The organism is Parabacteroides sp. AF27-14 (assembly GCF_003635425.1).
GTDB lineage: Bacteria > Bacteroidota > Bacteroidia > Bacteroidales > Tannerellaceae > Parabacteroides > Parabacteroides distasonis.
On sequence record NZ_QTLZ01000021.1, the window covers coordinates 345 to 58,015 of the forward strand.

The following is a 57,671-nucleotide window of genomic DNA, read 5'->3' on the forward strand; positions in this document are numbered from 1 at the left end:
GGCGGTCATAGAGAATCACGCCGACACGGACGATGCCATCTATCTGGATAAGGTGTTGGAACGATCCGGAAGCGACGTGGATAGCTTGGACAAGGCATTATCAAAGTACAAGGAGCTATCGCTGGGAGATATGCAAGCGGCTTACTCGGGACTACTCTCGGCGCTCCATGCCTGCATCAATTACAGGGAGATCGATTATTATCCGCAAAAAATGGCCTCCATCCGCAAACAGATAGCGTTGTATAAGGCTTACTATAACGAGACCGAACGGCAGCGGAAGACCCTCTCGGAGCAATTCGCCTTGACAAGGCGGCAATACGCCCGGGATTCATTATTGTATAGCCGGTCCGTGATTTCCTCCTACGAGCATGAGACCGCACGGGCTTCCCTGCTGCAAAGCCGTTATTCGCTGGAAGGGGCGGCAGCCTCGGCCGAGAATCTCCGGATACAGATCGGGGAGCAAGAGCAATCCTTGCTGGATCTGACGCTGGAGCGGAGCGAGAAAGAATTTACGCTACGGCAGGAATTACAGATCGCCCGGGAACAATTGCTGAACAGCATGAACGAGTGGAGGTTGCGTTATTGCCTCATCGCCCCGGTAGGGGGTGTCGTGACTTTCACCAAGTACTGGAACGAGAACCAGTATATCCCATCCGGAGAGGTGGCTTTCACCGTCGTGCCGCAAGGCGAGAGCCGGCTGGTGGGGAAGGTGCGCATACCGATAGCACGCTCGGGAAAAGTCCGAAGAGGCCAGCGGGCGATCGTCCGTTTCTCCAATTTCCCAGATCAGGAGTTTGGCGTGGTAAACGGCGTGGTATCGAATATCTCATTGGTCCCCACCGACGAGTACTATACGGCGGATATCGATTTTCCAGAGGGCCTGAGAACCAATTACGGTATCGACCTGCCCGTCTCGCCCGAGACGCAAGCCTCCGCAGAGATCGTAACGGAAGAATTACGTCTGATCGAACGATTCTTCCTCCCGATCAAACGGATCGTGAAGGAAGGATTTTAAAGTCGCTAGGGTCCATCATGCACCTTGTTTAGAACTATTATAGTTTAATAGCTGTACTGTTAAAACTAAAAACTTATATTTGCATGTTGATAAATAAGAGGGCGGGTGATTGTCCTACCCTTACAGTGCAATGATTTAGATTATGTTAAAGCAACAGTTACAACAAAAGTTACAGCAAAAGCTATCCCCTCAGCAGATACAGTTGATACGGCTTCTGGAGCTTCCCGCGATCGAGTTGGAAGAACGTGTGAAGCATGAGCTGGAAGATAACCCAGCCTTGGAGGAAGGAAAAGAGCCTGTTGATGATTTTGAACGAACTGAAAGCGAGGAGGGGGGAGAAGAGATCCCTTCTGTTGATACTGAGACCGACCTTTCTTTGGGAGATTATTTAACGGAAGACGATATACCTGATTATAAGCTACGGGAAATGACCGAGCGTGCGGAACGGAAAGAGGATGTCCCCTTCTCCGTAAGCCAATCCTTGAATGAGTTTCTGTTACAGCAGCTCGGGTTAAGGGATTTACCGGATAAGCAAATGAAAATAGCGGAGTATATCATTGGAAATATCGATGATGACGGTTATTTGCGCCGGGACCTTTCGGCGATAGCGGACGATTTGATCTTCCAAGCCGGACAAGAGGTAGATGAGAAAGAGATCGAGTCTATCTTGAATATCATCCAAGATTTTGAGCCTGCCGGGGTAGGTGCCCGTGACTTGAAAGAATGTCTGTTGATCCAGCTGGATAAGAAGGAGAATACTCCGGTTACAAATTTGGCGATTCGTGTTTTGACCGAATATTTCGAGGAGTTCACCCGCAAACATTACGATAAGATCTTACGAGGTCTCGATATCGATGAGGAAACGTTAAAGAAGGTCATTCACGAGATTACTATGTTAAATCCGAAACCCGGAAGTAGTTGGGGTGGTTCTATGGAAGTGGCGATGAGCCAGATCATCCCGGATTTCGTGGTGGAAGCGCATAATGGAGAGCTTATCTTGAGCATGAATAACCGGGGGGTACCGGATATGCGTATCAACCGGGAGTATGCCGAGATGTTTCAGGATTATACGGCGAATAAGGCGAACCAAACCGCTGAGAGGCGGGATGCCGTACAGTTCGTGAAACAAAAGTTGGATTCCGCCCAGTGGTTCATCGACGCTATCAAGCAACGTAATGAGACCTTGCAGCGTACCATGGAGGCGATTATCTATTTACAACGGGACTTTTTCCTGACAGGCGATGAGGCTACCCTCCATCCCATGATCTTGAAAGACGTAGCGGAGCGTGCGGGATATGATATCTCCACTATTTCCCGGGTAAGTAACAGTAAATATGTGCAAACGAATTTCGGTATTTATCCGTTGAAATACTTTTTCTCCGAGTCTATGCAGACCGATACCGGCGAGGAGATCTCGACCCGTGAGGTGAAAAAGATCATGAAAGAACATGTAGATGCCGAAGACAAACGAAAACCGTTGACCGATGAGGAGTTGGCTACGATCCTGAAAGAAAAAGGGTATGTCATCGCCCGGCGTACGGTAGCGAAATACAGGGAGCAACTGGGGATTCCGGTAGCTCGTCTGAGAAAAGAAATATAAAAGCGTATGAAACTATTCTCGAATATAATATCCTTCGTGTTCCATCCGTTGCTTATGGTAACCTATGGGATCGTGTTGGCGTTGATGTTTACATTTCTCGCCATTTACCCGTTACCTGTGAAGCTGCTGATTGCCGGAGGTACCTTTATTTCGACAGCGATAGTTCCCGGGCTTTTCATCTTCTTATTGGTGAAAAATGGCGCGGCCGGCGATATAGAGCTTTCCGACCGGAAGGAGCGGGTGGTTCCTTATCTGATTTTTATCACTTCCATCTTGGTATGTATCTTTTTCCTGTATAAGATGCTGATGCCGTTTTGGTTGTTAGCGATGCTGATCGGGGCTTGCGTAGCCTTGGTAATCGCCTTATGCATCAATTTTGCTTGGAAGATTAGCGCGCATGCCATTGGTATCGGCGGGTTACTGGGCGGTGTTATGGGAGTGGCGCGTATCCATATGATAAATCCCTACTGGGCTTTTATAGTCGTGTTGATCGTGGCTGGTTTATTAGGTACCTCGCGTATCTTTTTAAAAAGGCATACACCAATGCAGGTATATGCGGGGTTTTGTCTGGGATTTATATGTACCTTTGTAGCCTCATTAATGAGTTATATCTATTTATTCATCTAATAAAAACACTAAAATTATGAATTTTCCTGCAGATTTAAAGTACACAAAAGACCATGAGTGGATTCGTGTAGAAGGTGACGTAGCTTATGTTGGTATTACTGATTACGCTCAAGGCGAGCTAGGTGAGATCGTTTATGTAGACATTACGACAGAGGGGGAGACCGTCGCTCAAGAAAAGGTGTTCGGTACGATTGAAGCTGTTAAGACTGTTTCCGATCTTTTCATGCCGGTTAGCGGAGAGGTTTTGGAAGTAAACGCTGAATTGGAAGACGCTCCTGAATTGGTTAATGAAGACGCTTATGGTAAAGGTTGGTTAATCAAGATTTCTCTTACGGACGCTTCTGAGTTGGAGGAACTATTATCCGCTGAAGACTATCAAAAATTAATCGCTAAATAAGAATGACACCTGTTGTAAGTATTATCATGGGTAGTACCTCGGATCTACCCGTTATGGAGAAGGCGGCTAAGTTCTTGGATGAGATGGAGATCCCGTTCGAGATGCATGCTCTATCCGCACACCGTACTCCCGCTGAGGTGGAGGCTTTCGCCAAAGGAGCTAAAGGACGTGGAATCAAGGTTATCATCGCCGCTGCCGGAATGGCCGCTCATCTTTGCGGTGTGATCGCTTCCATGACGACGGTTCCCGTGATCGGCGTGCCTATTAACTCTACGCTGGACGGTATGGATGCCTTGTTGGCTATCGTACAGATGCCTCCGGGAATCCCTGTGGCTACTGTCGGCATCAATGGCGCTTTGAACGCTGGTATCCTTGCGGTGCAGATGCTTGCCGTCGGCGACGAGCAACTTCAGGAGAAGCTATCCGCTTATAAGGAGGATTTGAAGAAGAAAATCGTGAAGGCTAACGAGGAGTTGGCTAAGGTTTCTTTTAAATACAAAACTAATTAATTGAAAGTTGAAAGTTGAGAATTGAAAATTAAGGAGAAAGTCTCTCTTTAGGTTTTCAGTTCTCAACACTCATTCTCAATTTTCAATTCTCAATTTTCAATTAACAATGGCTTACTTTAATTACAACCGCCGTAAATCATCCGTTGCCCAAATCGGTGACACACCCATGGGAGGTGAGAATCCTATCCGTATTCAATCCATGGCTAATGTATCAACGATGGATACGGAGGCGGCGGTAGCTCAAGCGATCCGTATGATCGAGGCGGGAGCTGAGTATGTGCGTTTTACGGCACAGGGGGAACGGGAAGCCCGAAACTTGGGCGAGATTCGTAAACAATTGAATGAACAAGGGTATACGACTCCTTTGGTCGCTGATATCCATTTTAATCCTAGAGCGGCTGATGCCGCCGCCGGTGAGGTGGAAAAGGTACGTATCAATCCGGGAAACTATGTAGATAAGGTAAAGACATTCAGCCATCTTGAATATACGGATGAGGAATATGCCGCCGAGATCGAGAAGATCCGTGAGCGGTTCGTCCCTTTCTTGAATATTTGTAAGGCACATGGCACCGCTATTCGTATCGGTGTGAATCATGGCTCGCTCTCCGATCGTATCATGAGCCGTTATGGTGATACGCCCGAGGGGATGGTAGCGAGTTGTATGGAGTTTCTTCGCATTTGCCGGGAGGAGAATTTCCCGGATGTGGTTATTTCGATTAAGGCTTCCAATACCGTTGTCATGGTAAGGACCGTGCGGTTGTTGGTTCGTACGATGGAGGCCGAGAATATGCATTACCCCTTGCACCTTGGGGTAACGGAGGCGGGTGACGGTGAGGACGGGCGTATCAAGAGCGCTGTCGGAATCGGTACGCTTCTATGTGACGGTATCGGTGATACGATCCGGGTTTCCTTGAGTGAGGACCCCGAGGCGGAAATGCCGGTAGCGCGTAAATTGGTGGATTATATTAGGGAACGGGAAAATCATCGTCCTATCGAGGCTTCGATGGCTCCCGGTTTCGATACGGTGGCGACATGCCGTCGTATAAGCCGTGTGGTGGAGGGTATCGGAGGTACTTTCCCGCCAGTCGTGATCTCCGATCGTAGTAACGGGGATTTTGAGTTTGATCATTTGTCCTTGCCGGACTATATATATATAGGAAAGGAAGATCCGGATAATTTGCCGGATAATTTCCGTTTATTGGTAGACGCTCATTTTTGGAAAGAGCGTCCGAATGCTTTTCCTTGCTTCATCGCCTCGGAAGCGGAGGAGTTAAAGGATTACGATTGTCCGCTTAAGTTTATCCGTCTGACGTATATGGATCTTACGGATCGTATGTTGGAGATCTTGAAAGCGGATAAGACCGTGGTGGTTTTATTAAGTACACATCATCGGAATGGGGTTGGCTCGCAACGTGCGGCTATGCATAAATTGCTGATGGCGGGTTGTGACGTGCCGGTTGTCTTGCATCGTGATTTCCGGGAGACGGATGTGGAGTTGTTGCAACTGAAATCCGCCGCCGATTTCGGTACGCTTTTGCTGGATGGTTTTGGGGATGGCTTGATGCTGCACAATGAGGGATGCGAGGCGGTTGTCTCGGATCGCTGTATGTTCGGGATCTTGCAGGCTACAAGAACCCGTATCAGTAAGACGGAATATATCTCTTGTCCGAGTTGCGGACGTACCTTGTACGACCTGCAAACAACGATCGCCCGTATCAAGGAGGCTACTTCCCATTTAAAAGGCTTGAAGATCGGTATCATGGGCTGTATCGTAAACGGCCCCGGCGAGATGGCCGATGCCGACTATGGTTATGTGGGTGCCGGACGTGGACAAATCAGCCTGTATAAAGGTAAGGAATGTGTCCTCAAGAATATCCCCGAGGAAGACGCTGTAGAACGTTTAGTTCAGTTAATAAAAGAGAACGGGGATTGGGTTAATTGATTGACTATTGACAATTTGTTTATCTTTGCAAGTATGAAAGTAAGAATTATCAATAAATCGCATCACCCGCTGCCGGGTTATGCGACTCCTTTATCTGCCGGGATGGATATCCGGGCGAATTTGTCGGAATCGGTTGTGTTGAAACCGTTGGAACGTAAATTAATCCCGACCGGACTTTATATCTCGCTGCCGGAAGGCTATGAGGCCCAGATGCGTCCGCGTAGCGGGCTGGCTTTAAAGCATGGGATAACCCTGCTGAATACGCCGGGTACGATCGACGCCGATTATCGGGGGGAGATCGGTATCATTCTCGTGAATCTATCTTCCGAGCCTTTTACGGTGAATGATGGTGAGCGTATCTGCCAAATGGTTATAGCCGCTCATAGCCATGTGGATTGGGAACCCGTGGAGACGTTGGATGATACGGAGCGGGGAGCCGGGGGATTCGGTCATACCGGAAAAGAATAAGAATAATAAGGTTAACAAGAATAATAGGATGTTTAAGCAACTGATATATCTCATCTCTTTCCTCTCGTTGGTCGCTGTGCTCCCGGCTGGTGCTACAGAAACGGAGAAGGATCAACGTAAGTTCGATTACTTCTTTTATGAGGGCTTGAACTTGAAGAACGCCGGGAAATTCGACGCCGCTTATGATGCCTTCAACCATTGCTTGGAGATTGACTCTACGGCGGCTCCGGTCTTGTATGAGCTTTCTTCTTTTTATGTACAGTTGAACCGTCCGGAGAAAGCGGTCGAGATGTTGAAAAGAGCCGTGGCCAACAGCAAGGATAATTTCACGTATAAAATGGCATTGGCGTCTATCACCCGGAATCTGGGCATGTATGGCGAAGCCGCCGAGGAGTACGAGGAATTGGTTCGTGATTATCCGGAGAAGGAGGAGCTGAATTATTATCTGGCCGATGCCTTGACGCAAGCCGGCGAGATCGGGAAGGCGATCGAGGCTTATGATGCGTTGGAGTCGGTTATGGGTATGAACGAGGCGATCTCCATGCAGAAATACAAACTGTACGTCCAGTTGGAGAAACCGGAAGAGGCTTTCAAGGAGATCGAGAAGCTAGCGGCTAAATATCCTATGGAGGCCCGTTACCAGATCGTATTGGGCGATCTTCATTTGGAAAACGGGGAGATGGACAAGGCTTTGGCTTGCTATCAAAAAGCGAATGAGATTGATCCGACCGACCCTTATTATATCGTCTCTATGGCCAATTACTACGAGGCGAAAGGGGATAAGGAGGCCGCCGAGCAACAAATCCGCAGCGCTTTGGTAAACGAGAAGCTGGACGTGGAGACGAAAGTGAACATCCTTTCCCGGTATATCTTGAAACTGCAACAAACGAAGCAAGGAACTGAGAATGCGAACCATTTATTCCAAACTCTTTTGGAGCAACATCCGGAGGATATCGACTTAAAACTGATGTATGGCGGTCTCTTGATGGCCCAAGGAAAGACAGAGGAGGCGAAATTCCAGTTCCAGTTGGTAACAGAGATGGAACCGGGTAACGCCGGGGCTTGGCAGCAATTGCTGAATCTGGCTTTGAAAGGGGAGGATATCCCGGAGGTCATCCGTATCTGTACGGCTTGTATGGAGCTTTTCCCCGAGTCGCCGGAATATTACTTCTATCTGGGTATCGCTTACTACCAACAACAGAAATATCAAGAAGCCTTGAATACCTATTATGCGGGCTTGAATATCATTCCGAAGGAGAACCTGCCGCTGAAATCGGATTTCTACGGTCAGATCGGTGATATTTATTACCAGATGGGGCAATTGGATCAAGCGTATAAAGCGTACGATGAGGCGTTGAAGTATAATGACAAGAACGTGGTCGTACTGAACAACTACAGTTACTTCCTTTCTTTGGAGAAGAAAGACTTGAAAAAGGCGGAACGTATGAGCGCCCAATGTATCAAGCTGGAACCGGACAACGCCACGTATCTGGATACCTACGCTTGGATCTTCTTCGTACAAGGAAACTATACCTTGGCGAAAATCTATATCGAGAGCGCTTTGGAGAAAGATAAGACAAAGAGCGCCGAACTCGTGGATCATTATGGGGACATCCTTTTCATGAACGGTGATAAGGAAAAAGCGGTGGAGCAATGGAAAAAGGCGAAAGAGATGGGGAAGGATTCCGAGATCTTGAACCGTAAGATCGCCGAGCAACAATATATAGAAGACGAGAACGCGAAATGAAAAGAGACTATTTCTTGACCTTCCTGTTATGTGGAGGTCTTTTACTTTCGATGTTGACAGGCTGTAAATCGTCCAAGAAAGTCGGGACGGTGGAATCCGCTAGCGTGAAGGCTCATAATGAGTTCTTCCAGTCGGTGGAGGATCAATCCTTCCAGTTCCGTACCTTGACGGCCCGGTTGAACGTGGATCTGGATATCCCTGGTAAGCAAATGAGCTCTCGGGTGGATATGAAGATGGTCAAGGATAGTGCTTTCCAACTGTCGGTACAACCTTTTCTCGGGATCGAGATCTTCCGTATCGAGTTGAGCCGGGATACGATCAAGGTGGTAGACCGCATGAATAAACGCTATATGATCGAGAATTATTCCAATTTGCAAGGGCAGACTCCGATCGAGTTCAACTTCTACAATTTGCAGGCTCTTTTCACGAATCATCTGTTTATCCCGGGGGAGCAGGGCGTTTCCCGTAAGCATTATAATCGTTTTAAGCTGAATCAAGAAGGCCCGGTAGCCGAGATCAAGACCAAGGATGCCATGGGGTTATTCTATACCTTTAAGGCGGACGGCGAGGAGAAACTTCTCTCTACCTATGTAGCGGATCCTTCCGATCGTTATGCCTTGCAATGGCTGTACGAGGATTTTCGCTTGGTGGATCGGCAGCCGTTCCCGATGTTGATGGATGTGCAGGTGTTGAAGAACGGGAATCCCGAGGGTGGGGTGAAGATCCATTACTCCCGTATCCAACTGGACGAGCCGCTCAAGTTGGATTTTTCGGTTCCTTCTAAATATAAGCGTATTACCTTTGCGCAAGTATTGAAAACGATTACGAATCTGAATCAATAATCTATCATGAGGTACGTCTGGATCGTTCTATTGGCATTGTCTTTATCTACCGTGGTTTACGGTCAGAAATCCGCCGCTGTCCGTCAGTTGGAGCAGCAGCGCAAGGAGGCGTTGGCCGATATCGAGGAGACGAATAAATTATTACAAGAGACGGCCCAGACTGCTAAAACTTCCCTGAACCGTTTGAATCTACTTTCCAAACAAATTCTTTCGCGTAAGAAAGTCATCAGTTTATTGAATCAAGAGCTGGATGAGATCGAGAAAGATATCTTGAATATCCAAGGCCAGTTGCGCACCTTAAAACGGGAACTGGGCGATAAGCAGACGAATTACGGTAAATCGATGCGAGGGCTTTATAAACGCCATAGCTCGCAAGATAAATTGTTGTTTATCCTATCCGCCGAGAGTTTCTCTCAATCCATGCGGCGTATGCGGTATTTGCGGGAATATGCGGATTGGCAGAAGCGGCAAGCGAATGACATCGTTGAAAAGCAGGCCGAGATCAGCCGCAAGCAAGCTGAGATGGAGAAGACCCGTGCCGAGAAGCGTGTTCTTTTAGGAACTCGTCAAGAAGAGAGTAAGAAGCTAGAAAGTGAGGAAGCTTCTCAGAAAGAGGAAGTCCAGCTATTGAATAAGAGACAAAAGGATTTGAAGGCGGATCTCCAAAAGAAGCGTCGTCAAGCCGAGGCTTTAAACCGACAGATAGAGAAGCAGATCGCCGAGGAGATCGCCCGTGCCGAGGCCGAGGCGAAAGCCGCCCGTGAACGTGCGGAACGTGAGCGTCGTGCCCGTGAACAAGCTGCCGCTAAGGGTAAACCCGTACCGGAGAGTAAAAACGAGCCGATCCGTGAGGAACGTGTGGCAGATACGAAAGGGGGCTATGCGATGACAAAGGCGGAGAAGCAATTGTCCGATAACTTCGCCAATAACCGGGGACGTTTGCCGTATCCGGTGGCCGGAAGACATACGATCGTCTCTACATTCGGCGAGCAACAGCATCAGGAGTTGAAATATGTTCGTACCAGTAATAGTGGTATCGATATCCAGACCTCACCCGGGGCGGATGCCCGTGCGGTATTCAATGGGGAGGTGACGCGTGTGTTCGTGGTGCCGGGGTATAATAATTCCGTAATCGTTCGTCATGGTAACTACTTGACGGTTTATAGCAATTTGAGTCAGGTATATGTAAAAGCGGGCGACCGGGTCTCTACCCGTCAAGCGATCGGAAGGATCTATTCGGATCCGGAGGACGGTAATTCCACGATCCTTCATTTCCAATTGTGGAAGGAAAAGACGAAGCTGAATCCGCAGCCTTGGTTGGAATAAAAGCGGTTGTGATATGTTAAAACTATGATGGGCATTATAAGGCTGTTACGATGCCTGTTGTAAAGATGCTAGAATGCCCATTGTAACAACCTTATAATGCCTATTGTAATTTTCTCGTTTAACGCTCGTTCAATACGTTGTATAACCCATTCAGGTCATCGGCACCTACCAAGTCTACGCCTTCTTTGATGAAGAAGCGTTTGAACTGCTCGGTATCCGGGGCGCCCCACCAACGGAATAGTTTTCCCTCATCGTGGACTTTCCGGATGATCTCACGCATCTTCTGTAGTTGGTCGGCGGGCATCTCACCTTCGCCTTTCCAAGTGAAGAAATCGGAGTAATTATCGCTTATGACCGGAGCGAGGGAAGCAGGGATGCCCTGTCCCAGATCCTTTATTTGTCCGTCGAGGAAGGTGAAGCGGCTGTTCTCTTTCGGCAGGCTGCTCTTCGGACGGTCACCGGAAAGGAAGAAGAGGACGGCACCTTCTTTATATTCGCCGTTATCGACGGAACAGAAATATTCCTTGTAAGGTTCCATCTGTTTCTTTAATAGCTTGTACATCTCTTCGCCTTGTGCCTTGCAATCCACCATCAGGTAGAAAGGACGATCGCTATCGGGATAGACCTTACCTCCATTCGCTTGTATGCGGGCCACGAGCGGCTTGAGGTATAGGTTCTCGAAGGTAATGGCCGGGTTGGGTTCCGGGCGATCATGGGAAACGTATAGCTCGCCATCGATCAGCCACAGATCGGCCTCCACGCAGTTGAAGCGGAAGGACAAGGCGTCCAGCAGAGGTCTCTCCCGCCAATAATCATTGTGCGAGAAGGCGTTGTAATGAATTGCGGAGGAGGCTTTCTGAATCGTCTGCTCCGTGGTTGTCTCCGCTACTTGAACTGTGTCCGATCCCTTCGGGGAGGTGCAAGCCGTACAGAGGGCGAGGGAGGTGATAAATAAGGATAGAATCTGTTTCATATACTAATTGTTTTTTGAGTCCAGTTGTAGAGACGGGGCACGCCCCGTCTCTACAACTGGATGTTTATGGATTTGCTGTCTTATACGGTTCGCGTGCCGGGTTTTACGTTAGCCGTCTTCTGTTTGTCGCCCCAAAGGACGGTTAGTTCCAAGGGGACGTCGCTGGTAATTTCTACCTGCGGCTCTTGGGTAGCGGAAGAACGGGCCTTGACTTTGATCGCTACCAGACCGTCGAGGCCGAAAGGATAACGGTCGATACCATAAGCCTCCGTCAAGTTCACGTCTACGGTCAATTTCTTCTCGTACACATTGGAGCGGATGCCGAAGATTTGCTCGATCAAGCCGGAGATCGGTGCCAGTCCGCCCCAGCCCACGAAATTCGGGCGAGCCATGAAGCCCGGCTCCTCATGCTCCGGAGCGTAGTATTCCCAGAACGTACCGGTATTCTTATACACCTTTAGGACGTTATCGTAATGGTTGCGTGCGATCTCGTAAGCCAATTTACGGTAGCCTTGTTGCAATAGGCCGGTAATCACCATATAATTCGCTCCCGGCCATACGCCACCCTGCCAGTAGCGGCCGTTATCCTTGTATTTAGGATGGTTGGCGGCAAGGGAAGGGACGCGGTGCAGGCGGTTGAATGTCTCCTTGTTATCCAGCTCGGCCACGAAAGCGTCCATGCGTTCCTTGGATAGGACATCGGTCAATAAGGCCCAGTATGCGTAGATTCCCTTGGTGGAGGAAAGGCTTCCGTCGGCGTATTGATCGAAAAGGAAATGCTCCTTCTCGTCCCATAGGTTCTCGTTGATATACTTCTTTAGCATCTTCTGCTCGTCCTCGAACTCCTCGATCTCCTGCCAACGCTCCAGATAGAAACCCATCTCAAGCAGATGCCCGGCGGTGAAGTATTGTTGCAAGCAAACGTCCAGCCAGATCATATGGCCGTGGCTGTATATCGGATTGTATTTCGGTTCCACCCGGGGCATGTTGTCCATGCCGGTACCCCAACCGCTGGTCCAATACGTACCGTTGCGCCACGTATGGTTTAGCTTCAACCATTTATAATAAGCGCAAAGGGCGGGGAATATCTTGTGTAGGCGGTCCATATCGCCGAACTGCTTATAATAGACGATCTCGCTCCAAGGGAGGATATTCGGTCCGGTGCTGGTCGGATCGTAACGCTCGAAACAGTCCGCTCCGTCCGCCTTGATCTCCCGGCAGATGAAACCGTCCGGATGTTGTTTGGCGTAAAAATTATCTAACGTACGTTGGAAGGGGAAGAAGCGGGTACCGAAACGGGCGAACATCATCATGAAGGCGGAGTCCCACATGAAGATATTGCCGTTGTAGGCGACATCGAGGTAACTGCATACGAAACCGGAATCTGGTTCAGGGGCCTTGATGTTGCCGATGCCGATTTGCCAAGCCTTCCAGTACATCTCGATTTCCTTCTCGTGTCCGCTCCAAGTCGGGTCCGGGAGGATTTGCTTGGCCTCCTCGAAGGTTCCGGGCGTGATGGTCTCCGGTCTCGCTGTCCGGAACTCATTCTCGGTCACGAAGGGTTCCTTCAGGTAGGTGTTCTTGTAAGGAAGATTGTACTTGGGTCGTTTCTCTTCCATTTTCTCTTGCGCTAAAAGGTTCCCGGCGGGAACGGAGGCCGCACCTGCTGCGAGAAGGGATTGCTTTAAGAAGTTTCGTCTTGTTGTCATTCCTTATGATATTTTTATTGGGGGAGAGAGGGAGAAGGTGCGCCTCAGTCGGTGAACACGGTCCTCCCGGTCGGGTACCGTAGTACTGCTAGTCAAGTACTGCTGTCCTCTCAGCCAAAGTACTGCGGTACTTGGGCAGGGGTACTGCGGTACCCGACCGGGAGGATTGCGGTACTTGACTAGCGGGATAGCGGCCTGTTATACTCTCCATCGGATGAATACTGTTTGATTATAGATTCAGGAGCTTTTTGATCTTCCAGAAGATATCCGTATTCTCGAAGATACCCGTGAAGTTCTCGGCGCCCGGGCCGAAAGCGTAAACGGGAACCATGACACCGCTGTGGCTACCGGTGGAGAATTTACAGACGATACGGCCCTCGTTCAGATCCCCGTCCACCAAGGTAAGGCCACCGGTCTCGTGATCGGCAGTTACGACAACCAATGTCTCACCGTCTTGGGCGGCCCATTCGAAGATACGTCCGATCGTACGGTCGAAATCATGTGTCTCTTGCATCAACAGGTCGATATCGTTGAAATGTCCGTAATCATCCAATTGGGAGCCCTCTACCATCAGGAAGAAACCTTCCGGGTTTTGTCCCAGCAGATCGATCGCTTTCATCGAGGCACGAGCCAAGAGATCGCCTCGCTCGGCGGGAAGCGGGGTATCTACGGTATCGGTAACGCAGAATACCTTGCCTTTTTGAATTTTCGCCAGTTCCTCCCAGCTACGGGGAGTCTGGTAACCTTTCTCCCTTAATTCCTTGAACAAATCACGTCCGTCTGCACGGTTCTCGAATAGCTTGGAGCCGCCGCCGAATACGTAATCGACGCCACAGTTCACGTAATCCGCTACGATCTCGGCCTCGGCGTCGCGATCCGTATTGTGGCAGCAGAAGTCGGCGGGCGTAGCGTCCCATAGGCGACAGGTAACGGCGATGCCGCTTGACAGGCCTTTCTTGTTCGCCAAGGTAGCCAGAGATTCCAAGGGTTTGCCTGCCGGGTCTACGCCTACCATATGGTAGTTCGTTTTATGGCCGGTGGCCAGTGCGGTACCTCCGGCTCCGGAGTCGGTGATGAGGCGGTTGGCGCAATAGGTTTTCGAGAGGCCGGTGTATTGGGAGTTGTCCAGCCAGAGCTTGCCCCGGTTGGCGGTCCAAGCGGAATACATGTGCATAAGGCTCATGCCGTCGCCGATCATGAGGATCACGTTCTTTATTTTCTTTCCGGTAGGGGGGACTAGTTTCTTGACCTCGTAAGGTTTCTCTAGTACATACGTTTGTTCTTTGTCTCGGCGACTTTGTGCTGCGGCCTCCGGAACGATCATGCCGGATAGCAGGATGGCTAAGGAGGATAGCACGGATAGAGTTGTTCTTCTCATATGATTCAGTATTTAATATTATCAATTTATATAAAGGTTCTCTGTTGGGATCGCGTCTAGTTTGGACATGCTTGGCGTACGCCAGCTCCAGCCTAGGTACTCACCCTCGTAATCCTCGAAATAATGCAAGGCGAAGGGGTGGTAGCCTTTTTGTAAGGGGATGCGTCCCGTCGCTTCGATAGCGGCGTGGGAGGCATCATTGTCCACTACCTTTTCTTTGCCGATATAGAGGACGCTACCGTCATCCGAGCGGGTACTGAACTCATAGACTCCATCTTCCGGGGCGTATATATATCCGGTGAAGATATAACCGAAATGATCCGGCAATTTAGCGTTCAGGATAGAAGGCTCAGGTATTGTTCCGGTCTCGACCACCTTCGCCTTTTGCAGATCGGCTACCCATTGGAACTCTCCTTCGTAATAAGTATAAGCTACCCCATGCTTCGTAGGCTGTATGGATAATGCGGGGCGTAATACGGCTTTTGTGGCTTGGATCGAGTACGTACGGCTGGGTACGAATCCCTTTTTATATCCTTTGGCCTTGATAATCGTGGTCTCTTTTAAGACGAATGGCTCGCTGTATACGGGAGCGTTCTCATCCGGTTCCGATCCGTCAAGCGTGTAATGGATAACCGCCTCGGGTGTCGTGGATTTTAGTTCCGCCGTAATCTCACCTTCAAACAAATCCAGATCATTCGCTATGTAAGGGATAGAGACGGTAGGTTGCTCCGTATAGGAATAGGGAGCGTACTCGGGAGCGGTTCCCCAACGCTTGTCCGGTGTTGCCGAGAGCGTAAAGTCCAGTGTGCCTCCTTGCATCAACTGGTCGTAGGTGATGTAGCAATGCGATATCTCCTCGCCGTTTAAGGTAACCTTCGTGATATACTTGTTCTTATCCGGCTGGTTGGCGGTAATGACCAATGTCTTGCCATTGCCCAGCTTCATGTTCGCCTTATCGAACAACGGGGTCGTTAGGATAAACTGGTTGCTACCCGGACATACGGAGTAGAAGCCGAGGCTGCTCAAGATATACCAAGCGGACATCTGGCCGCAATCCTCATTGCCGATGATGCCTTCCGGCGTGGGCTGGTACATCTCGTCCAGCAAGCGACGGGTCCATTCCTGTGTCTTCCAGGGCTGGCCCACATAGCTATATAGGTAAGCCATGTGATGGCTAGGCTCGTTGCCATGCGCGTATTGACCGACCAATCCGGTAACGTCTACCAGATCGCCGACTACCTCGGAGGTAACCATAAATAAGCTATCCAGATCAGCGATGAACGCCTCCCGGCCTCCGGACAACTGGGTCAATCCATATACGTCATGCGGGGTAAAGAAACGATATTGCCAGGCCGTAGCCTCCGTATAGGAACGTCCGATGGCGAATGGATCGAAAGGAGTCTCCCAATTCCCATCCTGCCGTTTGCCCCGGAAGAACCGGGTACTACCGTCGAATACGTTGATAAAATTCTGGGAGCGCTTGATGAAGGTCTCATAATCATCCATATGTCCTAAAGCTTTCGCCATTTGTGCGATACACCAATCATCGTAGGCAAATTCCAATAGGCAGGAAACCGATTCTTTCTTGATATTCGTCGGGATGAAGCCTTCCTTTATATAATAATCCGCTCCTTTCTTATTCTTCTCCGCTGAGATCTTCATCGCTTCGAGAGCGTGTTCCGCGTCATATCCGCGAATACCTTTTAAATAAGCGTCCGCTATAATCGATGTGGAGTGATAACCGATCATGGTCCCGGTCTCGCCCGCCGATAAGGGCCATAACGGAAGCTCGCCGCTGGCGTCGTACATATCCAAGAGAGACTGTACCATATCATTCACCAAGGTAGTATCCAACAGAGTCATCATCGGATGCCAGGCCCGAAAGGTGTCCCAAGTGGAGAAGGTGGAGAATTGGCGGCGACCTGCCGGGATCGTCGCTACGCTCATGTCGTGACGGCGGTATTGTCCGTTCACGTCGCTCGCTATATTCGGGATGATCTTGCTATGGTATAGCGCCGTATAGAAATTCGTGCGCTCGGCTTCGGTGCCTCCTTCTACCGTGATAACGTCCAGCTCTTTTTCCCAATCGGAGCGTGTCGCTTGATGGATGGCATCGAAATCAAAGCCATAGGAATCCGTCTCTTGCTCAAGGTTCAGACGGGCGTTCTCCTCATTTACGATCGATACCCCGACTTTGCAGACGATGGGTTTTCCGGTAGTCGTATCGAAGGTAAGTACGGCTTGCCGTTCGGAAGGCTGTTCCATGGAAGAGAAGGGTTGCGAGAACTGCGCTACAAAGAAGACATATTGATTGTCTACCCAGCCCCGGGTACGCCGCATACCGGTAAGCTCGTTATCCCCGGTTCGCTTCACCCAGCCCTCGTACATATATTCGTTATCCAATAAATGGTCCATATCGACCACCAACGTAGCCTCTGTCTCTTTTTTATAGGTATATCGGTGTATCCCGACATGCGGGGTCGTGGTAAGTTCCGCTAATACACCTGCCTCCTTGAGATTCACCGAGTAGTAGCCCGGGGAAGCCTTCTCGTCCGAGTGCGAGAACACTAAAGGTGTCTGGAGAGACGGGCGGAATAGGATATCGCCTAGGTCGATACATCCCGTACCGCTTAAATGGGTATGGGAGAAACCCATTAAGGTAGAATCGCTGTAATGATAGCCAGAACAAGCGTCCCAGTTACCTTTCCGGGTGTCTGGGCTTAGTTGGACCGCTCCGTAAGGAGCCGTGGCCCCGGGATACGTGTGTCCGTGAAATCCCGTGCCGATAAACGGATTCACGGAATCGATGGGGGATTGTGGAGCTTGGCTACAGGCCGTGAATAAGGCTATTATTCCTGTACACAAGCAAGAAGAAAGCGTTTGAATTAATCTCATGGTATATTTTTTGTTTAATATATAGTATACAATAGGCAAAGGTAAGCTACCTATTTGAGATATGCGTTTTTACCCGGTAGAAAATAACATGGGCTGTTTCATTTTCTGAGACAGCCCGTAATGAATCTTATTCGTACCTTGATCGGTTTAAAGGAGCCGGTTAATATCCCTCGTTCTGCTTCAATTGACCATTCGATTTAGTAATCTCTTCACTTGGATACGGGAATACCATCATATGCGCTTGATAGGCGTTTTTGTTGGTGTAATCTTCATAACCAATAATCGTGAACGCGGATTCCGGATTCGCCCGGTCTTCATATCTGCGGATACGTGGATGTGCGTTCAACTCTTTATCGGCCAATGTCTTTATGTCGGTATTGGAAGAACGGTTCCAACGCTTTAAGTCGAATAGATGATCTGTAAACTCAAAAGCCAATTCACAACGGCGTTCGTGATATATATCCTTCATCGTGGCGGTGCCGGCAAGCGGTGTCAAGTTGGAGCGTAGGCGGATACGGTTGATGTCTGCGGTTGCTTTATCGGCTTGACCTGTCATTAAATATGCCTCGGCACGGAACAATAACATTTCTGCGAAACGGATGATCGGGAAATTGACACGGACCGTAGGCCAGTCTCCGTTAGCACTCACGGCTCCTTCACCTACAGGGTCTGAGTATTTGAAAGCGTCCATGTATTTATTGATCATGAAACCAGCTTCAAGGTCGGAGGTAGACCAGAATTTGCGTGTCTCGCCGAAGAACGGGAACTCTTGGTTGTATTCCAAGATTGAGCGTACTAAACGGTCATTACCTTTACCATCTTTCGCCATTTCTTCGTAGATGTCGTAAGAGGGCTTCATCTGCCCCCAACCATTATATTTGCCCCATCCTTTGTTCTCAAGGATAATGCCCGGGAATTCGGTACCGCCCGGTAGTGCGCCGCCGATACTCGGAATAGTCCAGAGATATTCGGCATTCCAATAATCTTTCAAGTCAGACGAGAATAGTTCCGCGAATGTAGGAGCTAGATCTCGATTGTAGTTGTTCTCCAATTGATTGACCATCTCGATGACGTTGTTCCATTGGGTAGCATCCCAAGTAGCCCAGTAAGCATAAGTTTTCGCTTTGAACGCCACGGCAGCAGCCTGATGTGCCCGGCCCCGGTTGTCGGCGTCATAGGATTCGAAGTTTGGAAGGTAGGCGATTGCCTTGTCCATATCTTCGATGATCAGTTTATAATTGTCCATAACGGTAGCTTGCTGAGGCGGTATGGAGTTGTCGTAATCGTCGGGGAAGTCCTCGTAACGTACGAAAGGTACTCCTTGTTTATCCGTACCGTACCGATAAGCGATCAGATAATGTGCCCAGCCGCGACTGAAGTAAGCTTCGCCCAAGCTGCGTTTCTCGACGGCGGTCAGCGTCGTTCCCTTTTCTTTCTTCACTAATTCTTGGATGATCCAATTCGCACGGGACATAGTAGAATACATACGGCTGAATACATCTCTTAGAGGAGATTCATCACCGGTATAGGCTAAGGTCGCCAAAGAGTTATAACCGCGCGTACGTCCCCAAACAATGTCGCATGCGGCTCCCTGTTCCCAGAATAATTCACGGCCGTAACAACCCTCTTGATGGAATCTTTCATATAATCCGTCAATGGCATCAATGGCCTGTTGATCATTCAAGAAATAGGAGGTTGTAGTTGCGTTTCCTTCCGGCTGAACGTCGAGGAAGTCGCTACAAGAACTACAAACCAATGCGGATAATGCTAATACTGTAATATATCTTTTCATTTTGATCCTTTGTTAATATGAATATCTTTTAAAATACCCGATTAGTATGTCAATTTGACTCCGACAGAGAATACGCGTGAAACCGGATACTTCAAGGCATCCCAACCGCCGGTTTCCGGGTCCATTCCTGAGTAGTTCGTGATCGTGAAGAGGTTCTCACCGCTAAGGTAAACAGACATCATGCTGTTGCGTTCTTGCAGGTGAGCGCATTTCCTGATAACATCACTCAAGTCATAGGATACGGTGAAGTTCTTCAAACGTAAGTAAGAAGCATTCTCCAGATACCAATCAGACGGTGTGCTAAAGTTGCTATTTGGGTCGTTTTTCGATAAGCGTGGAATATTCGACCCTGTATTCGACGGACTCCAAGCGTTCATGATCTCTTTTGAGCGGTTGAAGTTTCCTTCTACATCGCTTAAAGCCATATATTTACCTACATATAAAGCTTGTGCTCCACCTACGCCTTGGAACATAGCGCTTACGGAAAGCTTCTTCCAAGTGAATCCTCCGGAGAATGAGAATGTAGTTTTAGGTGTAGCGCTACCGCAGTATTGACGGTCTTCATCATTGATAACTCCATCACCATTGGCATCGACGAATTTCAAATCGCCGGCTACAGCGTCCGGTTGGATTCGTTTTCCGTCTTTGTTTACATAAGCGGCTGCCTCTGCGTCGCTTTGAAAAATGCCGTCAGTCTTGATCAGATAGAAAGAGGCCAGCGGTTCTCCTTCGGCTGTTTGATACATATATGGAAGGTTACGATAACTACCATCGAAATATGCATCATTTTTGGTGATACCTGTCCAAACGCCCGGGGTTCCGTCTGTGTTTTTTACCCCAATATCAGAAACCCAGTTCTTTAGATAAGAGAAGTTTCCGGAAACGAAGTACGACCAATCTTTATTTACCTGTTGGTTCCAATTGATTTGCGCCTCGAAACCTCGGTTGCGGACTTCACCTTGATTGACTAACATGGCATCGATACCGATCGTTCCCGGCCAGTTCATCGTTTGCGACTGGATCAAGTTGAACGTGCGTTTGTCGAAATAGTCGAATGCCATGCTCAAGCGATTGTCGAACATGTTCACATCTAGGCCTAAGTCCCATTGCTCGGAAGTTTCCCATGTTAAGTTGGGATTTAATGCGGTAGAGTTATAGACGAAGTTTCCCCAAATCTTGTTCGATTCTACGCCGTACTGTGCCTGCTCCGACCAGAAAGTTTTACCTAATAAGGCGGATTTATAATTGTAACCGATAGATCCCAGATTACCGACACGTCCCCAAGAAGCACGGATCTTCAATAAATTCAGTGTCTCGCTCTTCGGGAAGAAAGATTCATTAGAGATTTTCCATCCGGCTGTTACGGCAGGGAAGTCGCCATAGTTATTATCTTTAGGTAGACGGCCTGCGTAATCACGACGCCAAGAGGCTGTAACGAAGTAACGATCGTTGAAGGAATAAGCCAGACGGGCGATCAAGGATACGTTTGCGTCAGGACCGGTCAAATAATCGGTAGCGGAAACGGAATTCGCATAGGATAGATATTGTAAATAATCGGATTCGTCAGATAAATCTTTTCCATTAACCTCTAGCCCTCGCTTGCTGTAATGATCGGCCGTAGTGGATAGTAAGACACCCAGGGTGTGCATGTCATTAAACGTATTGTCGTAAGTCAATGTGTTTTCCGTTTTCCATGCGTCTGCACGGTAAGTCGTTTCATCCAGATTATTTGTCAAGGAGGGTTTTCCCACCTCGTCACGGATCGGACTGAAGTTCTTATATAGATTATTCTTCAGGTTGTAAGTGAAACGGCTCGTGAACTTTAAGCCGGTAACGATATTCGCTAGTTCCAGACTGGTCGTACTCCAGATGTCACTGGTTCGGTCATAGCGGTTTTCCGCTTCCAGCAAGCGAACCGGATTGACAGCGTCTCCGTGGATATCCGCGAAGTTGGAGCCATATTTGGCGATGTAATCCGGGTCTTCGGTCGTTGTTCCACCGTAAGTACCATCCAGCGGATTGTAAACCGTAGCGCTGGCAGGCATATACATAGCCGCCGCGACAACTCCCGTATAACCACTGTCGGTATCTTTTGAACGGCTTTCGTTGTTTTTCCAAACCACGTCTTCGGTGATGGTCACCCATTTATTCAATTTGAATTTACCGTTGTAACGAAGTGAAAGGTTCTTGTTGAAAGTATTGATCAATACACCTTCATCGTTATCGTAAGCAAATGAAACACGGTTGGAGGCATTCTCGGAACCAACATTCAAGGCTACGTTATGGCGTTGGTAGAAAGCGGTGCGGAAGATCTCGTCCATCCAGTTGGTACGTGTGGTACCTACCCATGGGTTCTTGGTCAAATCCCAACCGGTCGGCAATGTAAGCCCCGCGTTTGCGTAAGACAGTTTTCGCATCTCGAGTTGCTCTTCCGCATTTAACGGCTCGATTACGTTGCTAGCTTTACGAACACCGAAAGTCGCATCATAGCTCAACGAGGTCTTGCCCTCTTTCGCCTTCTTGGTGGTTACCAAGATAACACCGCCGGCTCCGGATTGCGCTCCATAGATAGCGGCAGAGGCAGCATCTTTTAAGACGACAATCGTCTCGATATCATTCATAGAGGCGATGGGTGCGCCGGGAACACCGTCAACAACCCATAATACGTTATCGCCATTCTGTGAGCCCTGTCCACGGATCACGATTGAGGGTGTAGCCGTTGGGTCTCCACCGTTCGCTTGTACGGTAACACCCGCTAACTGCCCTTGCAACATACTTTCGGTAGAGGTAACCGGACGGGCCACCAAGTCTTCCGTGTTGTTCAGCACGCCCACGGAAGCGGAGAGATCTTGTTTGCGTTGCCCCGCTCCATAACCGAGTACGACTACCTCATCCAATTTCTGCGTATCTTCTTCTAGGATGATGTTGAAGGTCGTTTTCCCGTTTATCGGGATACTTTGCGTCATATAACCGATATAACTGATCTCTAAGATAGCGTTTTCCGGAACTTCCAGTAGGAAATCTCCATCGAGCCCGGTGATTACTCCGTTTGTCGTCCCTTTTACGATCACGTTCGCGCCAATTACAGGAATCCCCGCCTGGTCTTTGACGATACCGGAAATCTGTTTCGTACTTTGTTGGTAGATGCTGGGACTCGGAAGTTCTAAGCCCGATGATTGCCCAAAGACGGGAGAAGCTTGAGCGGTTTGGGTACCTGCCACTATGCCACATAAAGACATCCCTACGCATAGATGCTTGACAGGGATGAAATCATAAAGCCGTTGTTTCATGTTTGCGTATTTTAGTGTTTATCTAAATCTGCCGCAAAAGTAGGCGTAATATGTGCGAGTATAGTGGAAGGTCTTATGAAGTGTTTGTGAATAAAATGTTGCAAAGCTGTTGCAGCCTTACTGCAACGCACGTGCAGTGTTACTGCGACAGGCGTGCAGTAACATTGCAATGCGGGTTGCAGTAATCAGAAATCAAAGTATCGTTTAGCGTTGTTGTAACTGATGTCCTCCACCATCTGTCCAATGAAGGAAAACTCGGAGGCGGGCAATAAGCCTTTCTCTATCTCATTGCCTAGCATATTACAAAGGATCCGGCGGAAATACTCATGACGGGGATATGACAGGAAGCTACGGGAATCTGTCAGCATACCGACGAAACGGCTTAAAAGCCCGAGGCTGGAAAGCGCATTTAATTGATCTTCCATGCCTTTGATCTGATCGAGGAACCACCAAGCCGCTCCATATTGCATCTTCCCGGGTACACTGCCGTCGTTGAAATTGTAGGCATTGGCTACCATCAACTCAGTGTCGCGGGGATTCAGGTTGTAAACGATCGTTTTCGCTAACAGCCCTTCTTGATCTAAACGGCTGAAAAAGCGGTTCATGGAAACAGCTACCGGCTGATCATCGATAGCGTCGAAACCTGTGTCTGCTCCTAATAACTTGAACATCCGTTTGTTATTATTCCGATTTGCGCCGATATGGAATTGTTGTACCCATCCACTCCGGGCATCCATCACCGCCAATTCGTATAGCAATGCCGAACGGTATTTGCGAACTTCCTGCTCCGTGAGCGATTTACCCATACGAGCCTTGAGGAAGATCACCTCAATCTCCTGCTCGGTATAAGGTTCGGCATAGAAAGTATCCAACCCGTGGTCCGATAACCGGCACCCTTGGGCGGCGAAGAAATCATGTCGTTTTTGTAAAGCCTCCAATAAATGCTTGTAGGTGAGGATGGTCTTATCGGCGGCGGCCTCCAGCTTGGACAAATAGTCATTTAGCGCCTTGATATTATCGATAGCGAGTACCTTGTCCGGTCGCCATGCCGGATATACACGAGTGTGGCATCCGTTTGAACGTATTTTTTGATGGTATTTCAAGGAATCTATAGGATCGTCGGTCGTACAAACGATCTCTACGTTCATCCGTTTCATGATGGCTTGCGCACGATACTCGGGGGTACGTAGTTTATCCGTACAAGTTGTGTAGATTTCCTTGGCGGAAGCCGGATTCAAGACTTTATGGATTCCGAATATACGGCTAAGCTCCAGATGCGTCCAATGATAAAGCGGATTTCGCATCGTGTAAGGCATCGTCTCGGCCCATTTAAGGAATTTCTCGTAAGAGGGCTTATCTCCGGTGATATATTCCTCGGGAATACCATTCGCTCTCATCGCCCGCCATTTGTAATGGTCTCCGCCCAGCCATATCTCCGTAAGATCCTCGAATTGGTGATTCTCCGCTATTTGCCGGGGATCCAGATGGCAATGGTAATCAATGATGGGCATCTTCGCCGCATACTCGTGATATAACTCACGGGCCGTGTCGGTCTGGAGCAAGAAATCTTGATCTAAAAAGCTTTTCATACTTGACGATACTTTTGAATGATAGATAAGGCGTTGCGGCATAAATCGGTAATGGATTGCCAATCGTTTCCCGCTATCGCTTCTTTGGGGAAGAGTTTGGACCCCATTCCTACGCAGGTCACGCCGGCCTTGAACCAAGCGGATAGATTCTCCTCTGTCGGCTCCACGGCACCGGTAGCCATGATTAGGGTCCATGGCATGGGCGCCTTTATGTTCTTGACAAATGAGGGACCTCCTACATTTCCGGCGGGGAATATCTTGCAAAGGTCGCAACCTGTTTCTTGGGCAAAGCCGATCTCGGATACGGAACCGCAGCCGGGCGTATAAGGGATGAGGCGACGGTTACATATCTTCGCTATCTCCGGGTTAAACAGCGGACCGACTACGAAGTTTGCCCCTAGCTGTATGAATAAGGCGGCTGTGGCCGGGTCTACGATAGAACCTACGCCCAATACTAATTCCGGACATTCCTTGGCGGCGTATTTTACCAGCTCGCCAAATACCTCGTGGGCGAAATCTCCCCGGTTAGTAAACTCGAAGGCTCTGACGCCTCCCTCGTAACAGGCTTTTACAACTTGTTTTGCGATCTCTACCTCTTTATTATAATAGACGGGCACCATTCCGGTTTGGATGATAGCCTGTAATGTTTGTATTTTATTGAATCGAGCCATATTGGGAATTAAAAATTGAAAATTGAGAATTGAAAATTAGCGGGAGACACGGCCGGAGGTGTCGCCGGACATGAGTTTTTCTACTTCCTCTACGGTTACTTGGTTGAAGTCTCCGTAGATCGTGTGTTTCAGGCAGGAAGCCGCTACTGCGAAGTCCAAGGCTTTCTGGTCGTCACCGGGGTAGGAGAGCAAACCGTAAATAAGACCTCCCATAAAAGAATCGCCTCCACCTACACGATCTACGATATGGGTGATGTCATACCGGCGGGATTCGTACAACCGGTTGTCGGCGTATAGCACTCCGCCCCATGTGTTATGATTGGCATTGATGGAGCCTCTTAGCGTGATGATAACTTTCCGGGCACGTGGGAAGTGAGCCATTAATTGGGTACATACCGACTGGAAAGAAGCGGCGTGTACCTCGCCTTCCGTGGCGGCGGCGTCGAAACCTTCGGGCTTGATACCGAAGACTTTCTCGGCATCTTCCTCGTTTCCTAGGATGATATCGCATCCGGCTACTAGTTCCGGCATGACCTCATGGGCTGTCTTACCGTATTTCCAGAGATTTTTCCGGTAGTTGAGGTCGCAGGATACCGTGATGCCCAATCGGTTTGCCGCCTGTATCGCTTCCAAGCATACGTTGGCGGCACCTTCGGATATGGCTGGCGTGATACCTGTCCAGTGAAACCAAGAGGCATCTTTGAATACCTCGTCCCAATCGATCATCCCCGGTTGGATCTCGGCGATGGAAGAATGAACCCGATCATATACCACCTTGCTGGCACGAGCGACCGCTCCGGTCTCCAGAAAATAAATGCCTAACCGTTCCCCTCCGTAAATGATCTTGGATGTTCCGATACCCTGTTTGCGTAATTCCATAACGCAGGCACGGGCGATGTCATTTTTGGGTAAACGGGTTACAAACTCAGTCTCTATGCCATAGTTGGCGAGTGAGGCGGCGACATTCGCTTCCCCTCCGCCAAAAGTAGCGTTGAACTGATTGGCTTGGCAAAAGCGTAAATAGTCCGGAGTAGCCAGCCTAAGCATGATCTCTCCGAAAGTTATGACTTTCTTACTCATGGTGGTATAGTATTATGTTTTTCGCAAATGTAAGGGTTTATTTCGAATAATGTATAGCGTGTGTGCGAAAACATAGGCTTTTTTATTCCACCTCCCGGACAAAACGCCCGATTTCGAAAGGAGTCTTAGGGGCGCTAACACTGGTGTAGAAAGGAAGCAGGTATTTGACAAAGCCTTCTTCTACCTCTAAATTGGGAAATCCTAGTTTATAGATACCAAAGCGAGAATCATAATCCTTGATCGAATCTTCTCGAAGTTCTGTATACCGATGGGATAAATAGTCTGGTTCATAGTGCCAAATATTTAATGTGACCTATTGACAAAGATACGATAAGTTTCTTGATTTAGGATATAGAGTCCGGAAAAACAAAAAAGCCGCTAGTCCCAATATGGATGCGGCTTTTTTTGCTCCTCAATGAAACAATCTCACGATTCCCCCCTTGCAAAGACTTGTTAACCTTAGATCTAAAATACTATGAAAAAAACTCGATGCAAATATAAAGGGTTTTATAATATGCGTCAATAGTATTTGTAACATTTTATTGTAAAAATATCGCAAATAGGTTTCAATTTGATATATATCAAGCTTGTTATTCTGAAATTCCGTACTTTTTAGGAATATTATTCATAATTTCGAATAATTCGCTAACAGTCTCCGCACGTAGCATGGCGATCCGTGTTTGCTTGAAATCGGTAATACCTTTGAAGAGCGGAGTAGCTGCCAGATGACGACGAATATGTAAGATTCCCCTACGTTCGTCCAATCGTTCCACGCTTTGCTCCACTTGTTTTTTTAGGATATCCAGATACCAAGAGAAAGGCTCTTGCGGCAATAATTCCCCGGTCGTAAGATAGTGTTTTACCTCCCGGAAGATCCAAGGGCGGCCTATGCTAGCCCTACCGATCATTACGGCGTCTACGCCATAGTCCTCGAAACGCTGCTTGCATATCTCGGCGGAAGTCACGTCGCCATTCCCGATGATAGGGATTTGCATGCGAGGGTTATTTTTTACGGCACCGATCAAGGTCCAATCCGCCTCGCCCGTGTACATTTGCGCCCGTGTACGTCCGTGGATGGAGAGGGCGGCGATACCGCAATCCTGTAGTTGCTCGGCCAGATCCACGATAACACGGTTGTCGGCATCCCATCCTAAACGGGTTTTCACGGTGACGGGGATGTTCACGGCTTTCACTACTTCTTTCGTGATTTCCAGCATCAACGGGATATTGCGTAGCATACCGGCCCCGGCTCCCTTGCCTGCTACTTTCTTTACGGGGCAACCAAAGTTTATGTCTAAAATATCCGGACGAGCTTCCTCGCAAATACGTGCGGCCTCTACCATCGAGGCTACGTCCTTACCGTAAATCTGGATAGCGACCGGACGCTCATCATCGGAGACATTTAGTTTTTGCTGTGTTTTGTTCACACTGCGGATCAACGCGTCGCTCGATACGAACTCCGTATATACCATGTCCGCCCCGAAGCTTTTGCACATCAAACGAAACGAGATATCCGTCACGTCCTCCATAGGCGCCAAGAATACCGGACGCTCCCCTAAATCTATTGAACCAATCTTCATACCTTCTGTTTGCTAACTAAATAGAGATTACAAAAGTACTTCTTTTTGGGGAATAATTTTTACATCTCGTAAGATGATCGGTGGATGGAACAGGCGTTTTTAATAATCCGGATCATTTATGATATATTGATAGAGCTCGGATTGCCCCGCTTTATTTAGGATCTTGTGCTTCTCCAACTGGAACTATTCTTTCATGATGGGATGGAGGGTTTGTGCTTATAAGAAATCTTCTCAAATATTATTCGTACCTTTGCTACCGTAATATTAAAATATATAACCTTGAAAGAGAAGGATTTTGAAATAATGGCGCCTGTCGGTTCCTATGAATCGTTGATGGCTGCTATACAAGGAGGGGCCGACTCCATTTATTTCGGTATCGAGGGATTGAATATGCGTTCTCGCTCGTCGAATAATTTCACGACGGAGGATTTGCGTAAGATCGTCGCTATTTGCGGGGAACATGGTATCAAGAGTTATCTCACGGTTAATACGGTTATTTATGGTGAGGATCTTCCGTTGATGAGGGAGATCATAGACGCCGCTAAGGATGCGGGTGTCTCCGCCATTATCGCCGCCGATGTGGCCGCTATGAGTTACGCGAATAGCATCGGGCAAGAGGTGCACTTATCCACGCAGTTGAATATCTCGAACGTGGAGGCGTTGAAGTTTTACGCCCGCTTCGCCGATGTGGTCGTATTGGCTCGCGAGTTGAACTTAAAGCAGGTGCATGAGATTTATCAGGAGATCGTGAAGCAGCAGATCAAAGGCCCGAAAGGGGAATTGATCCGCATAGAGATGTTCGCTCACGGGGCTTTGTGCATGGCCGTGTCCGGTAAATGCTATTTGAGTTTGCATGAGATGAACGCTTCCGCCAATCGGGGGGCTTGCATGCAAATTTGTCGTCGTGCCTATACGGTGCATGACAAGGATAGCCAGATCGAGCTGGATGTGGAGAATCAGTATATCATGTCGCCGAAAGACTTGAAGACGATTCATTTCATGAATAAGATGATGGATGCCGGCGTACGTGTGTTCAAGCTGGAGGGGCGTGCCCGCGGGCCGGAGTATGTGCGTCTCGTGACCGAATGTTATAAAGAGGCGGTCAAGGCCTATTGCGAAGGTACCTTCGATGAGGAGAAGGTAGCGGTTTGGGACGAGCGTCTACGCAGGGTCTTTAATCGCGGTTTCTGGGATGGCTACTATCTGGGACAACGATTGGGTGAATGGAGCAGTAAATATGGCTCCGGTGCTACCCGTAAGAAAGTGTACGTGGCACGGGGTATCAAATACTTCAGCGGAATCGGTGTCGCCGAGTTTGAGATGGAGTCCGGTTCCTTGAGAGTAGGCGATGAGATCTTGGTAACGGGTCCCACGACCGGAGCCGTTATGCAGACCGTCGATGAGATCCGGGTAGACCTGAAACCGGTGGAGGAGACCGTGAAAGGGGAACGCTTCTCGATAAAGATGTCCGAGAAGATCCGCCCGTCCGATCGTCTTTATAAAATGGAGAAAGTACAAATCGAAAAAGAACTACAATAATGAAGGAATATATTTTTAAACTGACAGACAAGGTTCGCGATTATGAGTGCGATTTGCAAGGCGTGGTGAATAACTCCAATTACCAGCATTATATGGAGCATACCCGGCATGAGTTTCTGGAGTCGTTGGGTGAGAACTTCGGCGCCATGCATGAGAAGGGCATCGATGCTTTTGTGGCCCGTGTGGATATCCAGTTCAAGAACTCCTTGCGGAGCGGCGATCGGTATACTTCTTGCCTGAATGTATATAAGAAAGGGGTGAAACTGGTGTTCGAGCAAGATATTTACCGGGAATCCGATGGGGCGCTGGCTACTAAAGGAGTCGTGGAATCCGTTGTCGTAGAGAATGGCAAATTAACCAGAGGAGAATATTTCGATGAGATGCTAAAGCGAATAGAATCAAAACAAGCATAAATGACAGACAAACAGATTTACCAAATTGGCCTTACTATGATTAATGGGGTGGGAGATATCCTAGCCCGCCATCTTCTGGAAGCGTTGGGAGATGCGGAGGCCGTGTTTACGGAAAAGCGCCAGTCGCTAGAGAAGATACCGGGTATCGGCGATTCGATTATCGCCGAGATTAAGCGGGCGGATGTGCTTTTACGGGCAGAGAAAGAATTGGCTTTTGCCCAAAAGAACGGTATCTCTATCTATTTCTTGAAAGATATGAATTATCCGGAACGTCTGCGGGAATGCCCAGACGCTCCGGTTTTATTTTATTTCAAGGGGAAGGCGGATTTAAACGCCGCCCATATCATCAGCGTTGTGGGTACTCGTAGGGCCTCCGCTTATGGGCAGGAAGTGACCGAGCGTTTATTGCGGGATTTGTCCGTGATTTTCCCGGATCTATTGGTCGTTAGCGGACTTGCGTATGGCATCGATATTTGCGCTCATCGGAATGCGTTGAAGAACCAATTGCCCACGGTGGGCGTATTGGCGCATGGTTTGGATCGTATCTATCCTCCCGTGCATCGCTCTACGGCGGTCGAGATGTTGGAGCGGGGAGGTTTATTGACCGACTTCCCTAGCGGGACGAATCCGGATCGGCAGAACTTTATCCGGCGAAACCGGATCGTAGCCGGTCTGGCGGATACCACGATCGTTATTGAATCGGCGGAGAAAGGAGGCTCTTTGATCACGGCGGATATCGCTTTCTCGTATGGCCGGGATGTCTATGCCTTTCCGGGTCGGGTAACGGATATCAACTCTAAGGGATGTAATGGCTTAATCCGGCAGAATAAAGGAGGCTTGATCACTTGCGCTGACGATTTAATCATGGCGATGCGTTGGGATGTCGCTCAAAAGACAGACGCGTTACCGGTCCAAACCCAATTATTGTTTCCGGAGAACGAGGAGAGCGAACGGATCTTGTCGTTCTTGGAGACGCAAAAGGAATCTCATATCAATGAATTGTCCGTAGCCTTGAATCTTCCGGTACATCAATTATCTTCTCTGCTCTTTGAGTTGGAATTGGATGGAAAGATAAAATCGATGCCGGGAAGCATCTATAAACGAATGAAACCCCTATAAATAATTAAAGCCTGTCTCACGACAAGCCCTAACCAAACTTTGTTAACCTTAAATCTAATACTATTATGAAAAAACCACAATGCAAAGATAAGCTTGTAAAGCCCCTTTGTCAAGGGTTTTGAGTATAACTTGTGTTAAACAACATGCCTGCCCGGTATAAAAAATGTTTTTGAATTTGAAACTATACAGAATAGGCACAAAATCTTCTAAAATTAACAATTTGGATGTTGTTTGTAATCCTTGATCTGCACAGTGCTTGTATATATGGAGGAGGTTTATCCATACTAAAAAATCCTTGTAAGCGAACTTACAAGGATTTCTGGATTTGTGCGGCTGAAGGGACTCGAACCCCCACGCCGTGAAGCATCAGATCCTAAGTCTGACGTGGCTACCAATTACACCACAGCCGCATTGGAATCGTGTGCAAAGGTAATGCTTTTTTATAAACTTGCAAATATTTGCGTTGTTTTTTTAGCGAAACCTTATTTCTTCTCGGTCTCGGACAAGAGGTGGGTGATCGCCGCCTCGATAATCGTATCTTTACCTTTCTCGATATCTTCTTGGGTCATAGAAACCTTATATGTAGGATCGATACCGAATTCCGTATGCTGTTTGTTTACATCCAGCATGGGAGACGCGGAGAAACGGACACCCCAGCCGTTGGGCAACTCGGAGTTGAAGGGGAAACCACTACCGCCTCCGGTGCGATCTCCCATCGTCGTTACATAAGGCATCATGCGTACTTTCTGCACGAAATCGTTGGCGGCGCTGTAGCAATGACGATTCGTTAAGACCACGACAGGACGTAACCAGCGGATACGCTCGGAAGGTGAGAGATAAAGGGGATAAGGTTCGGAAAAGTCATCGTGCCCTTTACCCGTCTTATGTTGGATATAGCCGGTCAGTATCTTTTCCTCCAAGAAACGAGAAGCGATGCGATCGGCGTTTGATAACATGCCACCGCCATTATCCCGGATATCGAAGATCAAACCTTTGCAATCCTTGAATTGATAGAATATGTGATCCAAGCCGCTTTCACCGGCCGAACTGGAAAAGCTACCGTAGTAAATATACCCGATCTGACCGTCACTCAATGTCGTGTATTTAAGTCCTCCGGCGATCGAGTAGTCCCTTCCGAGATAATTCTCTTGTATGTCTGAGTCGAAATTATCCGGATAATCGAGGTACCAATCCCAATAGCGGGACATATTGAAGGTGGATATCAAATTGGTATGCCCGTCTTTCAGCTCGTTTAGCATATCGCCTAATACGTCAAATAGGACGTATTGGTTCATCGTATCGCTTATCTGCGTCTTATAACGGTCGTGAACCTCGTTCCAATCAATGTCCTTGTATTCGAAGAAGCAGTAATTCTCATCCAATATTTTCCAAAGCGCCTCAAAGTTCTCCTGTGGGGAGGCCACGTATTCGTCCGATTTCTCACATCCGGTAAACAGGAATCCGAGAGATATACATATATATATAAGGTATCGTTTCATTTGATTTCCTTTTAATAATAAGCGCTTCTGAACCGCTGGGTATTCTTTAGGCGTTTTCCTCCGAAAGAGATGAATTCTTTCACGAGGCCGATCATAAAAGAGTGAGAGATTATATGAGACTGTATCCCATTGATATCCGTACGGTAAGAGCTGTTTAGGTAACCTGCCCGTATCGTAAAATTACAAACCGGGAAATCGACCGTGAAAAAGTTCTTCATGGCGAATTTATTATGGAAGGAATTGAATTGCACCACTCCCGAAGCATTCCCTAGGTTGAAGATCTCGTAATACGATTGCCCGTAATGGGGGGAGAATAAAACACCGGCGAAGGGGATCGTGAACTGGTAGCGCAGCGTCATAGGATATTCCTTGACGCATAACTTATAGATCGCCATGGCAGAGATGTTCAAATCGATATCCGCTTTCGCCGAGGCCGGGTTATTTCCGTTGCGGGTATTGTATATAAAACCACCCATGCCATGCACGGCACCACCCGCCAGAAGCTTTAAATCCGGCAATACCGTGGGCAAATGATAATGGTAACCCAACGTATAATCGATAAAGCCCGCGAAATCCGTAGCGGTAGAGGCAGCATTATCCGTGCTAGCCAGATCGACGCTTATGATTTGCTGTCTGGATACCCGATAGTTTGCCAGTCGGACCCTCTTCATCCGTTCATTCATTACCCGTAATCCGGGGCCTGTATATTTCTTATCTTCCATGCTGGGAGATAAATAGGTGTCCATTAGGTTGTAGCTTCCTATACCGACCATGGTTCCGCTGTTGATAGACCAAGGGATCTCGTCTCCATCGGACTGGGCCTTGGCCGGTGACGCGAGAAACAGCAGGAACAAACCAATCAAACAGGTGATAGTTTTCATAGGTTATTCGTCAAACAATTTCATCTGTCCCGTAATTTCATCGATAATATCCGTGGTACTCTGCCCGTCGTCAGTGTCGTTTCCCTCCTCATTGCCTTCGGTATCGTCTGATTCCGATGCGTTTTCGGAAGGGACGAAGCGATTCGGTTCCAGCTCATTGATTGTCTCGACCTCAAATGTAGAGATTCGTTTACCTTTGGCTTTGAAGCCTTTCACCGCGATAAATTCGTCGGCATCGAGGACGAGAGCCTCCCGGAAGGCGTCGTGGCCTCCGAAGATCACCTCGATACGAGGATAGACCTCATCCGTAAGCAACATCAAGCGGTTCTTCGGATTCTCTCCTAGGAAATTCTGCTTCCGGGTGTTTACCTCCAGCAGGAATCGTTTGATATAATAATATTTCTGATCCGCGTCGTATAATACGGCAGTCCATATCTTGCTCGGCTGGTATTTCTCGATGACCATGATATTGGACTCGTAGTGATTGCTAAGGTCAAAATTCGTGACGTAGAAATCGCCGTTCGGCAGGATCACCAATATCTGATCGTTGCTATGGAACTCGCCTAGCTCTTCTCCCCGCCCATCGTAATTTAACCGGAGTACGTCCCAGTCGAACCATACTTCCCGGCCTCCCAAGGTGGAAGAGCCTTTCTGCTTGAGGCTGATCTTGTGCACTTCCGCTTTCGTCAGGATATTACCTTGAGAACCCCGTCCCTTAATGGCTATCTCGCTGAAGTTCTTTTCGAAGACGAGTAGTTTCTGCCGGGGTTTGGGTTTCAGGATTACCTTGACGGTCTCCGCCTCTCCGTTCGGGTTTGCGCTGAAGTAAAGGACACGGGAGTTTTCCGTACCTTTGGTCAGGTCGTATTCCCGATCGCGTGTAGCGCCTGTGACGGCGAAGCGTTTGATGTAATTATATCCGAACTTACCGTCCCGGTATATGACGTTGTAAATCGTCCGGTTGTCGTTACGCTTAAATACGTTGACATATAGAATATCCTTACCGATAAAGATCTTATCCGCTACCTTGACGATCTTATAAGTACCGTTGCGATAGAAGATAATGACATCGTCTATATCCGAGCAGTTACATATGAACTCGTCCTTTTTCAGTCCCATGCCGATGAAACCTTCTTGACGGTTGATATACAATTTCTCGTTCGCCTCTACGACCTTGGTCGCCTCGATCGTGTCGAAATTGCGTATCACGGTATGGCGAGGGTAAGCCTTGCCGTATTTCTCTTTCAGCATGGTAAACCAATCGATGGTATAGTCGACGATATGTTCCAGCTTATCGTTGATCTTGGCGATTTGTTCCAAGGTCTGGGCAATGAACTCGTTACTCTTGTCGGAGTTGAACTTTAAGATACGTCCCATCTTGATCTCCATGAGTTTCAGTATATCGTCCCGGGTAACCTCACGGATAAATCGGGGCTTGAACGGCTCTAAACGAAGGTCGATATGGGATATCGCCTCGTCCATGTTCTTGGCGTTCTCGAATTCCGGGTCTTTATAAATACGTTCCTCGATAAATATCTTTTCAAGGGAGGCGAAGAACAGGGCCTCCTCTTGCTCTTGTTTCTGGATCTTGAGCTCTTCCCGTAAAAGCTCCAGCGTACGATCCGTAGAGTGGCGAAGCACATCGCTGACCGTAAGGAAATGCGGCTTGTCCTCCTTGATCACGCAACAGTTCGGGGAGATACTGATCTCACAATCCGTAAAGGCGTATAAGGCATCGATGGTCTTGTCTGAAGAGACCCCCGGAGCGAGATGCACCAAGATCTCTACATCCTTGGCGGTATTATCGTCTACCTTCTTGATCTTGATCTTTCCTTTATCGTTCGCTTTTAGGATGGACTCGATCACGGTAGAGGTTGTTTTTCCATACGGGATCTCCGAGATCACCAATGTCTTATTATCGAGCTTGCCGATTTTTGCACGGACTTTCACCGATCCACCCCGTTCTCCATCATTATATTTGGCTATGTCGATAGAGCCTCCTGTCTGGAAATCCGGGTATAACGCGAATTCCTCTCCCCGTAGATAGGCGATGGAAGCATCTAATAACTCATTGAAATTATGAGGGAGTATCTTGGAAGACAGGCCTACGGCGATACCTTCCACGCCCTGTGCCAGCAATAAAGGGAATTTTACCGGTAAGGTAACCGGTTCCTTATTACGTCCGTCGTAAGAAAGCTGCCAAAGGGTTGTCTTGGGATTGAATACGGTCTCCAAGGCAAACTTGGAAAGGCGAGCCTCTATATAACGAGGAGCGGCGGCTCCGTCTCCCGTCAGGATATTACCCCAGTTTCCTTGGCAATCGATCAACAGATCCTTTTGTCCCAATTGCACCAAGGCATCTCCGATAGAGGCGTCTCCGTGAGGGTGGAACTGCATCGTATGACCTACGATATTCGCGACCTTGTTATACCGCCCGTCATCCAACCTCCTCATGGAGTGCAGGATACGTCGTTGTACGGGTTTCAGTCCATCGTTGATATGCGGAACGGCCCGTTCCAAGATCACATAAGAAGCGTAGTCTAGGAACCAGTTTTGGTACATCCCAGACAAATGATAGGTCGTGACACGTGTATCCCCTTTCCCCGGGACTTTATAGTCGGAATGGGTATTCGCCTCTTCCTCCGTAGTCTCGTTATCTTGGGTATCACTATTTATATCCTCAATTTCCTCGTTTTCCTTATCCTCGATATAATCGTCTTCTTTATCTTCCGGTCTCATAAAATCCAGTTCTTTCTACACAACGCTATTACGCCAAATTGCTAACAGGGTGTAAATATAGCAAATTCTATTCTATTTCTTTGATAATTTGGCTGACTGTAACTAATAATGGGGGTAGTTTATCTTTAATGACATCAAAAACGATTTCGGCATCGACACCATCATAATGATGAGAGATATAATCGCGCATTCTAAAAATATTTCGCCAAGGTATTTGTGGGTATTTAGAAAATAGTGTTCCATGGGTCTTATTATCAATGGATTTTAGGTTTTCACCGATGGTCTGTATTAACATACAAGCGGCATCTAGCTTTTCCATGCCGGACTCACTCAGCAGATAGTCATTTACGGAAAAGATCGGTTTATTTCTGCGTAAGACCGTTTCAATTGTAGATTGAACTCTATGAAGGATTTGCAGTATTTCTTGGTTAAGCAAATATTCCATCGCGTCGTATATTATTCATTAACAATTCATTCAAGTTTTGTCTTAAACGTAGTAGATCGATTTTATATCCGGTCAATTTTTCCAAATCTTCTTGAATATCACATAGAATATAGAAATTAGGAGTTTCTATCTCGACACAGATATCCAAATCGCTTGATTCTGTTTGTTCTCCTCTGGCAACGGAACCAAATACTCCCAATCGCTTTATACCATATTGGGAAGACATAGTCTTTTTGTATTCTTTGAGAATACTTATGATTTCATTTAATGTTTTCATGACCATGTAATTTATTGAGTAACAAATATAGTAAAAAAATTGATATATGCTATTTTAGGTATAAGGTAACTATAAAATTAGGTGTTGGAGTAGGGGTTTTTCAGAATCTTTTGTCTTATCAATAACAATTGATATTTACATATAAAAGAATAATGATATGAAGAAGCTGATTTTATTTGTGTTATGCGCTTTGAGCGGCTTGGTGGTGAGCGCTCAATCACGCTGGGGGATTACTCCGGAGGGTGGATTTGCTGCGGTTAATCGTGTTGGAATGGGATCTAGCTGGCGTGCGGGGGTTAAGGTAGGCGTTGGTGTATCTTACCAGTTTGAACCGGGATGGATTGGATTGAAATCCGGTTTATATTATGCGAATAGAGGGTATTCGTTGGGAGATTATCCGAGAACGACGGAGTCTGCCACGTATGTCTTGAAAGAGATGATGACCGGTGGTATCACGCAACATTTTTTGCAATTGCCCGTGATGGCTGATTTCTCATGGAAAGTGTCGAAAGAGGTACGTATGCATTTAGCGGTCGGTATGTATGCCGGTGTATCTGTCAAGAATGATACGAATTGGGGATCTTCGTTTACGATGGGGTATTCGAAGGAGCCGCAGGCGCTTGGTAAATATGTCAAATCTACTGGCCTAGGGTATAGTTATGGTTATGGCCATTCGGGATATGATGAGGCTGAAAACGCCGATCATCCATTTCGAGACGTGAATTCTTTTGATTGGGGATTGACAACTTCTTTTGGTATAGAGGTGAATAACTGGGTGATGAATCTGGGATATGATCTCTCTCTAGGTGATGAGGGCGGTAACTATAAGATCGATGGCGATAATTTCTCTCTGTATGAGGTAAGAAGTGTCGGTGCCAATTACAATACGATGAGTCTGACGGTTGGGTATAAGTTCAAGCTTTAACAGCAAATCACTCATAGGATACGAATCTGACGAATATTCGGTGTCTTTTTTTAATAGATATGCAGCTTTTGAGATTGTTTGATCATCTATAACTTATAGAAACTTAAATAAATAAGATATTATGAGAATCATCAATCCGATAGGTGGGATCATCCTGCTTTTTGTCTTGCTGGGCACTCTGGGGTGTAGCGAGGACTCATTTCAAGATGAGGCTAAGCCGGTGATTTGTCCTAGTGTTGTTTATCCGGAGGGAGCTAAATTGGCACGAGTTTGGTACGGTGCGGGTATTTCCTCTCCTCAGAGTCTAGCGAAGGAATATGTGTACGATGAGTCGGGACGTATCTCCAAGGTATTACATCCATTGAATACGGAGGATGGAGAAGGATACTTGATTGGCTACGTTGAATATGTTTATGACGAGTGGGGTTTTTTGTCTAAAGAAGTTTACTTCAACAGAAACCTAGATCAGACGTATCATAATTTGTCTACGCTTCATTATAAGTATGATGAACAAGGCCGGAAAATAAAGGAGATTACTGAATATCCGGTTATTGGCAAGAGCAAGGTGACAGTCTTTTCTTATAAGAATAATCTTCTGGAACGGAAAGTTGAGTACGACGAACTCGGCCGGAAGCTTACTTATACGGACTATGAGTACGATGAGACAGGGTTGTTGACAAAAGAAACGATTCGTGATCCCGAAACGTCCGAGGTTTTCCGATATAGCGAGTACCGCAATGAGAACGGATTGAACATGGAGATCATGGTTTATGCCGACCTTCCGACAGAAAAAGAATCCATAGAGCTTCGTCGGATCACGAAGTCCTATGATCAGAATGGCAATCTGCTTCAATTAGTCTCTGAAGAATTGGCTTCTTCTAGCTCCCAGTCGAGTTTCTCGGAGTCCTATGAGTATATTTGAAGGCGTTCGTGATGACTTTATTCGATATGGAATGTCATCACGAATGTTTTTTCCTTCGTATAGGGTGCCTATTCGTCCAATCCTTGTTCGTTCGGATTTCCGGTCTTCATGAAATACCCTTATACAATAAGACCCCTTCCGTAGTTGTTCTCACTCCTTGTACTTTTCCTTCGGTAATTTGAAAATTCTTTTAGTTCTTATGGTTTTCTATATTTGCCATAAATATAACAAAAAATGCAGAGCGTAGCGTAGGGATTAAAAGCAAAAGTGGGTTTCTCTTAGAGGTAACAAAAGTTTCATACTGAGGAAACTTTAGTTTCCCTATAGAGAAACAAAAGTTTTCCGCTTATTAAACTTTTGTTTTTTAGTCTGAAAAACTACAAATAACTAGATGCTAATATTTTATATATGTTGAAAGGAGATTGGATAATGCTATATGGTGAGTGTAGAGGATCGTTGTGTTAGGTGAAGGAAAAGTGGTAAATGGCAGTAAATAGTGGTAGATAGAGCCAGATAATTGTAGATGTTTTTTATCTACCACCATGAACTAAATATCCTAAGGCCAGATGATTGCAGGGATAGTTGTAGATGTTGTAGCAAATAGGCTTATAAACTATATGAGAGAATTGAAAGTTAAAGCGATGAGCGAATAACTTTCAATTCTCCATGTTTCAATTAAATGGTATAATATTGTTCCCATCCTTTGCGAGGCGGTACTCCACATAGCATCTTATTCGCTTCCGGATCGTTCGTGATCTGTTTCGTGTCACGATCGAAGACGAGCTTGCGGTTCAAGCGCTGGCTTAATACACCGAGACAGAATACTTGACTTAATGGGCCGGCGATAGAGAACGGTGAGCGGGTTTTATCCTTACCCATACAACTTAGCAGGAAGTTCGCGAAATGGTTTGAAGGGCTTTTCGGCACTTCCGGTAAGCGGGATTCCATCTCTTTCGCTTTCTCATCCGGGATGATAGATAAGGTACTTCCATGAGAACCACCCTTGAAGGTTAATTCTTTCGAGTAGATTTCCTTGCCCGGGTTCAACTTCGCCGGTTGTATCTTGCCGCCGGCTACGGTCGGGATATTCGGGTCAAGTTCGGAAACACCGTAACCTTCCGGGACGGAGGGGATATTGTCCAGTCCATCGTACCAAGTGATATCCACGGCCGGCATATTCCCTCTTTCCGGGAATTTAAACAGAAGGGTGGATGACATCGGGAAGAAGAACGGGTTATGGTCTTTCAAATAAAGCGGATTTATTTCTGTAGGCAATCCTAAATCTAGGAATTCATGTGCCGTATCCAAAATATGCGCTCCCCAGTCTCCTAAGACACCCATTCCGAAGTCGTACCAACAACGCCATTGTCCCAAATGGTAGTCATGGTTGTAATCATGATATTGAGCTACGCCGATCCATGTGTCCCAATCCATCGTCTCGGGAACCGGTTCTCCCATAGGCATATGCCTAATATTCGGGTTCCATCCGTGCCAGCGACGCGGATTATTCATATGGGCGGTAATGGCGGTAACATCCTTGATAATACCGGCCTCTTTCCATGCCTTGAATTGGAAATAGTTCGCCTCGGAATGTCCTTGGTTACCCATTTGGGTGACAACGCCGTATTTCTTCGCTCCACGCATCATGATCTCTATTTCTTGGAACGTGCGGGCCATCGGTTTCTCTACATATACATGTTTGCCGTGCGCCATCGCCTCGATCGTGATCGGGAAGTGGGAATGATCCGGCACGCCTACGCTTACGGCATCGATCTTGTCCGCCATCCGGTCGAACATCGTGCGGAAGTCTTGAAAACGGGCCGCTTTCGGGAACATGTTGATAATCTCTTGCGTGTGAGGGGCTCCCATGTCCACGTCGCAGAGAGCTACCACGTTACACAGACCTGTGTTATACAATTCCTTGGCGATCTCGCCCCCTCGTTGTCCGATGCCGATGAACGCGATGTTTACCCGGTCATTAGCGCTGATTAGCGGGGAAGTAGGTAGAACACGTCCGTGGGCGGGTGTCCAGAACGACGGGATGGCCGATACTGCCGATAAGGCTAGCGCTCGCTTAAGGAACGAGCGGCGTGAGATTTCTTCTGATTTCATGGTATTATCTTGTTTAAATTATACTGTTTGCGCAAACACTAATGATTTACGTCGTAAATATACAAAACTTTCTATAGTTACGGAAAAAATCATTTACTTTGTAACCTCATAAAGGAGACCATGTGCTAATGTGCCACTCAGGCGGGTCTCCGATGGACTTATCATTGGCACATTGGCATATTAACAAAATTGGCAAATTATTAGATTATGGCACAAGAAGATGTATTTAAGAAATTAGTTTCACACTGTAAGGAGTATGGTTTCGTATTTCCCTCCTCAGAGATTTATGACGGTTTGGGAGCGGTATACGATTATGGCCAGTATGGTGTTGAGTTAAAGAACAATATAAAGAAATATTGGTGGGATAGCATGACTTTGCTGCATGAGAATGTGGTGGGTATTGATTCCGCTATTTTTATGCACCCTACTATCTGGAAAGCTTCCGGCCATGTTGACGCTTTTAATGATCCGTTGATCGATAACAAGGACTCGAAGAAACGTTACCGTGCGGACGTTTTGATCGAAGACCATTTGGGCAAGATCGAGGAGAAAATGAATAAGGAAGTGGCGAAAGCCGCAAAGAAATTCGGTGACGCTTTCGATGAGGCTAAATTCCGTGAGACGAATCCTCGTGTATTGGAGCATCAAGCGAAATGGAATGAGATCCATGAGCGTTATAGCAAGGCGATGAACGAGTCTAACTTCGAGGATCTTCGCCAATTGATCTTGGATTGCGAGATCGTTTGCCCGATTTCCGGAACTCGTAACTGGACGGAGGTTCGCCAGTTTAACTTGATGTTCTCTACGGATATGGGTTCTACCGCTGATGGAGCGATGAAGGTTTATCTTCGTCCGGAGACGGCCCAAGGTATTTTCGTGAACTTCTTGAATGTGCAGAAGACTGGCCGTATGAAGATCCCGTTCGGTATCGCCCAGATCGGTAAGGCGTTCCGTAATGAGATCGTGGCTCGTCAGTTTATCTTCCGTATGCGTGAGTTCGAGCAAATGGAGATGCAATTCTTCGTTCGTCCGGGTGAGGAGATCGAGTGGTTTAAGAAATGGAAGTCTACTCGTTTGAAATGGCATCAAGCCCTAGGTTTGGGCGATGAGAAGTATCGCTATCACGATCATGAGAAATTGGCTCACTACGCTAATGCGGCTACGGATATCGAGTTCGAGATGCCGTTCGGATTTAAGGAAGTGGAGGGTATACATAGCCGTACGAACTTCGACTTGAGTCAGCATGAGAAGTTTTCCGGTAAAAAGATCCAATATTTCGATCCGGAGTTGAACCAGAGTTACACTCCGTATGTAATCGAGACCTCGATCGGTGTAGACCGTGTGTTCTTGAGCATCATGGCGGGTTCTTACTGCGAGGAGACGTTGGCGAATGGCGAGAGCCGTGTGGTATTGAAGTTGCCCGCAGCCTTGGCTCCGATCAAGTTGGCCGTATTGCCATTGGTGAAGAAAGATGGCCTGCCCGAGAAAGCTGAGGAGATTATAAATATGTTGCGTTTCGACTTCCGTTGCCAATACGACGAGAAGGATTCTATTGGTAAGCGTTATCGCCGTCAAGATGCGATCGGTACCCCGTATTGTATTACGGTAGACCATGACACCTTGAAGGATAATTGCGTAACGATCCGTTTCCGTGACACGATGGAGCAAGAGCGCGTAAGCATCGATAAGCTTCACGATATTATCACGGAGAAGGTGAGCATGAAGAATTTATTGAAAAAGGTAATAGAGTAAACGAATGAAGAAGTACTGGCATATCGCGTTGATGTTGTTTTGCGTGCTCATGATCACCTCTTGTGGGGATGATGATGAGGCACTAGAGGTGGATGAGGTTTGGAAGGTCCAGAATGAGGAGGCTTTTCAAGCCCAGATGCTGGTTCCGGGTTTCGAGCAATTGAGTTCTCAAAGTAATGCCGGATTTATCCTTTACAAGGTCTTGAAGACTGGGGAGAGTAAGGAGCCGATTTATTATACGAGCAAGGTGGAATGTTATTATAAAGGCTCTTTTATAAATGGTGAAGTTTTTGATGATCGTTCTTTCGAGGCTGGAGAGCCTGCGGTGATGGAAGTGTACAAGATGACTGATGGCTTTGCCACGGCTTTACAGAATATGCATCCCGGTGATAAATGGGAGATTTGGGTTCCCTCGCAACTTGGATATGGAGAAGCGGGATATAAGAATCCTAATACCGGGGCTGTTGTTGTAAAACCTTGCACTACGATGATTTTTGAGATGGAAGTCGTAGGTATTGTTGAGGAATAGAAATCCTATCTTATGGTATAATTACGGCCGCCTCTTTTTAGGGGTGGCCGTTTTTTTATAGTTATATGTAAATCTAGGGAAGCAAATCCCCTATAAACAATTAAAGCCTGTCTCACGACAAGCCCTAACCAAACTTTGTTAACCTTAAATCTAATACTATTATGAAAAAACCACGATGCAAAGATACGTTCGTCAAGACCATTTGTCAAGTCTTTTGCAACTAATATATGTTAAGTAACATATCGATGCTTGCCAAAAAGTGTTACACAACACAAAACTCTATATATTACAATCAAAATCTTCTAATTTTAACGATGATTAGGTCCCTTTTATAGGACTGCTAAAGGGAAAGACGTTCTTTGAGTAGCTTATAGCCAGCGCTACTGGCACGAAGATAGGTTCCATCCTTTAATCGTACTTGATAGGTTTCTTTTCCGAATAGTTCTACTCGCAATATCTGTTCCGTATTAACGATATAAGAGCGATGTATACGAACGAACTCCGGAGAAGGAAGGCTTCGCTCGAAATACTTCATGGTTTGCTCCTTTACGTGCTGACCGGAAGTGGTGAATAAGGTCACATAGTCGCCACATGCTTGCAAATAGAATATCTCTTTTATCGGGATGATATGAATACGTGTCCCGTCTTTTACGGATATACGATCTAGAATCTCCTCCGGAACGGTAGCCGGGGGAGGTGCCGTCTTTTCCTCCATTTGTCTCACGATAAGCTCCGCCTCACTCTTTCTTTCCCGGCTGGCATACCATTGGGATAGAATGATCCATGCCATTAGGCCGAACAGGAATCGAAAAGGAATCGTGATCGAGAATTCCTCCCAATCTTCCAATCCGAATATTTGTAGCAAGATCGAGCATCCGGCTATGCAAGCGATTTGTACGAGTACGGCGAAAGCCACTCGTGCTTGCATGATATGTAACGTACATTGTACATACCAAAGATAATATCCCGCTACGGCGAACAATGCGATGGAAAGTAAGCTATCGACCAAAGTGATGCTCAACGGAAGATCGCCATAAAGAGTTAATAATGCGCATTGGATCGCTATGGCTAAAAATAATAATAGGCTTCCCAGCCCTTTATGTAATATGGATGTTGTAATAGGATGTTCTTGCATGATGAGTTTAGTCTCTTAGTTCAAGGCCGCTGAACGACAAGTCTCCACATATATACAACGTGTGCGTCATGTCGGTTGTTTCTGTCAGGTCCCTCATGTCTTGGCATCCAGCCAAGAAGGAATCAACCTTTAGACGAACCAGCCATCCTTTAGGGACATATATTACTACGCCGCTGAAGGAGCTATCTATGTTTATGATGGTTTCATCAGCCTCTAATGTTGTTTTTTTAAGATCGAGGATCACGTTGCCGAAAGATACGTCTATGTCCGCCCCCTTGAATACGGGGTCCAGTACGATGTGCCTTACCGAGTTGAAAGTGGTGTCAACCGATACGAAACCGTTATCTGTCTCGTAGTTGATCTCATCGTTAGGCTTTCTGTGCCCGAAAGGGGGATGGTTAAAGGGACGTTTATGCTTTTTCGTGCGGATAGAATCTTTCCGCTTCAGCATGATGACCAATCCTAACAGGATTAATCCTAACGGCCAATATACACGTAAAAAATCGTTCGTGATCCAATTTAACTGCGGGAAAAGGAAATAGACTCCCACGCCTACGAGGAGCATACCTCCTACCGGATTACGGTGGAAAATCGTAAAGATGCCCGACACGACAAGCAGCATCGGCCAAGATACAAGCAAGTCAAATAAGGATGGATCTATCATTCCTAGATTCCGCAGTAAAAATAATATACCGACAATGATAAATAAGGTAGCGATCAGATACCCGTTTGTCCTCTTCTCTTTAAAATCGATGTCATAATCTTTCATATCCATAAGTTCCATTTTTTTGTTTTTTATCAAATGTACGGGTTCGTCATTCTATACACAAGTAAATACCGCTGATTTCTATACGAGTATCGGTAAATAACCGAATAAACCCGATTAAAAAAGCCTTTAGTTTGTAAGAAACGTGAATTTGACACCAAAACTTGATAAAAAAATGAGTTTGATAAGATTAGTTGATAATTAAGGAATATCTTTGTCTTTACAACTGCAATAGAGGAATGTAGGGAATGATACGAAATATTATAAATTTAAAGGCAATAATACTTTATTTTGGATTGATTTTATGCTTGATAGCCGGTATGCCGACTCCGGCTTATGGGAGTTCTTCATATCCGGTCAAGGAGGAATCGTATGTATTGGTGATAAATTCATATGTGGATGGCGAACGTTGGTCTGGTAATTTATTAAACATGATCTCGAAGTTCGCTACCCCGGAGGAGTACACCCTCCGGATAGATCATATGAGCGTGATGTTGGTTGATACGCCAGAGAAATTAAAAGAGAAGCAAGAGGCCTTCTTTGAAGTTAATAAGAAGAAGCCGGATGGAATTATCTACTTAGGCGTAAATGGATGGGCTTTTATGCGGGATAAGATCCGGGAGAAATGGGGGGATATTCCCACTCTGGTCTGTTCGGAAACGGGTGAAATGGCAGAAGATGAATGCTATTTTAATCAGAGGCATTCCTCTGATAGGGTGATTCCTTTACAAGAGGCGGTTAAGGGGTATAACGCTACGGGATTGGTTATCCCTTATTATGTTAAAGGTTCGATCGACTTGGTTAAGGAATTAATCCCGGGTTTGAGACGTCTGATTTTCATATCCGACAGACGTTATGTTTCCACATGGCTTCGGGATGAGATGGAGAAACATATGGAAACTTCTTTCCCTGAGGGGAAAGTGGATTTTTATACGGAGGGTTCTTGCTCCATGGATAGTTTATTGGCGGTTCTGTCGGAGAAAGATCCGCATCGAGCGACAGCCGTGATGTATTATTCGTGGATTACCGAGAAGCCTTTCTTGAATCACTCGTTATTATATAGTACTTTATATCAAGGTATAAACGGTATTTCTAGGCATCCTGTTTTTTCTTTATATGATATGGGCGTGGAAGAAGGATATACGATTGGTGGATATTATAATAGCGCTAAAACGATTGAGACTGCTCTAATTCCCTTGCTACAGCAAGTTTATAACGGTGAAGATATGGGCAAGATCCCGGTTTCAACGGTGGATGATCCTCATAAATACTTGAATTATGTTTCGCTGATGAGCGCGATGTCTAATGAAGATAATTTCCCACATGATGCGATCTATTTGAATGCGCCTCCCTCTTTTTTAGAAAAATATTGGATGCCGCTGTTAGGCTTTCTGATTTTCTTTCTGGTAGTCGTGTTTTTAGCGTGGCATTACGTGTATCGTTCTAAGCAAAAGATGAAGGAAGTGGAGTTGAGGCTATTATCCCGTTACCGTGATTTATTTAATAATATGCCATTGCCTTATATACGGCAGCGGCTGATTCGGGAAGGTACGCAAATCGATGTGCAGGTTTTGGATGTAAACCATGCTTTCGAGGAAAAAATCGCTCCTAAAGATTTCGTGGTAAATAAGCATGGAAAAGAGATCGCTAATTTAATTGGGGGAAGTTATCCTTTGCTTCTATCGGCTGTGCCTACAGTTCTGGAGAGTGGGAAATCCTTTACTTGTGAGTATTATTTTGAGCCGACAGGGCTTTACTATACGATTATCATCATGCCTACCTCGGAAGAGAATGTGGTTGATGCGTTTTTTATTGATATTACGGATATCCATAAATTCCAGACGCATTTGAAAGCCATGAATCATAAGCTGGCTATGGCGTTAGAGGCGGCAGATCTTTTACCGTGGCGATATAATCTGGCTGAAGGGAAGATTATCTATGAGTCGAAAGTACATCCGGGAGATAATATAGAGACTGCAGAGGTGCATACCCATGAGGTTTCGTTGAAGGAATATTTCAGCAAGATACACCCGTCTTTCAGGGCTTGCGTGGAAAAGGCTTTCGATGATTTGTGTAATGGGAAAATAAAGAAAGTACGAAAAGAATATTGTCTGGAGCGGTTGATTCCGGGAGAAGATCGCCATGAGTGGGAGGAGATACAGGTAATGGCTGAATATGATGCTTCCGGTAAACCGAAAGCGTTGATCGGGTCTACGATATCTATTACCGAGCGTAAGCAATTGGAACATGACCTTCGAATGGCTAGGGATAAGGCGGAGGAGTCGAATAAATTGAAATCAGCGTTTTTAGCTAATATGAGCCATGAGATACGTACACCGTTGAATGCGATCGTAGGTTTCTCTAATATCCTCGCCTCGACCGATAACCTTGAGGATAAGAAGGAATTCGCTGATATTATCGAGAATAATAATTCCCTATTGTTGCAGTTGATAAACGATATCTTGGATTTGTCAAAGATTGAGGCGGGTACCTTGGAGTTTACTTATGACTATGTGGATATTAACGCTGTATTGAGGGATTTGGAGCAATCGGCTCATTTGAAGAATAAGAATCCGGATGTACAGATCTCATTTAAGGATTATCTGGAGCCTTGCGTGATTTATACGGATCGAAATCGTCTGTCCCAACTGATGATCAATCTGTTGAACAATGCCATGAAATTTACGCAGGCAGGATTGATCTCATTTGGCTATAAACTGCGGGATGATAATACGTTGTGGTTCTATGTAGAGGATACGGGCTGCGGAATCCCGGAGAATAAACGGAAAGATATTTTCGGACGTTTTGTGAAACTGAATACTTTCGCTCAAGGAACAGGATTGGGTTTAAGCATCTGTGAGATGATTGTTACCCAGATGAAAGGAACGATAGGGGTTGATTCCGTGGAAGGGAAAGGCTCTAGGTTCTGGTTTACATTGCCTTTTCAGCCGAAGAAAGAATTATTGCCTAATGAAGAGCAGAAGCCTGTTACTTTGGAGAAGATCGCCCGAAGTGAGGTTACGATCTTGATCGCTGAGGATAATTCCAGTAATTATCGCCTGTTTGAGTCTATATTGAAACCTGAATATAAATTGATTCATGCATGGAATGGAAAGGAGGCTGTAGAGCTATTTCATCAGCACAAACCGCAATTGATCTTGATGGATATAAAGATGCCGGTCATGGATGGATATGAGGCTACCGCAGAGATTCGTAAGGTTTCTTCCAACGTACCTATAATTGCGGTGACGGCTTACGCTTTCGCCCAAGATGAGCAGCGGATTATTAAAAGTGGATTTGATGCCTATACGGCGAAACCGATTAATGGGAAGGTCTTAAAGGACAAGATATCGACTTTATTGACGCATCGGATTATTCTGATGTAATCGAAGGGCTTTGCGGGAAGCAGACCTCATAAAACAATTAAAGCCTGTCTCACGACAAGCCCTAACCAAACTTTGTTAACCTTAAATCTAATACTATTATGAAAAAACCACGATGCAAATATACGGAGTTACCGCTATTTGTCAATAGATTAAGTGCTAAATTGTGTTTTGTAACATGTAATAAAATCTAATAGGAACTTATGCCTCATTGAAATCTTTCGATAGAGTCGCATATATTCTTTATACCTCCCTCTTTTTGGATCATCTCGCCTATATGAGCGGCATTTTTCTTATAAAGCGGATTGGTGACCAGATCACAAACCTTGCGTTCGATCTCCTGCTCGCTCGCTTTCGCTATCTTAACCCCTTCCGGCCCTAACCCTAATTGGTGGATTCGATAGGACCAATAGGGTTGATCGATAATCAACGGAGTGATTAATTGGGGCTTTCCCGCCCTTCCTACGCTATGGGTCGTGCCGCAACCTCCATGATGGATAACGCCGTCGCAGTGCGGGAATATCAAATTATGCGGAACCGGCTGCTTCATTAAGAATAAATGTTTATCCGCTTGTAAGGTGATTCCTGTCTTTGCCCAACCGGAACCGATGATGAGCCGATAATCATGTTTCTTGCAAATATCGACCAAGGCTTTGCTGAAACGGTTACCATCCTTGGAACTACAACTCCCGAGGGTAAAAAAGATAATAGGGCTTTGAGCGCTGTCGACGAATGATATCATTTCCTCGTAAGCCTTCTCATCATATTGAAAAGTGTCATTGAAGCAATAGCCTCCGATCGACCATTCGAACGTCCAGTCCGGATCTACGTTTCCTAGGTGCTGGCTGAAAAGCAAGTAATTATATGAACGCTCTCCCGCGTGATAGCCAAAATTGCGGATCGGAGCGAGTCCGTATTTAGCCCGGTTCTTATTGATCGTGTCTTTGACCATGAAATTGGTCATCCGGTTCATCAACTTCCATAGGATAGCGGGAGTGATGATCGGGTTGGGTTTGGGAAATGGCAATACGGCCGGGGGAATCTTCTTACCCGGCAAGAACGGGGCGTAGGCGGTACGTATCAAGGGTTTCTTGCAATACTCGGCGATACTTGCGACAGCAAATTCCGAGTTGGTCGATACTAAAATATCATGCTCTTTTAGTAGGGGAATCAATTGATCGAACTGTTTATCGATCACGTTCCGCATCCATTTAAGGAATGGCCGGAATTTATGTGAGTTTTGCGCTGCGCTATCGATCATGCCGCCGATATCGTCAAACTGTTGCAATACGTATTTAAATCCGTAGGGTTTAACGGTCTCCTCGAATATTTGAGGGAGATTGATGGTCACCTCATGACCGCGTCTTTCCAATTCGGCCGCTATGGCCAAATAAGGAAGGACGTCGCCTTGTGAGCCTCTGGTTACTAATAGTATTTTCATGCTACGTTTATTTATGGGCTATGAGGGTCTTGTTTACCGGATATTCAGTTGACGCAAACGCTCGATGTCCAGATGGTATTTGGCTTCCATCGTTTGTAGTTTCTGCTCATTGATGGCTAAGGGATGATTCAATCGTTTCGTTTCCCGGTATCCTTTATATACGGAGCGAATCATCTTACGTGGATTGAAAATGACGGATGAGGTGATCCAGCAGCCGTGCGTACACCAACAGTTGGCTTTATACCCATGTCCGATAGCGGCTATTTCCAGTTTCATCGCTTCGCTATTCATCACTTTACTTATATCGCAACCATACTCTTTTATATTTCCGAGCGGTTCCCGTAACTCGCAGGCACGAAAACGTCCGTCGTAGTCGATTACCAAGGTAGTCTCTCCGGCCGTACAATCCATCCCCCAAGGGGTCGGGTGATCTATGTTGCTGGCACGCACATTATATAAGGTACGTATAAGGCCGAGATAGAAGAAGCGTGTGATCGGTCTCCTTAAGCCGGTGGTATCCGCTACCATCCGATCCGCATAAGCTGAATAGATAGGGGATATGTCATCTTGTATTTTGCGTAGCGTTGACTCGGTTAGGATTTTCACGCCATCGTCACGGGTCATGCCTCTGGCGGCCTCAATCGTATGTGTGGAGGTACGGAAACGTCCGTATACCCAAGTCATGAAGTCTTCTACCTGGTCTATATTGTATTTCGTGATAACGGTTGCTATATTTTTCAGGACCTTGCCGTCGTCTCCGAAATTCTCCTGTATCTTACGCAGGGTTTCCAGTGCCTTATAGAAGTTTCCCTGTACGCCTCTCTGTGTATCGTGGGTCGTACCGAAACCATCCAAGGAAAGGCTTACGTTAATATTACAATCCGGGCAGTTCTGGCGGAACCGTTTTACCCATTCGACGATCCGGTCTGGTTTTAAGCCGTTCGTAGGGATGTTCACATCTTTGATATGGTTGTTTTTGTAGAATAACTCCAATATTTCCGGTAGATCCTCACGCAGGGTAGGCTCACCTCCGGATATCCATAATCGGTTGAATTGCCCGGCGGTTTCTGATATCTTCTTGATTTCATCGAAAGTGAGGTCGGGTTGCTTCTTATCCATTTCTTGGGCATAGAAACACATCGCGCATTTGGCGTTGCATCGGCCTGTTACGAAAAGGAAGATCGACTCGAGTTTTCTTTCCGTGCTCATTGCCCTGAAAGAACTGGTGGTTCGTTTTTTGTCCATTTTATTTTTGTTTTACCATTTGTCTTATCTGGCGCATGATTTTTTCCTTGTGTTTGATCAACACCCGGAGAAAATAACATAAGAAGCCAAATAAAATACTTATTAGCATATACGATATGATCTTTAAAGGCAAAGATCGACGATAAAATGACGCTAAACAATCTCTATTTGCAGTATTTTGTGGTCCATGTTTAAAAGGTAGGTCTATAAACAATTAAAGCCTGTCTCACGACAAGCCCTAACCAAACTTTGTTAACCTTAAATCTAATACTATTATGAAAAAACCACGATACAAATATACGGACTTTTCAATTCCTGTCAAGATCTGTAGTGCTAAATTATGTTTTTCAACATATAACAAAAATAAAAAGGCGCCTTTCTTTTAGAGAAAGACGCCTTTTCCATGATATACTAATCAAATATTAGTCTTGTAATTTAGCGCAAATGAACTCACGGTTCAAACGAGCGATGTTGCTAACGGAGATATTCTTCGGACATTCCATCTCGCAAGCACGTGTGTTCGTACAGTTACCGAAGCCAAGTTCATCCATTTTAGCGACCATTGCTTTCGCACGACGAGCAGCCTCGACTTTACCTTGAGGTAACAAAGCCAACTGGCTAACCTTAGCGGATACGAACAACATAGCTGAACCGTTCTTACAAGCGGCGGCACAAGCGCCACAACCGATACAAGCGGCAGCGTCCATGGCTAAGTCTGCGTCCTTCTTTGGGATAGGTATCGCATTAGCGTCGGGTACACCACCTGTGTTGACAGATGTGAAACCACCCGCTTGGATGATTTTGTCGTAAGCGTAGCGGTCTACCATCAAGTCGCGGATAACAGGGAAACCTGCGGAACGCCACGGTTCGATCGTGATCGTCTCTCCATCGTGGAAACGACGCATATATAACTGGCAAGTCGTAGCTCCAGTTGCCGGTCCGTGCGGGTGTCCGTTTACATACAATGAACACATGCCACAGATACCCTCGCGGCAGTCGTGATCGAATACGATCGGTTCCTTACCCTCGTTGACCAACTGCTCGTTCAAGATATCCAACATTTCCAAGAAAGAGACACTCTGATTGATCTTCTCAATTTTGTATGTCTCGAACTGTCCTTTCTCCTTCGGACCTCTCTGACGCCAAACCTTAAGTGTTACACTTATATCTTTATCCATGATTCTAATTTTTTCTGAGATTGATGATTATTACTTCTTGTAGTTACGTGTTTGAGGAACAACGAACTCATAGTTCAAATCCTCTTTCAACATGACAGGATCTTTGTCCTCGCCTTGGTACTCCCAGCAAGATACGTACATGAACTTATCGTCATGACGCAAGGCCTCACCTTCTTCTGTCTGGTGCTCCGTACGGAAGTGACCACCACAAGACTCAGCGCGGTCCAAAGCATCGTGTGCCATCAATGTACCGATCTCGATAAAGTCGGCTACACGTAATGCTTTCTCTAACTCGGTATTCAAGTTGTCTGCGTTGCCTGGGATGAATACGTTGCTCCAGAACTCTTTCTTCAAGTCTTTCAGCATCTGGATAGCTTCTTGCAAACCTTTTGCGTCGCGTGCCATACCGATATGTTCCCACATGATATGACCTAGTTTGCGGTGGATAGTGTCTACGGTTTCTTTACCCTTGACGTTCATCAATTTTTGGATACGATCCTTGATGGCCTTTTCTGCCTCGACGAACTCCGGCAGATCCGTGCTGAAGCGAGGAACTTGGATTTGGTCGGACAAATAGTTCTGGATCGTGTATGGTAATACGAAATAACCATCGGCCAATCCCTGCATCAAAGCGGAAGCACCTAAACGGTTCGCTCCGTGATCGGAGAAGTTTGCCTCACCGATAGCGAACAGACCCGGAATGGAGGTCATCAACTCATAGTCAACCCACAATCCACCCATTGAGTAGTGCAATGCCGGGTAGATCATCATCGGAGTCTCGTATGGATTATCGTTCGTGATCTCTTCGTACATATCGAACAAGTTACCGTATTTCTGCTTAACGACCTCTTTACCCAAGCGATTGATCGCGTCGGAGAAATCCAAGAATACGGCCAAGCCCGTGCTGTTCACGCCGAAACCTGCGTCGCAACGCTCTTTAGCGGCACGAGAAGCCACGTCGCGAGGAACCAAGTTTCCGAATGCCGGATAACGACGCTCCAAATAATAATCACGGTCTGCCTCGGGAATATCTTTACCTTTCTTCGTTCCGGCCTGTAGAGCTTTAGCGTCTTCCAGTTTCTTCGGAACCCAGATACGGCCGTCGTTACGCAAGGATTCGGACATCAAAGTCAATTTAGATTGGAAGTCACCTTTCACCGGTACGCAAGTCGGGTGGATCTGAACCATACAAGGATTAGCGAAGTAAGCGCCTTTCTTGTAGCATTGCCATGCGGCGGAACCGTTAGATGCCATAGCGTTGGTTGACAAGAAGAACGTATTAACGTAACCACCCGTAGCTACAACTACAGCGTGAGCGGCGTAACGCTCGATCTTACCTGTAATCAAGTTGCGGGCGATGATACCACGAGCACGACCGTCTACCTTAACTACATCCAACATCTCATGACGAGTGTACATCTTAACCTTACCCAAACCGATCTGACGGCTCAACGCTGAATAAGCGCCTAACAAAAGCTGCTGACCCGTCTGGCCACGGGCGTAGAACGTACGCGATACCTGAGCGCCACCGAATGAACGGTTATCCAACAAACCACCATATTCGCGAGCGAAAGGAACGCCTTGAGCCACGCACTGGTCGATGATTGAGTTAGAAACCTCAGCCAAACGATAAACGTTAGCCTCACGAGCACGGTAGTCACCACCTTTGATCGTATCGTAGAACAAACGGTAAACAGAGTCACCATCATTCTGGTAGTTCTTAGCGGCGTTGATACCACCTTGAGCGGCGATAGAGTGCGCACGGCGGGGAGAATCTTGGATACAGAAGTTCAATACGTTGAATCCCATCTCTGCCAAAGATGCGGCAGCGGAAGCTCCAGCCAAACCTGTACCGACTACGATAACATCCAAACGACGCTTGTTAGCGGGGTTCACCAATTTCTGGTGATTTTTATAATTAGTCCACTTCTCAGCCAACGGGCCTTGAGGTATTTTAGAATTTATTTCAGACATAATGATTTAATTTCAAAAGTTCTTAATTATAAAACCTGTAGCTTGCAATTAAGCACCTACTCCGTTTAGGAAGAAGATGATAGTAATGATTGCGAAAAGTCCGCAAATAACCGTAGCTACGATCTTAGAGATACATTCCCAACGGTTCATCCAGATCGTGTTATTCCAACCGATTGTTTGGATAGCGCTCCAGAAACCGTGAGTCAAGTGGAACCACAAAGCCACGTACCAGATCAAATAAAGAACGGTGATCACGGCATTACCTTGGAAGTAATAGTTGATAAAAGCGGCTCCGTCTTGTGGAGATACCATAGCTGACCCCAATGCAACTTCGTGATGACCGATCAATTCGGCGAACATCATCTTATACCAGAACTGGCTGAAGTGCAACAGCATGAACAGGATAACGATCAAACCCAAAACGAACATGTTCTGAGATGCCCATTCCACGCCTTTCGGACGAGCGTTGATAGCGTAACGGTCGTTACCACGTGCCTTACGGTTTTGCAAGGTAAGAATGATAGCGTACACGAAGTGGATCACAACGCCTGCGGCCAATACGAGAGTAGCTGCCACAGCGTACCAATTAGAGCCCAACAGCGAACAAACCATGTTATAAGCCTCTCCGGAGAAAACGGCCGCCACGTTCATCGACAGGTGGAACAATAAGAACAGAACAAGAAAGAGGCCTGATATACTCATTATCAGCTTCTTCCCGATAGAAGAATTAAGTAACCACATAAGATAATAATTTAAGTTATTTAATTGTATTTAGAAATTTCTACTTAAACTATGTAATTATCACGCAAAGGTATGCTAAATCCATATATCGCGCAAACGATTAAAGAAATATTTCTGCATTAATGGGAGAGGTCAGGGCATGTGCCCCGACACATGAAATAATGCGGAAGGAAAAGGCTTTCCTTATGAATAATTTATATACATTTGCCTATATGCGTAAGGATTTGAATGGGGCACGGCATTTTTCTATAGGGATCAAGTTTACGATCTTATTGTTTACGATCGCGATCTTGGTTCTTGTGCTTTTTTCGTATAGGAGCGACAAGCATGGCAACCTGTTCTGGCAGGTAGAGAAATTGATTCCGCATCATCCGGACAGCGCTTTGGTGTTATTAGAGAAAGTGACGGATATCAATGGATTATCGCTTCGAGAGAAAGCCCGTTATTGTCTGTTATGGACCGAATCACGGGATGAGGCGGGATTGAGGCATACATCGGATTCCATAATCTCTATCGCTACGGATTATTATAGGACGACACGAGGCTGTTACTGGCCTCCCAAAGCGTGGTTTTACCGGGGGAAAGTCTATGAGGATATGGATCAACCGTCCCTAGCTTTGGAATGCTATTTACGTGCGTTGGAATATGAGGGAGGGAATTGGGATTACGAATTTTGGGGACGGTTATATAACCAGATAGGAAGGCTGTACGCCGAGCAGGAATTATATGGCAAGGCCATGTCTTTTTTGAGAAAAGCGAGTGCCCAATATCAGCTCTTGAATGATACGGCCGGACAAGGCCGGATACTGGAGGAAGTCAAGAAATACGAGGCGTTACGGGATTCTATCGGATCGCTGTCAGCGAGAGAATCGATTTATCAGATCACTTCCCGGTATGATGTAAGGCCGGTTCGTGAGGACTTATATAGGAAAGAATTGATGTTATCGCAAAGGGGACAGGAGCGTTATCTGTACGCGTTTATTATCGGCATAATCCTATTTATTTGCTTCCTCCTTTATCGGCGATGGAGAAATACGCAGGAAAACGCTCTTCGAAGGGAAGAAGCCTTGCGACGTTCGATTGCTAGCCAGCAACAACGTATGCGAGAAGAAAAAGAAGAGAATGAACGGCAAATCACCCTTTTGGAAAAAAGAATTACGAAAATAAAGGAAGAAAAGGATCAAGAGTTGATGTTGGTTTCCTTACAATTGGAAAAACAACGGCTGGAGATTTGTAACGAGTCGATTCATAATAAGGAGAGTAAGCATTTATTATCTGTCGCGATCTTGCGGAAATCGGAGGTCTATGAGAAGTTCCACGATCGGGATGCCGGCAAGATTGTCTCTGAGGATTGGGAGCTTTTGGAGGTGCTGTTGAATAAGGCTTATGATGACTTTACCTTACGGCTGAAAAAACTATATCCTGCTATTTCCGATACGGAGTTGAAGGTCTGTATGCTTACGAAGATCGGCGTTCCCGCCAACCAGATCACACGGGTATTGAAATATAATAGTTCGGTACTTCGTCCTCGTCTGTTCCGGAAGATTTTTAAGAAAGAAGGTTCTACGGAGGCATTTGTGGAGTTTATCTCAAGTTTTTGATTATTATGTATTTATAGCGGTCTTGGCAGGTTTGTTCTCATTTTTGTTCTCATTTATCATGTGATTTGTGAGATATGCGGGATATTTTTGGAGGCAAAAAAGCATGGTTATGAAAAGTGTAAAGTTAGCCTCTATCTTGTTTTATTTAAATAGTGTTTTTGTCGTTTCTTGTTTCGTGTCATGCGGTTCTTCGCCAACGGAAGCGTCCTCTCTTTTAACTGCGGATATAAGAGGGGGGATGGATAAACCGGGGCTATTGGGATTAGGCGATGAGATCAAGGGGGTTACTTTTGTCCCTTTAGAGGTGACCACGGATGATGCCTCGTTGATAGACGGAGTTTATGATTATGCCGTGACAGATCGATATATCTATGTGCTTCCCGTAAAAGAGCCCCGTATCGTCCTGTTCGATCGGCAAGGGCGTTTTATCCGGACGTTGGTAAAAGAAGGGCAGGGGCCGGGTGAATTTAGCGGTATTCTGCCATGTATCCAAGTGGACGAACGTAATGACCGCTTTTTTTTATTTAGTAATAATCGAGTTTGGGAATATACGTTGGAAGGTGAATTTATCGGACAATCCACCCATGAGTATTCTGTAATCTATATGCGTCATATCGGAAAGGATCGTTTCGCCGCCATATCATTCCCTTTTCAGCCTTTCAACGGAGGAGGATTCGGATTAGGCCTATTTTCGAGGAAAGGGGATACGATAGCGATCAAGAATGATTTTTATTCCTTTTTATTACCTCATGAGAAGAGCGGGTTCACGACAAGTATCGCCCCCGCTTATTCTGATGCGCAAAACTCCGTGTTGTTTAAGACCGGTAGTAATGATACGGTCTTCTGTATCTCGGCGGATCGAATAAGTGCGGCTTGTGTCCTTGATCTGAAAAACTCGGATGCGGAAGTGATTCGTTCGTTGGATGTTACGGACATGAGTAATTTGCGAATTGAAAAAAAGGACCCCAAGGATATCTTTGTGCAAGATATGATTGAGTTTCCGGAACATTATTATTTCCGCTTATTGTATAACCAAGGCTATTATATAGCCTCTGTAGATAAAAAGACGGGAAAGACACTTGTGGAAAAATGTGAGATGCCGGGTTCTATCTATGAACTGGCGGATGCGAACCTTCAACATGGCATGCAGGGTACGAGAAGTTATCGGAATTTCCCGGTCTGGGGGAGGGTCATAAAAGATGAGCTGGTACAAGTAGTGACCCCGTATGAGCTAAACTTATATAAATCGCTTCGCTCGATCACGATTCCGCAGGAGTTGAACTTAAAAGGAGAGGAGGGCAATCCGGTTTTTGTGTTTTATTCGCTTATCTGACTTCGATATGTATCGCTCGGTTGTACTTCTTGTAATAATCTAGCGATAGAAGCTATAGTATTCATGGTTACTATCTATAGAAAATCTGATTTACTATTGATAGTAATCTGATTTATTATAGATAGTAATTGGATCGGTAATAGGCGTGTATGTATAACTGCGTAGATATCAGCCATATACTAATATTTACGTGCAAAGTGGGCATATTGTGTATTTTAACTGTTCGGTAAATAATCGTGTTCTTTTATCTTTTCTATGCCTTTGATGGCTATTAGTGTTAATTAACGTATTG

General features: G+C 46.4%; 43 protein-coding genes, 1 tRNA gene and 1 pseudogene. 20 read left to right on the plus strand and 25 right to left on the minus strand.

What is annotated here, in order from left to right; all coding sequences use genetic code 11:
* From DWY79_RS17585 to DWY79_RS17630, 10 genes are all read left to right on the plus strand, one after another.
* Nucleotides 1-1,015: HlyD family secretion protein (locus DWY79_RS17585; RefSeq protein WP_233564008.1), on the plus strand; the 1,015-nt coding region annotated here is incomplete at its 5' end.
* Nucleotides 1,016-1,157: 142 nt separating this feature from the next.
* Nucleotides 1,158-2,615 carry an RNA polymerase factor sigma-54 gene (gene rpoN / locus DWY79_RS17590; protein ID WP_005860047.1) on the plus strand — a complete coding sequence of 486 codons (1,458 nt, stop codon included), beginning with the start codon at nucleotides 1,158-1,160 and terminating at the stop codon, nucleotides 2,613-2,615.
* A 6-nt stretch (nucleotides 2,616-2,621) separates the two neighbouring features.
* On the plus strand, nucleotides 2,622-3,242 hold the full coding sequence (locus DWY79_RS17595) for a hypothetical protein (RefSeq protein WP_005863464.1): 621 nt from the start codon (nucleotides 2,622-2,624) through the stop codon (nucleotides 3,240-3,242).
* Nucleotides 3,243-3,258: 16 nt separating this feature from the next.
* Nucleotides 3,259-3,639 (plus strand): glycine cleavage system protein GcvH, encoded by a 381-nt coding sequence (gcvH, locus tag DWY79_RS17600; protein WP_122369944.1) that lies wholly within the window; start codon nucleotides 3,259-3,261, stop codon nucleotides 3,637-3,639.
* 2 nt (nucleotides 3,640-3,641) lie between these two features.
* Complete coding sequence (gene purE, locus DWY79_RS17605; RefSeq protein WP_005860041.1) at nucleotides 3,642-4,148, plus strand: 5-(carboxyamino)imidazole ribonucleotide mutase; 507 nt, start codon at nucleotides 3,642-3,644, stop codon at nucleotides 4,146-4,148.
* Between the two features lie 106 nt (nucleotides 4,149-4,254).
* Nucleotides 4,255-6,090: a 4-hydroxy-3-methylbut-2-en-1-yl diphosphate synthase gene (locus DWY79_RS17610; RefSeq protein ID WP_005863460.1), complete on the plus strand. Its 1,836-nt coding sequence runs from the start codon at nucleotides 4,255-4,257 to the stop codon at nucleotides 6,088-6,090.
* Nucleotides 6,091-6,123: 33 nt separating this feature from the next.
* Nucleotides 6,124-6,558, plus strand: coding sequence for a dUTP diphosphatase (dut, locus tag DWY79_RS17615; RefSeq protein WP_005860037.1), 435 nt, complete (start codon nucleotides 6,124-6,126; stop codon nucleotides 6,556-6,558).
* A 28-nt stretch (nucleotides 6,559-6,586) separates the two neighbouring features.
* Nucleotides 6,587-8,305, plus strand: a complete 1,719-nt coding sequence (locus DWY79_RS17620) for a tetratricopeptide repeat protein (RefSeq protein WP_005860034.1) — start codon at nucleotides 6,587-6,589, stop codon at nucleotides 8,303-8,305.
* Entirely contained in the window at nucleotides 8,302-9,147 is an 846-nt protein-coding gene (locus DWY79_RS17625) for a DUF4292 domain-containing protein (protein ID WP_005860032.1), read from the plus strand. Before DWY79_RS17620 ends, DWY79_RS17625 begins: the two co-directional genes overlap by 4 nt.
* 6 nt (nucleotides 9,148-9,153) lie before the next feature.
* Entirely contained in the window at nucleotides 9,154-10,473 is a 1,320-nt protein-coding gene (locus DWY79_RS17630; RefSeq protein ID WP_044545170.1) for a murein hydrolase activator EnvC, read from the plus strand.
* Between the two features lie 118 nt (nucleotides 10,474-10,591).
* Here the strand turns inward: DWY79_RS17630 and DWY79_RS17635 are convergent, their stop codons facing one another.
* The 11 genes and pseudogenes from DWY79_RS17635 to dusB form a co-directional block, all read right to left on the minus strand.
* Nucleotides 10,592-11,446, minus strand: coding sequence for a phosphatidylinositol-specific phospholipase C/glycerophosphodiester phosphodiesterase family protein (locus DWY79_RS17635; RefSeq protein ID WP_048927007.1), 855 nt, complete (start codon nucleotides 11,444-11,446; stop codon nucleotides 10,592-10,594).
* An 80-nt stretch (nucleotides 11,447-11,526) separates the two neighbouring features.
* Nucleotides 11,527-13,155, minus strand: a complete 1,629-nt coding sequence (locus DWY79_RS17640) for a trehalase family glycosidase (protein WP_048927008.1) — start codon at nucleotides 13,153-13,155, stop codon at nucleotides 11,527-11,529.
* 229 nt (nucleotides 13,156-13,384) lie between these two features.
* Entirely contained in the window at nucleotides 13,385-14,533 is a 1,149-nt protein-coding gene (locus tag DWY79_RS17645) for an alkaline phosphatase (protein ID WP_121960697.1), read from the minus strand.
* A gap of 21 nt (nucleotides 14,534-14,554) precedes the next feature.
* A complete protein-coding gene (locus tag DWY79_RS17650; protein ID WP_048927010.1) occupies nucleotides 14,555-17,428 on the minus strand; it encodes a GH92 family glycosyl hydrolase in 2,874 nt (957 codons plus the stop codon).
* Nucleotides 17,429-17,588: 160 nt separating this feature from the next.
* Entirely contained in the window at nucleotides 17,589-19,220 is a 1,632-nt protein-coding gene (locus tag DWY79_RS17655; protein WP_048927011.1) for a RagB/SusD family nutrient uptake outer membrane protein, read from the minus strand.
* A 41-nt stretch (nucleotides 19,221-19,261) separates the two neighbouring features.
* Nucleotides 19,262-22,510 carry a TonB-dependent receptor gene (locus tag DWY79_RS17660; RefSeq protein WP_048927012.1) on the minus strand — a complete coding sequence of 1,083 codons (3,249 nt, stop codon included), beginning with the start codon at nucleotides 22,508-22,510 and terminating at the stop codon, nucleotides 19,262-19,264.
* 185 nt (nucleotides 22,511-22,695) lie between these two features.
* The gene (uxaC, locus tag DWY79_RS17665; protein ID WP_122369947.1) at nucleotides 22,696-24,099 is read right to left on the minus strand and encodes a glucuronate isomerase; all 1,404 of its coding nucleotides are present in this window, start codon (nucleotides 24,097-24,099) and stop codon (nucleotides 22,696-22,698) included.
* The gene (locus DWY79_RS17670; protein ID WP_005863437.1) at nucleotides 24,096-24,770 is read right to left on the minus strand and encodes a bifunctional 4-hydroxy-2-oxoglutarate aldolase/2-dehydro-3-deoxy-phosphogluconate aldolase; all 675 of its coding nucleotides are present in this window, start codon (nucleotides 24,768-24,770) and stop codon (nucleotides 24,096-24,098) included. Before DWY79_RS17670 ends, uxaC begins: the two co-directional genes overlap by 4 nt.
* Before the next feature lie 36 nt (nucleotides 24,771-24,806).
* Nucleotides 24,807-25,850, minus strand: coding sequence for a sugar kinase (locus DWY79_RS17675; protein WP_048927014.1), 1,044 nt, complete (start codon nucleotides 25,848-25,850; stop codon nucleotides 24,807-24,809).
* A gap of 88 nt (nucleotides 25,851-25,938) precedes the next feature.
* A pseudogene (locus DWY79_RS17680) lies at nucleotides 25,939-26,094 on the minus strand (AAA family ATPase); the annotation flags it as partial.
* 346 nt (nucleotides 26,095-26,440) lie between these two features.
* A complete protein-coding gene (gene dusB / locus DWY79_RS17685; protein WP_122369949.1) occupies nucleotides 26,441-27,430 on the minus strand; it encodes a tRNA dihydrouridine synthase DusB in 990 nt (329 codons plus the stop codon).
* A gap of 279 nt (nucleotides 27,431-27,709) precedes the next feature.
* Here dusB and DWY79_RS17695 point away from each other — a divergent pair, with 279 nt between their 5' ends.
* The 3 genes from DWY79_RS17695 to dprA are packed head-to-tail and all read left to right on the plus strand — an operon-like array spanning nucleotide 27,710 to nucleotide 30,501.
* On the plus strand, nucleotides 27,710-28,969 hold the full coding sequence (locus DWY79_RS17695; RefSeq protein WP_172986694.1) for a peptidase U32 family protein: 1,260 nt from the start codon (nucleotides 27,710-27,712) through the stop codon (nucleotides 28,967-28,969).
* Nucleotides 28,969-29,382, plus strand: a complete 414-nt coding sequence (locus tag DWY79_RS17700) for a thioesterase family protein (RefSeq protein WP_005860009.1) — start codon at nucleotides 28,969-28,971, stop codon at nucleotides 29,380-29,382. The genes DWY79_RS17695 and DWY79_RS17700 overlap by 1 nt, the downstream gene beginning before the upstream one ends.
* Nucleotides 29,383-30,501 (plus strand): DNA-processing protein DprA, encoded by a 1,119-nt coding sequence (dprA, locus tag DWY79_RS17705; protein WP_122297302.1) that lies wholly within the window; start codon nucleotides 29,383-29,385, stop codon nucleotides 30,499-30,501. It abuts the gene before it with no gap.
* A 328-nt stretch (nucleotides 30,502-30,829) separates the two neighbouring features.
* Here dprA and DWY79_RS17710 read toward each other — a convergent pair.
* From DWY79_RS17710 to DWY79_RS17735, 6 genes are all read right to left on the minus strand, one after another.
* Nucleotides 30,830-30,911 (minus strand) — tRNA-Leu (locus DWY79_RS17710).
* A 72-nt stretch (nucleotides 30,912-30,983) separates the two neighbouring features.
* Nucleotides 30,984-32,000, minus strand: coding sequence for a S41 family peptidase (locus DWY79_RS17715; protein ID WP_122268020.1), 1,017 nt, complete (start codon nucleotides 31,998-32,000; stop codon nucleotides 30,984-30,986).
* A gap of 11 nt (nucleotides 32,001-32,011) precedes the next feature.
* Nucleotides 32,012-32,881, minus strand: a complete 870-nt coding sequence (locus tag DWY79_RS17720) for a DUF3316 domain-containing protein (protein WP_122297303.1) — start codon at nucleotides 32,879-32,881, stop codon at nucleotides 32,012-32,014.
* 3 nt (nucleotides 32,882-32,884) lie between these two features.
* The gene (locus DWY79_RS17725; protein ID WP_009016618.1) at nucleotides 32,885-35,620 is read right to left on the minus strand and encodes a DNA gyrase/topoisomerase IV subunit A; all 2,736 of its coding nucleotides are present in this window, start codon (nucleotides 35,618-35,620) and stop codon (nucleotides 32,885-32,887) included.
* Between the two features lie 67 nt (nucleotides 35,621-35,687).
* Entirely contained in the window at nucleotides 35,688-36,065 is a 378-nt protein-coding gene (locus tag DWY79_RS17730; RefSeq protein WP_048927020.1) for a DUF86 domain-containing protein, read from the minus strand.
* Entirely contained in the window at nucleotides 36,049-36,342 is a 294-nt protein-coding gene (locus DWY79_RS17735; RefSeq protein ID WP_048927214.1) for a nucleotidyltransferase family protein, read from the minus strand. Before DWY79_RS17735 ends, DWY79_RS17730 begins: the two co-directional genes overlap by 17 nt.
* 157 nt (nucleotides 36,343-36,499) lie before the next feature.
* On the opposite strand from DWY79_RS17735, the gene DWY79_RS17740 reads away from it, so the two are divergent.
* Together DWY79_RS17740 and DWY79_RS23110 are read left to right on the plus strand one after the other, a co-directional pair.
* Nucleotides 36,500-37,267 (plus strand): porin family protein, encoded by a 768-nt coding sequence (locus DWY79_RS17740; protein ID WP_044545853.1) that lies wholly within the window; start codon nucleotides 36,500-36,502, stop codon nucleotides 37,265-37,267.
* Nucleotides 37,268-37,388: 121 nt separating this feature from the next.
* Nucleotides 37,389-38,189 carry a hypothetical protein gene (locus DWY79_RS23110; RefSeq protein ID WP_233523663.1) on the plus strand — a complete coding sequence of 267 codons (801 nt, stop codon included), beginning with the start codon at nucleotides 37,389-37,391 and terminating at the stop codon, nucleotides 38,187-38,189.
* Between the two features lie 675 nt (nucleotides 38,190-38,864).
* On the opposite strand, the gene DWY79_RS17750 is transcribed toward DWY79_RS23110, so the two are convergent.
* Nucleotides 38,865-40,301: a Gfo/Idh/MocA family oxidoreductase gene (locus tag DWY79_RS17750; protein ID WP_121961186.1), complete on the minus strand. Its 1,437-nt coding sequence runs from the start codon at nucleotides 40,299-40,301 to the stop codon at nucleotides 38,865-38,867.
* 207 nt (nucleotides 40,302-40,508) lie between these two features.
* Here DWY79_RS17750 and DWY79_RS17755 point away from each other — a divergent pair, with 207 nt between their 5' ends.
* Both DWY79_RS17755 and DWY79_RS17760 read left to right on the plus strand, forming a co-directional pair.
* The gene (locus tag DWY79_RS17755) at nucleotides 40,509-42,053 is read left to right on the plus strand and encodes a glycine--tRNA ligase (RefSeq protein ID WP_057326092.1); all 1,545 of its coding nucleotides are present in this window, start codon (nucleotides 40,509-40,511) and stop codon (nucleotides 42,051-42,053) included.
* 4 nt (nucleotides 42,054-42,057) lie between these two features.
* Entirely contained in the window at nucleotides 42,058-42,582 is a 525-nt protein-coding gene (locus tag DWY79_RS17760) for an FKBP-type peptidyl-prolyl cis-trans isomerase (RefSeq protein ID WP_008773016.1), read from the plus strand.
* Nucleotides 42,583-42,922: 340 nt separating this feature from the next.
* Here DWY79_RS17760 and DWY79_RS17765 read toward each other — a convergent pair whose 3' ends face one another.
* Together DWY79_RS17765 and DWY79_RS17770 are read right to left on the minus strand one after the other, a co-directional pair.
* Nucleotides 42,923-43,717 carry a LytTR family DNA-binding domain-containing protein gene (locus DWY79_RS17765; protein ID WP_087344704.1) on the minus strand — a complete coding sequence of 265 codons (795 nt, stop codon included), beginning with the start codon at nucleotides 43,715-43,717 and terminating at the stop codon, nucleotides 42,923-42,925.
* Nucleotides 43,718-43,724: 7 nt separating this feature from the next.
* Nucleotides 43,725-44,492 (minus strand): LiaI-LiaF-like domain-containing protein, encoded by a 768-nt coding sequence (locus DWY79_RS17770; RefSeq protein WP_034531861.1) that lies wholly within the window; start codon nucleotides 44,490-44,492, stop codon nucleotides 43,725-43,727.
* 239 nt (nucleotides 44,493-44,731) lie between these two features.
* On the opposite strand from DWY79_RS17770, the gene DWY79_RS17775 reads away from it, so the two are divergent.
* Complete coding sequence (locus DWY79_RS17775) at nucleotides 44,732-47,869, plus strand: ATP-binding protein (protein ID WP_122369951.1); 3,138 nt, start codon at nucleotides 44,732-44,734, stop codon at nucleotides 47,867-47,869.
* A gap of 205 nt (nucleotides 47,870-48,074) precedes the next feature.
* Here DWY79_RS17775 and DWY79_RS17780 read toward each other — a convergent pair whose 3' ends face one another.
* The 5 genes from DWY79_RS17780 to DWY79_RS17800 form a co-directional block, all read right to left on the minus strand.
* Entirely contained in the window at nucleotides 48,075-49,307 is a 1,233-nt protein-coding gene (locus DWY79_RS17780) for a glycosyltransferase (protein ID WP_036616340.1), read from the minus strand.
* A 33-nt stretch (nucleotides 49,308-49,340) separates the two neighbouring features.
* Complete coding sequence (locus DWY79_RS17785) at nucleotides 49,341-50,552, minus strand: radical SAM protein (protein WP_057326096.1); 1,212 nt, start codon at nucleotides 50,550-50,552, stop codon at nucleotides 49,341-49,343.
* A 422-nt stretch (nucleotides 50,553-50,974) separates the two neighbouring features.
* Nucleotides 50,975-51,730: a succinate dehydrogenase/fumarate reductase iron-sulfur subunit gene (locus tag DWY79_RS17790; RefSeq protein ID WP_005859980.1), complete on the minus strand. Its 756-nt coding sequence runs from the start codon at nucleotides 51,728-51,730 to the stop codon at nucleotides 50,975-50,977.
* 30 nt (nucleotides 51,731-51,760) lie between these two features.
* Entirely contained in the window at nucleotides 51,761-53,704 is a 1,944-nt protein-coding gene (locus DWY79_RS17795; protein ID WP_005859978.1) for a fumarate reductase/succinate dehydrogenase flavoprotein subunit, read from the minus strand.
* Between the two features lie 48 nt (nucleotides 53,705-53,752).
* On the minus strand, nucleotides 53,753-54,445 hold the full coding sequence (locus DWY79_RS17800) for a succinate dehydrogenase cytochrome b subunit (RefSeq protein ID WP_005859976.1): 693 nt from the start codon (nucleotides 54,443-54,445) through the stop codon (nucleotides 53,753-53,755).
* 185 nt (nucleotides 54,446-54,630) lie between these two features.
* Between DWY79_RS17800 and DWY79_RS17805 the strand changes: the two genes are divergently transcribed.
* Nucleotides 54,631-56,046: a tetratricopeptide repeat protein gene (locus DWY79_RS17805; protein WP_122369967.1), complete on the plus strand. Its 1,416-nt coding sequence runs from the start codon at nucleotides 54,631-54,633 to the stop codon at nucleotides 56,044-56,046.
* Between the two features lie 109 nt (nucleotides 56,047-56,155).
* Nucleotides 56,156-57,379 carry a 6-bladed beta-propeller gene (locus DWY79_RS17810; RefSeq protein WP_122369969.1) on the plus strand — a complete coding sequence of 408 codons (1,224 nt, stop codon included), beginning with the start codon at nucleotides 56,156-56,158 and terminating at the stop codon, nucleotides 57,377-57,379.
* Nucleotides 57,380-57,671 lie beyond the last annotated feature (292 nt).

Excerpts from the sequence above, each read along its gene's own strand:
- DWY79_RS17735 (WP_048927214.1), bottom strand. The coding sequence starts at position 36,342 with ATGAAAACATTAAATGAAATCATAAGTATTCTCAAAGAATACAAAAAG.
- DWY79_RS17795 (WP_005859978.1), bottom strand. The coding sequence starts at position 53,704 with ATGTCTGAAATAAATTCTAAAATACCTCAAGGCCCGTTGGCTGAGAAG.
- DWY79_RS17675 (WP_048927014.1), bottom strand. The coding sequence starts at position 25,850 with ATGAGTAAGAAAGTCATAACTTTCGGAGAGATCATGCTTAGGCTGGCT.
- DWY79_RS23110 (WP_233523663.1), top strand. The coding sequence starts at position 37,389 with ATGAGAATCATCAATCCGATAGGTGGGATCATCCTGCTTTTTGTCTTG.
- DWY79_RS17760 (WP_008773016.1), top strand. The coding sequence starts at position 42,058 with ATGAAGAAGTACTGGCATATCGCGTTGATGTTGTTTTGCGTGCTCATG.
- DWY79_RS17645 (WP_121960697.1), bottom strand. The coding sequence starts at position 14,533 with ATGAGAAGAACAACTCTATCCGTGCTATCCTCCTTAGCCATCCTGCTA.
- DWY79_RS17725 (WP_009016618.1), bottom strand. The coding sequence starts at position 35,620 with ATGAGACCGGAAGATAAAGAAGACGATTATATCGAGGATAAGGAAAAC.
- DWY79_RS17740 (WP_044545853.1), top strand. The coding sequence starts at position 36,500 with ATGAAGAAGCTGATTTTATTTGTGTTATGCGCTTTGAGCGGCTTGGTG.
- DWY79_RS17780 (WP_036616340.1), bottom strand. The coding sequence starts at position 49,307 with ATGAAAATACTATTAGTAACCAGAGGCTCACAAGGCGACGTCCTTCCT.
- dprA (WP_122297302.1), top strand. The coding sequence starts at position 29,383 with ATGACAGACAAACAGATTTACCAAATTGGCCTTACTATGATTAATGGG.
- DWY79_RS17805 (WP_122369967.1), top strand. The coding sequence starts at position 54,631 with ATGAATAATTTATATACATTTGCCTATATGCGTAAGGATTTGAATGGG.
- dusB (WP_122369949.1), bottom strand. The coding sequence starts at position 27,430 with ATGAAGATTGGTTCAATAGATTTAGGGGAGCGTCCGGTATTCTTGGCG.
- DWY79_RS17765 (WP_087344704.1), bottom strand. The coding sequence starts at position 43,717 with ATGCAAGAACATCCTATTACAACATCCATATTACATAAAGGGCTGGGA.
- dut (WP_005860037.1), top strand. The coding sequence starts at position 6,124 with ATGAAAGTAAGAATTATCAATAAATCGCATCACCCGCTGCCGGGTTAT.
- DWY79_RS17635 (WP_048927007.1), bottom strand. The coding sequence starts at position 11,446 with ATGAAACAGATTCTATCCTTATTTATCACCTCCCTCGCCCTCTGTACG.
- DWY79_RS17810 (WP_122369969.1), top strand. The coding sequence starts at position 56,156 with ATGAAAAGTGTAAAGTTAGCCTCTATCTTGTTTTATTTAAATAGTGTT.
- DWY79_RS17750 (WP_121961186.1), bottom strand. The coding sequence starts at position 40,301 with ATGAAATCAGAAGAAATCTCACGCCGCTCGTTCCTTAAGCGAGCGCTA.
- DWY79_RS17595 (WP_005863464.1), top strand. The coding sequence starts at position 2,622 with ATGAAACTATTCTCGAATATAATATCCTTCGTGTTCCATCCGTTGCTT.
- DWY79_RS17800 (WP_005859976.1), bottom strand. The coding sequence starts at position 54,445 with ATGTGGTTACTTAATTCTTCTATCGGGAAGAAGCTGATAATGAGTATA.
- DWY79_RS17770 (WP_034531861.1), bottom strand. The coding sequence starts at position 44,492 with ATGGATATGAAAGATTATGACATCGATTTTAAAGAGAAGAGGACAAAC.
- DWY79_RS17625 (WP_005860032.1), top strand. The coding sequence starts at position 8,302 with ATGAAAAGAGACTATTTCTTGACCTTCCTGTTATGTGGAGGTCTTTTA.
- DWY79_RS17730 (WP_048927020.1), bottom strand. The coding sequence starts at position 36,065 with ATGGAATATTTGCTTAACCAAGAAATACTGCAAATCCTTCATAGAGTT.
- DWY79_RS17715 (WP_122268020.1), bottom strand. The coding sequence starts at position 32,000 with ATGAAACGATACCTTATATATATATGTATATCTCTCGGATTCCTGTTT.
- DWY79_RS17785 (WP_057326096.1), bottom strand. The coding sequence starts at position 50,552 with ATGGACAAAAAACGAACCACCAGTTCTTTCAGGGCAATGAGCACGGAA.
- gcvH (WP_122369944.1), top strand. The coding sequence starts at position 3,259 with ATGAATTTTCCTGCAGATTTAAAGTACACAAAAGACCATGAGTGGATT.
- DWY79_RS17700 (WP_005860009.1), top strand. The coding sequence starts at position 28,969 with ATGAAGGAATATATTTTTAAACTGACAGACAAGGTTCGCGATTATGAG.
- DWY79_RS17655 (WP_048927011.1), bottom strand. The coding sequence starts at position 19,220 with ATGAAAAGATATATTACAGTATTAGCATTATCCGCATTGGTTTGTAGT.
- purE (WP_005860041.1), top strand. The coding sequence starts at position 3,642 with ATGACACCTGTTGTAAGTATTATCATGGGTAGTACCTCGGATCTACCC.
- DWY79_RS17650 (WP_048927010.1), bottom strand. The coding sequence starts at position 17,428 with ATGAGATTAATTCAAACGCTTTCTTCTTGCTTGTGTACAGGAATAATA.
- uxaC (WP_122369947.1), bottom strand. The coding sequence starts at position 24,099 with ATGAAAAGCTTTTTAGATCAAGATTTCTTGCTCCAGACCGACACGGCC.
- DWY79_RS17755 (WP_057326092.1), top strand. The coding sequence starts at position 40,509 with ATGGCACAAGAAGATGTATTTAAGAAATTAGTTTCACACTGTAAGGAG.
- DWY79_RS17620 (WP_005860034.1), top strand. The coding sequence starts at position 6,587 with ATGTTTAAGCAACTGATATATCTCATCTCTTTCCTCTCGTTGGTCGCT.
- DWY79_RS17660 (WP_048927012.1), bottom strand. The coding sequence starts at position 22,510 with ATGAAACAACGGCTTTATGATTTCATCCCTGTCAAGCATCTATGCGTA.
- DWY79_RS17775 (WP_122369951.1), top strand. The coding sequence starts at position 44,732 with ATGATACGAAATATTATAAATTTAAAGGCAATAATACTTTATTTTGGA.
- DWY79_RS17720 (WP_122297303.1), bottom strand. The coding sequence starts at position 32,881 with ATGAAAACTATCACCTGTTTGATTGGTTTGTTCCTGCTGTTTCTCGCG.
- DWY79_RS17630 (WP_044545170.1), top strand. The coding sequence starts at position 9,154 with ATGAGGTACGTCTGGATCGTTCTATTGGCATTGTCTTTATCTACCGTG.
- DWY79_RS17610 (WP_005863460.1), top strand. The coding sequence starts at position 4,255 with ATGGCTTACTTTAATTACAACCGCCGTAAATCATCCGTTGCCCAAATC.
- DWY79_RS17790 (WP_005859980.1), bottom strand. The coding sequence starts at position 51,730 with ATGGATAAAGATATAAGTGTAACACTTAAGGTTTGGCGTCAGAGAGGT.
- DWY79_RS17670 (WP_005863437.1), bottom strand. The coding sequence starts at position 24,770 with ATGGCTCGATTCAATAAAATACAAACATTACAGGCTATCATCCAAACC.
- DWY79_RS17640 (WP_048927008.1), bottom strand. The coding sequence starts at position 13,155 with ATGACAACAAGACGAAACTTCTTAAAGCAATCCCTTCTCGCAGCAGGT.
- rpoN (WP_005860047.1), top strand. The coding sequence starts at position 1,158 with ATGTTAAAGCAACAGTTACAACAAAAGTTACAGCAAAAGCTATCCCCT.